This window comes from Rhizobium sp. P1_E6 (assembly GCF_056405875.1).
Genome location: NZ_JBFUBG010000051.1, coordinates 1 through 44,535, shown reverse-complemented (window position 1 = coordinate 44,535; position 44,535 = coordinate 1). Strand labels below are relative to the sequence as shown.

The following is a 44,535-nucleotide window of genomic DNA, read 5'->3' as shown; positions in this document are numbered from 1 at the left end:
CGCCTGATGAACCAGGACGTGATCGATCTCTACAGCCGCGTCCGTCCGGGCAAGACCACTTCCAAGGTCATCGTTATCCAGTAAGCTAAAAGCTGAATTCGGTATAAAAAAGGCCGCCGGACTTTTGAGCCCGGCGGCCTTTTTGTATCTGGCATGCTCTGGCTCAAGCAGTCTGCTTTGCCTTGAGCTCGATGCGGCGGCGATGCAGGACCGGCTCGGTGTAGCCGTTCGGCTGTTCCCTGCCCTTCAGGACCAGATCAAGCGCTGCCTGGAAGGCGATCGAACCATCGAAATTTCCGGCCATCCGGATGTAGGCCGAATCGCCGGCATTCTGCTGGTCGACGACGGCGGCCATACGTTTCATCGTTTCGACGATCTGCTCCTGCGTGACGACCTTGTGGTGCAGCCAGTTCGACATGTGCTGGGCCGAAATGCGTAAAGTCGCACGGTCCTCCATGAGGCCGACATTGTTGATGTCAGGCACCTTGGAGCAACCGATGCCCTGGTCGACCCAACGCACGACGTAACCCAGAATGCCCTGGGCATTGTTGTCGAGTTCGCGCTGGATTTCTTCCGGCGTCCAGTTCGGCCGTACAACGACCGGCACCGAAAGAATATCGGAGAGCTTGGCGCGGGTGCGATCCTTCAAGCCTTCCTGCACCTTGGCGACATTGATCTGGTGATAATGCGTAGCATGCAGAGTGGCGGCCGTCGGCGACGGCACCCAGGCGGTGTTGGCGCCAGCCTTCGGATGGGCGATCTTCTGTTCCAGCATGGCGGCCATAAGATCCGGCATGGCCCACATGCCCTTGCCGATCTGCGCGTGACCGGAGAGGCCGCATTCGAGACCGATATCGACGTTCCAGTTTTCGTAGGCGGCAATCCAGGCGGCCTGTTTCATGTCGCCCTTGCGGATCATCGGTCCGGCTTCCATCGAAGTATGGATTTCATCGCCGGTGCGATCGAGGAAGCCGGTATTGATGAAGACGACACGCTCGCGGGCCGCACGGATGCATTCCTTGAGATTGACGGTCGTGCGGCGTTCCTCGTCCATGATACCCATCTTGATGGTATTGCGCGGCATGCCCAAGGCATCTTCGACGTGCGAGAAGATCTCGACGGCGAAGGCCACCTCTTCAGGGCCGTGCATCTTCGGCTTGACGACATACATGGAGCCGGCACGTGAATTCTTGCGGCGTCCCGATGGACCGACGTCGTAGAGCGCAACCAGGCCAGTGATCACGGCATCCATGATGCCTTCCGGAACCTCGTTGCCGTCGCGATCGACGATCGCCGGATTGGTCATGAGGTGGCCGACATTGCGCACCAACATCAGTGAGCGGCGATGCAGCTCGAACTCCTGCCCGCCGGGCGCCGTGTAAGCAATATCCGGATTGAGCTTGCGAACGAATGTCGAACCGGCCTTGGCCACTTGCTCCTGCAGGTCGCCCTTCATCAGGCCGAGCCAGTTGCGGTAGACGACGACCTTGTCCTCGGCATCGACAGCTGCGATGGAATCTTCGCAGTCCATGATCGTGGTGATGGCCGATTCCAGCCAGACGTCGGAAATATGAGCCGGATCGGTGTTGCCGATCGGGGTCGAGGCATCGAGCACGATTTCGATATGGATGCCGTTATTCTTCAGGAGAATATGGGTCGGCGCGTTCGCATCGCCGCGATAGCCGGCGAAATGCCCGATATCCTTCAAGGCGAGAGCTTTGCCATCGACGGCAGCAATCGCCAGAGCACCGTTCTTGACGGCGAGGGAGCCGACATTCTTCCAGGAGCCGTCATCGAAGGGAACGGCGGAATCGAGGAAATTGCGCACCCAGGCGATGACCCTTTCGCCGCGCTTGGGGTTGTAGCCCCTGCCCTTTTCGGCACCGTCCGTTTCCGGGATGGCATCGGTGCCATAGAGCGCATCATACAGCGAACCCCAGCGAGCATTGGCGGCATTCAATGCGTAGCGGGCGTTCATGACGGGAACGACGAGCTGTGGGCCGGCAAGAGAGGCGATCTCGGCATCGACATTGGCAGTCGAAACCTGAAAATCCGGCCCCTCGGGCAGGAGATAGCCGATCTCTTTCAGGAAGGACTGATAGGCGTCCATATCCGTCGGTGCGCCGTTCTGGCGATACCAGTCGTCGATCTTTGCCTGCAGCTGATCGCGTTTCAAAAGCAGCGCGCGGTTCTTCGGCGCGAGATCATGCACGATCGCCGAGAAATCGGCGAAGAACTTGTCCGCATCGATTTCGAGGCCCGGCAACGCCTCCTTCACGAGGAAATCATGGAGGACGGCTTCGATGAAGAGACCATTCTTTTCAATGCGGCTCATGCGGTGTCTCCCTTGCAGTGGCAGCTTTTTCATGCTGTCACTTTGCCCGGCTTTCATTCACAGTCAATTCAGCAACAATTCGAAAGATTTATGCAGGCTTGGAAACAGTCCGGTGGCTCACGCGCATCGGAAGACCATTTTGCGGCTGCGTCGTCAGCTTCTGCACCGGCCAGGGATTCGTCTGATCGGTCGAATCGAAACGGTGGTGCTGCATCAGGACCGCCAGCGCGATAACCGCCTCCTGAAGCGCAAAGGAGGCACCGATGCAGACGCGCGGGCCGGCGCCGAAGGGCAGGAACTGAAAACGGCCTATGGAAGCACGGTTTTCCGGCAGGAAGCGTTCCGGCATGTAGGCGCGCGGCCGATCCCAATGGAGCTCATGCCGATGCAGCGTCCAGGGCATGACGAGCACGGTGACTTCGGCCTCGATCTCGACGCGTTCTCCCTTGGGGCTTGTCCAGGAATCATCCGCTATTGCGGCGCGATTGATCGACGGGGCTGGCGGATAGAGCCGCAAAGCCTCCTCAAAGGCAGCGTGGGTGTGCGGCAGCAGATCCGGCCATTCGACCGGTTCTGCGCCTGACGCGAGCACTCTATCGATCTCCTCTTCCATCGCCTCGCGGATATGCGGGCTATTGGAGACGCAATAGAGCGTCCAGGCGAGCGCACGAGCGGTCGTCTCGTGGCCGGCACCGATGAAGGTCAGGATATTGTCCTCGATCTCTTCCTTCGTCAGTCCATCCGGCCCGGCCTGCTCCAGGAGCAGGGTGAGAAAATCGTTCGGCGCCTTGCTGCGGTCGGCCTTCATCTTGGCAAGCCGCATATCCATGGTATTGCGCACGATGGCGCGGAATTTCTCCAGCACTTTCTGGCCGCCGATGCGTGTCACACGTGGAACCCAGGAGGGCGCACGCAGCAAGTCCATCGGATCAACACGGCCCATGCGGTGCAGCAGTTGGTTGACATCGTCGGCGAAATGGCCGCTGGATGTGACGATCTCACCGGAAAACAACGTATCTGCGAGAATGGCGAAGGTCAGTTCCGTCATGTCGGTGCTGATATCGAAAATCGTGCCGGACTCGCCCACATCGGCATATTTGCGGGCGTAGTCTTCCGACTGGCGCAGCATCTGCCCGGCGAAGCCCTTGGCATGGCGGGGCGTGAAGACGGGGGCGACGGCCTTGCGCGAGCGTTTCCAGACGGGGCCTTCAGCAGTCAGAAGCCCGTCGCGAAGGATCGGGCGCAGCACGAGCTGCCGGATATCAGACATGCGGTAATTATTGGCGTTATCGACCAGCACATGTTTGATGAGGCCGGGATCGTTGACGATCAGCGTTCTCTGACCGAAGAAACTGGTGTGGATCCAGGGCAGCGTATAGGATGGCTCGCCCCAGAGCTCGAGCGGATTGCGGAAAATCGTCCTGATGATTTCGAGCCGCGACGGCGGAACGGTACGCGGCAGCGGTGCCGGCGGAACAAAGGGGTCCGGACGCATGTCCATGAGCATAGCCTTTCACGGGAGATATCGTCTTCCCGGCAGGCCTCAAGGTTAGAGCAGGCCCTTCAGCTCGTCCAGTTTGTCGTTGATCAGCCAGCCGTAATAATTCTCTTCCGGCCACACCGTCGTGCCGGAGGAGCGATTCTTGGCGGCAAGGGCTGCGGCACGCTGGCGGGAATTGCCGACATTATAAAGCGTCGCCGTAACCCCCGGATTGCCAGAGATATCCACGCCGGCAATCTCCTTGTAATCGTCGATCGATCTGCGGATCGAGGCGGCAACGAAGGCGAGCGAGATATCGGGGTCCATGATTGCCTTGTAGACCGAGCCGGCATTCTTCTCGTTCAGCTTCGGATAGCCGGAAACGCGGGATACCAGATCGGACAGCATCAGCGCCGTCAGCGGGTTGACCTGACCGAGACCGAACGTCTGGCCGGCATAGAAAGGCTGAAAGAAGACCGCACTGAAACGGTTGTTCGGGAAACTCTTGCCCCCTACGGTCTTGCCACGGAAATCGCTTTCCCAAACGTCCTCGCGGCAACTCCAGAGCGTGTATGAATCGCTCTTGCCATTGCAGGCGGCAAATTGTGGCCGGTCGACGAATTCATCGACGCTCTCACCATCATAGGCGAAACGGAAGCTCTCGCCGGCATAGGAGGCGGCCTTCACATAATAGGCCTGAAGGCGGTCATAGGCATCGACATTATAGGTATGTTCGCCAACGATAGCGCCGATCACATGGATCGGGTTGATGCCGTAAGCGTTCGAGACCTTCTTGAGCTTGCCCATAAGCTCACGGTCGGTCGACAGGAGGTCGTAGACCTTCTCATATTTGAGATCGAACGTCGTCTTGGTGCCCTTGGTGCGGCGGACCGATGCGCCTGGAATATCCGGCTGCTCGGCATGACGGTTGCCGGGCGGAACGACCTGCGCTGCAAGCGCAGGAACCGAGCCCGCGATGGTCATGGCAATCACAAGGCTTGTCAAAAGGCGTCGCACGATCTGCTTTCCCGTCTTTCCCTGTCGTCTTTGTGAAGCGGCTGACTGGACCAGAATCTTGTCCGAATAAAGCCGGTACAAAAAAACAAAACGGGCCTTTCACTAGAAAGTAAAAGGCCCGCTGTCGAGAGTTCAGATTGTCAAAGTTTCGGCATTATCTGCGCAAAGGCAGAAAACGGTGTTTTCCGATCACAGGATGAAGCGCGAGAGATCGGTGTTCTGTGCGAGGTCGCCGACATGCTCGCGCACATAAGCGGCATCGATCTTCACATCGGTCCCGGCGCGATCGGGGGCATTGTAGGAGATATCGTCCAGCACCCTCTCCATGACCGTCTGCAGACGGCGCGCGCCGATATTTTCGACGGAGGAATTCAGATGGACGGCGACATCGGCGAGAGCGTCGATCGCGTCATCGGTGAAATCGAGCGTCAGGCTTTCGGTTTCCATCAGCGCCTTGTACTGGCGAATGAGACTTGCCTCGGTTTCCGTCAGGATGCGGCGGAAGTCTTCCTTGTTCAGCGGACGAAGCTCGACGCGGATCGGCAGGCGGCCCTGCAGTTCGGGCAGCAGGTCCGACGGCTTGGAAACATGGAAGGCGCCGGAAGCGATGAAGAGGATGTGGTCCGTCTTCACCGGGCCATACTTGGTCGAAACCGTCGTACCTTCGACGAGCGGCAGCAGGTCGCGCTGGACACCTTCGCGGGAAACGCCGGCGCCGGCGCCGCCGTCGCGAGCAGCAATCTTGTCGATTTCATCGAGGAAGACGATGCCGTCATTCTCGACCGAACGAACGGCCTCGCGCTGAATGACTTCATTGTCGATCAGCTTGTCGGACTCGTCGCGGACCAGGTCGGTGTAGGAGGCCTTGACCGTGGTGCGCACCTTCTTGGTGCGGCCGCCCATCGCCTTGCCGAACATTTCCGACAGGTTCAGTACGCCGATATTGGCGCCCGGCATGCCGGGGATATCGAAACCGCCCATGCCGGAGCCGGTATCGGCCACTTCGATATCGATTTCCTTGTCGTCGAGTTCGCCGTTGCGCAGCTTCTTGCGGAAGCTTTCACGTGTAGCGGGCGAGGCCGTCGCACCGACCAGCGCATCGAGAACGCGCTCTTCGGCACTCATATGGGCCTTGGCCTGGACTTCCGTCCGCTTCTTTTCGCGCACCAGGCCGATGCCGACCTCGACGAGATCGCGGATGATCTGCTCGACATCGCGGCCGACATAACCGACTTCGGTGAACTTCGTCGCCTCGACCTTGATGAAAGGCGCGCCGGCGAGCTTGGCGAGGCGACGGGAGATTTCCGTCTTGCCGACGCCGGTCGGGCCAATCATCAGAATATTCTTCGGCATGACCTCGTCACGCAGGCTCGGATCGAGCTGATGACGGCGCCAGCGGTTGCGCAACGCAATCGCCACGGCGCGCTTGGCCTCATGCTGGCCGATGATGTAGCGGTCGAGCTCGGAAACGATCTCGCGGGGAGAAAAGGTGGTCATTGTCTGTCATTCTCCTGGCGGTCCAGGGCCATGAGGAGTGCCCGGCCGTAATTCGTATTTGTTTCGCCAAGTCTTTGAAAGCCTGCCTTGGTATAGGCTCTGATTGCGAAAATGTTGTCCGGATGCGGGTCGACCAGCACGCGGTTTTTTCCCCTTTCGAAAAGCTCCTGGCAGAAGCGGGCCATAAAGGCCGGGCCGTGACCTTTTCCCAAGAGCGTTTCGACGCCGATGAACTGATCGATGCCGCAGGTGCCTTCAGGCTGGCCATCCAGCGCGGCGTCATCTTCCATGTCGAGATCCGCCACCTGAATATAGGCGAAATCCCGGCCGTCCAGCATCACCATGTAGGGTTCGACGGCCGCATCACGCAGATGTTTCTCGATCGAAACCAATGCTTCTCCGTGGTCACCCCACCAGCGGCGAACATGCGGGCGCTCCAGCCATGCAGCCAGAAGCGGCAGGTCAGCCACAGTGACAGCACGGAAGGCATAGTCAGTCATTCCGCATCCAGTGTTTCCACGATGACGTTGTGGTTCGTATAGACGCAAATGTCGGCCGCGATATCGAGCGCGCGGCGGGCGATCTCTTCAGCGGACTTATCAGTGTCGGCCAGCGCCAGAGCTGCGGCAAGTGCGAAATTGCCCCCCGAACCAATGGCCATGACGCCATGTTCGGGTTCCAGCACGTCGCCGTTGCCGGTGATGGCAAGCGTCACCGACTTGTCGGCGACCAGCATCATGGCTTCGAGATTGCGCAGGTAACGGTCGGTACGCCAGTCCTTGGCGAGTTCGACAGCGGCGCGCATAAGCTGGCCCGGATACTGCTCCAGCTTCTTTTCGAGCCTTTCCAGGAGGGTGAAGGCGTCAGCGGTCGCACCGGCGAAACCGGCGATCACTTCGCCCTTGCCGATGCGGCGAACCTTGCGGGCGTTGCCCTTCATGACGGTCTGGCCGAGGCTGACCTGGCCATCGCCAGCCACAATGACCTTGCCGCCTTTTCGAACTGTAATAATTGTCGTCATCAAACACCTGTTGCCCCAACTCGCGGGCGGTTCCGGCGGGCCGAACATCGGCCCCATTGAACCCTATGTAAGGGGGCTCGCCGCGATTGCAAATGGCCTTCCTTTTGTGGCCCTGCGCTGCTGGATATTTCGCAATGCGCCTGATAAGGAACCACCTTGATTTCAAGGAGAAAGCCATATGGCCGAGACCGCAGCAAGCCGCACGGGCAGCGTTTCCCGCAAGACCAACGAGACGTCCATTTCCGTTTCCGTCAATCTCGACGGCACTGGCAAATCGACGATTTCGACCGGCGTTGGCTTCTTCGACCATATGCTGGAACAGCTTTCGCGTCATTCGCTGATCGACATGGACATCCAAGCCAAGGGCGACCTGCATATCGATGATCATCACACGGTCGAGGATACCGGCATCGCAATCGGCCAGGCGATTTCGAAGGCGCTCGGTGACCGCCGTGGCATCACCCGCTACGCCTCGATCGATCTCGCCATGGACGAGACGATGACGAAGGCGGCCGTCGATCTCTCCGGCCGTCCGTTCCTCGTCTGGAACGTTTCGTTCAGCGCGCCGAAAATCGGCACTTTCGACACGGAACTGGTGCGCGAATTCTTCCATGCGCTCGCGCAGAATGCCGGGATCACCCTGCATATTCTCAATCACTATGGTGCCAACAACCACCATATTTCAGAGACATGTTTCAAGGCCGTCGCCCGCGTTCTACGCACGGCGACAGAGATCGATCCGAGACAGGCGGGCCGTGTTCCCTCCACCAAGGGCACGCTCGTCTGAGCCCCATCAGGGAGCTTCAAATGGCATCCAGCTTTGTTTTTCTTGTTCCGCCTGATGGTCAGCGCGAGAATACGCGCACGATCCGCGACGGTTTCTCATGGCTCGCCTTCCTCTTTCCCTGGATCTGGCTGCTCGCGCATCGCCTCTGGCTTTATGCGGCTATTGCCTTCGCGCTGCAGGCGATCAGCGGTGTGCTTATAGAAGAGCCAGGCTTTGGGCCGGCGGGCATGGCGCTCGCCTTCGCCGTCAACCTGTTCGTCGGGTTCGAAGGGCAGAATTTCCGCATCCGCAATCTCGCCTCCCGTGGCTGGCGCGAGGAGGCCGCGATCGGCGCTTCCTCGATCGATCTTGCGGAAGAAATCTATTTTTCCAACATCGAGACCGGCGCCGATTTGAAGGCGCCCGAATGGAACCAGGCTTCCAGCCCGCAGGCGCGGCAGGGCCATTCCACTTCGCTCGGTCTCTTCGGTTTTGATGGAGGACGCAAATAATGCGCGTCGCAATTATAGATTACGGCTCGGGCAACCTGCGTTCGGCCACCAAGGCTTTCGAACGCGCCGCTCGTGAGGCCGGCATCGAGGCAGAGATCAATCTGACGGACAAGGCCGAGATCGTCGCCGCGGCCGACCGCATCGTGCTGCCGGGCGTCGGCGCTTATGCCGATTGCCGCCGCGGACTCGATGTCGTGCCCGGCATGACGGAAGCCCTGCTCGAAGTCGTCGAGAAGAAGGCTCGTCCCTTCCTCGGCATTTGCGTCGGCATGCAGCTCATGTCCTCACGTGGTCTTGAAAAGACGACGACTCAAGGCTTCGGCTGGATTCCCGGCGATGTCGTGGAGATGACACCTGGCGATCCGGAGCTGAAAATCCCGCAGATCGGCTGGAACACGCTTGACCTGAAACATGAGCATCCGCTTTTCGACGGCATCCCGACCGGGCCTGATGGCCTGCACGCCTATTTCGTGCACTCCTACCATCTCGCCGCCGAAAATGCCGGTGACGTCATTGCCACCACCGACTATGGCGGGCCTATGACGGCCTTTGTCGGGCGGGACAATATGGCCGGTTCGCAGTTCCACCCGGAAAAAAGCCAGAAGCTTGGGCTGGCGCTGATCGCGAATTTCCTGCGCTGGGCGCCGTAAGGGCTGGCTTTTAATACGCGCGCCTTATTTCCCCTGTAAGGGAAAGGGCAGATACAGGAGCGCGCTCGATGCCGGCTTCGCAAAACGCAGGAAGGATATTTTACAGGCTGCGGCCTGCCAGAGAGGGCCAGCCGCCGTTTGTCGATGTCAGGCTGCCCGGCGGGACGATCATCCGCCAGGTCGACGAGGCTCTGCATCGCAAAGCGCTCTCCAATGCTGCCAAGACCTTGAAAGAAAGGCTCGGCCGCTGATGCAGGAGACCTTTCCGGGAAAAGAGAATTCGAGGCTGAGATCGGACGAGATAAGCGCTGGCGATCTCGCCGAAGCCGTGTTGGAATTCTATATCGAAGGCGAGGATGACCTCATCGGCCTGCTTGCCTACGCGCTTTACGAGCGCCAAAAGCGTGATTTCATCGTCAGCTATCGCAAGCGCAATGCCGGCCGTTCGCCCATTGAGGCGGAAATCGCGGCAGTGACGAGCAATTACCTTTCGTCCGATCTGCGCAACACGTTGCGCGACCGTGCTTCGCAGATCCTTTCAAGCTATGCCGAGACCTATGTCGAGGCCATGGAGCCGCAGATCCAGCTCGTTGCCACCAACAGCGAGGCGCTACGGAAGGTGCGGGATATTGAAAAGTCCATGAAGAAACGCACCGGCTTCTGGCGCCAGGTCCGAGTCGGCTTCACCGTGACGCTGCTGCTGATCGCCCTTTTCGCCGCTCTTACCATTGCCGCTGTCTTTTTTCGTTCGGATATCGTAGATGCGTGGAATGCACTGATGGTGCCCACGATGCTACGGACCTGAGACGAATGATCCTTTTTCCCGCGATCGACCTGAAGGGCGGACAATGCGTTCGCCTGAAGCTCGGCGACATGCAACAGGCGACGGTCTACAACACCGATCCGGCTGCCCAGGCGAAATCCTTCGAAGAACAGGGTTTCGAATGGCTGCATGTGGTCGATCTCGATGGCGCCTTCGCGGGACATTCGGCCAATGGCGGTGCGGTAGAGGCCATCCTTAAGGCCACGAAAAATCCCGTACAGCTCGGCGGCGGTATCCGTACGCTCGAGCATATCGACAACTGGCTGTCGCGCGGGCTACGCCGCGTGATCCTCGGCACGGTTGCCGTGCGCGATCCATCGCTCGTCATCGAAGCCTGCAAGACGTTCCCGGGTCAGGTTGCCGTCGGCATCGATGCCAAGGGCGGCAAGGTGGCTGTCGAAGGCTGGGCGGAAGCATCCGAACTCGGCATCATCGAACTCGCGAAGAAATTCGAAGGCGCCGGTGTTGCCGCGATCATCTATACCGATATCGATCGCGACGGCATCCTGGCCGGCATCAACTGGACCTCGACACTGGAGCTGGCAGATGCTGTCTCCATTCCGGTCATCGCATCAGGTGGACTTGCCTCGATAGACGACATCAAGCGCATGCTGAAGCCGGATGCTCGCAAGCTTGAAGGCGCAATTTCAGGCCGCGCCCTTTACGACGGCCGGATCGATCCCAAGGAGGCGCTCGATCTCATAAAGGCAGCACGGGCGAAGGAGACGGCATAATGACCCTGAAAGCCCGCGTGATCCCCTGTCTCGACGTCAAGGACGGCCGTGTCGTCAAGGGCGTCAATTTCCTCAATCTGGTCGATGCCGGCGATCCCGTCGAAGCGGCCAAGGCCTATGATGCGGCCGGTGCCGACGAGCTCTGCTTCCTCGACATTACCGCATCCTCGGATAATCGCGAGACGATCTTCGATGTCGTCGCACGCACCGCCGAGCAGTGTTTCATGCCGCTCACCGTCGGCGGCGGTGTGCGGACCATCGCCGATATCCGCAAGCTGCTGCTCTGCGGCGCCGACAAGGTTTCGATCAATTCGGCGGCGGTCAACAATCCGGATTTCGTGGCTGAAGCCGCCGACAAATTCGGAGACCAGTGCATCGTCGTTTCGATCGATGCCAAGCGCCGTCGCACACAACAGGTCGGCGGCGACAATCTCAGCGCCTGGGAAATCTATACGCATGGCGGCCGCAACGCGACCGGCATCGATGCCGTCGAGTTCGCGCAGAGGATGGTCGACCGCGGCGCCGGCGAACTGCTTGTCACCTCCATGGACCGCGACGGCACCAAGATCGGCTATGATCTGGAGCTGACACGCGCGATTGCCGATTCCGTCCGGGTTCCCGTTATCGCCTCGGGCGGTGTCGGTGATCTCGACGATCTCGTGGCCGGGGTGACGGATGGCCATGCCAACGCGGTGCTCGCTGCGTCAATATTCCATTTCGGCACCTATTCCGTCGGCGAAGCGAAGCGCTATATGTCAGAACGCGGCATCGCGATGCGGCTCGACTGAGTTTGAAAGCAGTATCATGAGCGGATTTTCCCTTTCCGACCTCGAGCGGATCGTCGAAGAGCGGGCGAAGGCCTCACCTGAGGAATCCTGGACCGCCAGGATGGTGGCCGGCGGGCAGCAGAAAGCGGCCAAAAAACTCGGCGAGGAAGCGATCGAAGCTGTCATGGCGGCCGTCACCAACGACCGCGATAACCTCACCTATGAAGCAGCTGACGTTCTCTATCATCTAATGGTCGTATTGAAGATTGCTGAAATACCGCTAGAGAATGTCATGACCGAACTTGCGCGGCGGACCGCGCAATCCGGCCTCAAGGAAAAGGCCAGCCGGCAGAGTTCATGAGTATCGCGACGCAGATTATCGGGGTGGCGGAAAAGATGGATCATTTCCAGACCGCTTCCTATTCCCCCTACCACTTCTTCACATCAGAACAGTGGGCGAAGTTTCGCGCCGACACGCCGATGACGCTGAAGGCCGACGAGGTCAAGCGGCTCCGCTCCATGGGCGATCCGATTGATCTCGACGAAGTCAGGCGCATCTACCTGTCGCTGTCGCGCCTGCTTTCCGCGCATGTGGAATCCTCACAGCTGCTGTTCGAGCAACGCAACCGCTTCCTCAGCCTGTCGGATGTGACGAAGACCCCTTTCGTGATCGGCATTGCAGGATCGGTGGCTGTGGGAAAATCCACGACGGCACGTATCCTCAAGGAGCTGCTCGGCCGCTGGCCCTCCAGCCCGAAGGTCGACCTCGTCACTACGGACGGTTTTCTCTATCCGAACGCGGTGCTGAAGCGCGAGAACCTGATGCAGCGCAAGGGTTTTCCGGAAAGTTACGACACCGGCGCGATCCTGCGTTTCCTGTCGGCGATCAAGGCCGGCCTGACAGATGTCAAAGCGCCTTCCTATTCGCATCTCGTCTATGATGTATTGCCGGACGAGCACAAAATCGTCGACCGGCCTGATATCCTGATTTTCGAGGGCATCAACGTTCTGCAGTCGCGCGACCTGCCGGCCGACGGCAAGATTGTGCCGATGGTTTCCGACTTCTTCGACTTCTCGATCTATATCGATGCCGAGGAAACGCAGATCCACAACTGGTATGTGACGCGTTTCATGCGGCTCAGGGAAACGGCCTTCCGGGATCCGAATTCCTACTTCCACCGCTACGCATCAATCAGCGACGAGGAAGCGGTTGCAATCGCCGAAGACCTTTGGGCGAACATCAATCTGAAGAACCTGCGCCAGAACATCCTGCCGACGCGGCCGCGCGCCGATCTTATCCTGCGCAAGGGCAAGGATCACCTGATCGAGCAGGTGGCGTTGCGCAAGCTATAGGGCTGCCGGATTTACGGGTTGACCCGGCGGAGCGTCAGGTTGATGCGGCCGCCGTTCTTCAGAAGCGTGGAAGTGGCCGGATAGATACGGTCGACGCCATGGAAGCAGAGCCGCCCCTCTCCACCGAGAATAACCAGATCCCCACTCGACAACTTGAAAGACATGGTCTTGTCGTTGCGGTTCAGGCCGCCGACACGGAAGAGGCAGGCATTGCCGAGTGAAATCGAGACGACCGGTGCCTTCAGGTCGTTCTCGTCCCTGTCCTGATGCAGGCCCATGCGTGCCTCGTCCGCATAGAAATTGACGAGACAGGCCTCCGGCGGCTTGTCGTAGCCCGAAACATCATTCCAAATCTCCAGCAATTCCTGCGGGATTACCGGCCATGGCCTGCCGGTCGCCGGATGCATCGGCTGATAACGGTAGCCGCGCTCCTTGTCCGTCACCCAGCCGAGAGAACCGCAATTGGTCATCCGCACCGACATCGGTTTTCCTGTGCCGGGCATGACCGGCACGTAGAGTGGGGCTTCTGCAACGATATTCCTGATGATGCCGACCAGCGTCTCCTGACGGATGCGATCCAGATATTCGGGAAGATGGCGGATACCACTCAAGAGTTCCGGCATATCATTCTCCGCCCGCCGGACGGCCACGCATCTTCTTGACATCCGAGCGGCCGGATTTTTCCTTCAGGCGCCGTTCGATCGAGCCCTTGGTCGGCTTGGTTTTCTTGCGGGGTGGCGGTGGCGGCTTGGCAGCCTCCAGGACCAGCTCCTTCAGCCGCTCGCGTGCGTCTTCACGATTACGGTCCTGACTGCGGAAGCGGCTTGCCTCAATCATCAGCACGCCTTCCTTCGACATCCGCCGGCCGGCAAGCTTGATCGCATTGGCTTTGACACGCTCGTTGAGCGATGGCGAATTCGGGATGTTGAAGAAGAGCTGGACGGCCGTCGAGACCTTGTTGACGTTTTGACCGCCGGGACCGCCTGCCAGAACGAACTGTTCCGTCAGCTCCCATCCGGCGATGGTAATCCTGTCATTGATATGGAGCGCGTCGCTGGCCATGCCGCGTTCTAGCGCATAATGGCTACGAATTGGAAGCGGATGAAACCCGGCGCTTGAGCGACCGGGTTTCACGTGAATCGCCAAAGGTTTGTTGGCGTATTATTCGGCAGCGACCTTGATGCCGGGCGCCGCATCGCGCACGCCGCCATCGACATGATCCTCGAACTTGGCAAAGTTCGTGATGAACATGGAGACCAGCTTTTCGGCCTGCGCGTCATAGGCCGGCTTGTCGGCCCAGGTCGAGCGTGGATCAAGGATGCCGGTATCGACGCCTTCGACTGCGACCGGTACGGCAAAGCCGAAATTCGGGTCAGCGCGGAGCTCGGCCTTGGCGAGTTCGCCCGAAAGAGCGGCCGTCAGCAGCGCACGGGTCGCCTTGATCGGCATACGCTTGCCGATGCCGTAAGCGCCGCCAGTCCAACCGGTGTTGACGAGCCAGCATTCGACGCCATGGCGGCTGATGAGCTCCTTCAGCAGATTGCCGTATTCTGCCGGATGGCGCGGCATGAAGGGCGCGCCGAAGCAGGTCGAGAAGGTCGCTTCCGGCTCGACGACCCCCTTTTCCGTGCCCGCCACCTTGGCGGTGTAGCCGGACAGGAAGTGGTACATGGCCTGATCCGGCGTCAGCTTGGCAATCGGCGGCATTACACCGAAGGCATCGGCCGTCAGCATGATGATGGTCTTCGGATGACCCGCAAGGCCGGTTTCCGATGCATTCGGGATGAAGTCCATCGGATAGGCACAGCGGGTGTTTTCCGTCAGCGACGCATCGTCGAAATCCGGCTCGCGGTCTTCGTTCAGAACGACGTTTTCAAGCACCGTGCCAAACCGCTGGGTGGTGGCATAGATTTCTGGCTCGGCCTCTGCCGAGAGGCGAATTGTCTTGGCATAGCAGCCACCTTCGAAATTGAAGATGCCGTTCTCGCTCCAACCGTGCTCGTCATCCCCGATCAGCGTACGGGCAGGATCGGCCGAGAGCGTCGTCTTACCTGTACCGGACAGGCCGAAGAAGACCGCAGCATCACCCGCCGGGCCGACATTGGCCGAGCAGTGCATCGGCATGACGCCCCTGGCCGGCAGCAGGTAGTTCAGCACGGTGAAGACGGACTTCTTCATCTCGCCGGCATAGGAGGTGCCGGCGATCAGAACGATGCCGTTCGTCAGGTCGCAGGCGATCACCGTTTCGGTGCGGCAGCCATAACGTTCCGGATCGGCCTTGAAGCTCGGCAGATCGATGATTGTCAGCTTCGGCGCAAAGCCTGCAAGCGCATCGGGCTTCGGGCGGATCAGCAGGTTGCGGATGAAGAGCGAATGCCAGGCGAACTCGGTCACGACGCGGGTCGGGAGCGCCTGACCGGCATCGGCACCGCCGACGAGATCCTGGACGAAAAGGTCCTTGCCGGTGGCGTGGGCAAGCATATCCTTGTGCAGCAGGGCGAAATGCTCCGGCGACATCGGCTTGTTGTTGTCCCACCAGATCTGGTCATCGGTGTTTTCATCGCGGACGACGAACTTGTCCTTCGGCGAACGGCCTGTGTGCTGGCCGGTGGTCGCGCGAAGGGCACCCTGGGCTGTCAGTTCGGCCTCTCCCCGGCGAATCGATTCCTCGTAGAGAAGAGCGGCGGAGAGGTTGTAACGTACGCTCCGTACGTCGCTGAAACCGATCGTCGCCAGCTCGATTGCCTGGTTATGAACTCCGAACATCTCCATAGCTTTTCCCTTCGCTGAGGCGCCTTGGCCGTTAAAATTAACGCGAAAATAAGAGGAGAAATTTTAAATGGCAATAGGCGAAAACTTAAAAAATATAACGATATCAAATAATTAATCGATTTAAATTCTAAGTGGCCGTTTTAAATCGTTTGAAGACCTGCTGTTGAAACAACTTGTCGCACCACTTTTAATTGCGGCTTGCGAGGGCTGGCAATCTACCCCTTTATCTTTGCCACAATTTGTTCCACCTTTATCCTCCATAAGCGCAACCGGTCACGAAGACCGCCTGGGGAGACGAAATCCGGGAGATTGCGCACTGATGACGGAGACGAACACCATGCCGACAATCGCGCTCGTTGACGACGACCGCAACATCCTCACTTCCGTGTCGATTGCACTGGAAGCAGAAGGATATAAGGTCGAGACCTACACGGACGGCGCTTCCGCGCTGGATGGCCTGCTCGCGCGCCCGCCACAGCTGGCGATCTTCGATATCAAGATGCCGCGCATGGATGGCATGGAGCTGCTTCGCCGGCTTCGCCAGAAGTCGGACATTCCGGTCATCTTCCTGACTTCCAAGGACGAGGAGATCGACGAGCTCTTCGGCCTGAAGATGGGCGCCGACGATTTCATCACCAAGCCCTTCTCCCAGCGTCTGCTGGTCGAGCGCGTTCGCGCGGTATTGCGCCGCGCTTCGAGCCGCGAGGCGGCAGCGGCCGGCGGCAGCACAACTGTCGGCGCGCCAAAGGCAGGCGCTGTTCAGCAGGCCCGTTCGCTCGAGCGCGGCCAACTGGTCATGGACCAGGAACGCCACACCTGCACCTGGAAGGGCGAGGCGGTCACCCTCACCGTCACCGAATTCCTGATCCTGCATTCACTGGCCCAGCGACCAGGTGTGGTGAAAAGCCGCGACGCCCTGATGGATGCCGCCTATGACGAACAGGTGTATGTTGATGACCGCACCATCGACAGCCACATCAAGCGGCTGCGCAAGAAGTTCAAGATGGTCGATACTGACTTTGATATGATTGAAACGCTTTACGGTGTGGGTTACCGCTTCCGCGAAGCAGCCTGACGCCAAAAGGCGCGGCAAGATACGATTGAGGGCGGCGGGCCGGTCGAGCTGGCCCCGCCCCTCCGAAAGGGCCGTCATTGGCACAGTTAGTGCAGGAAAGAGATCTGGATGATGCGGAGGGCGTGAGCACCCGACGCGTCAGGGGCCGGCGTTGGTCGCATCCCTTCACCCTGATCCGCCGCATCTTCGGCAATGCGGTCTTTTCGAGCCTGACGCGCCGCATCGTCTTCTTCAACCTTGCAGCTCTGCTCGTCCTCGTCGGTGGCATTCTCTATCTCAACCAGTTCCGCGAAGGCCTGATCGACGCACGTGTCGAAAGCCTGCTGACGCAGGGTGAAATCATCGCCGGCGCGGTTTCGGCTTCGGCTTCCGTTGATACCAACTCGATCACCATCGATCCGCAGAAGCTGCTCGAACTGCAGGCCGGCCAGAGCATCACGCCGGTGCCGAACGACGAGGATCTCGAATTCCCGATCGATCCGGAAAAGGTGGCACCGGTTCTTCGGCGGCTGATCTCACCGACCCGCACTCGCGCCCGCATCTTCGATGCCGATGCCAATCTGCTGCTTGATTCCCGGCATCTCTATTCGCGTGGCCAGGTTCTGCGTTTCGACCTGCCGCCGGTGGAAGAAGAAAAACAGACCTGGAGCGAATGGTTCACGGCCCTTTTCAACAAGGCGCTACAGCCGGGCAATCTTCCGGTCTACAAGGAAGCGCCGGGTGGCGACGGCTCTATCTATCCCGAGGTGATGAACGCGCTGACGGGTGTACGCGGCGCAGTCGTGCGCACGACGGAAAAGGGTGAGCTCATCGTTTCGGTTGCCGTGCCGATCCAGCGTTTCCGCGCCGTCCTCGGCGTGCTGCTGCTGTCGACTCAGGCCGGCGATATCGACAATATCGTGCATGCCGAGCGTCTCGCAATTATGCGCGTCTTCGGCGTTGCGACGCTCGTCAACGTGCTGATGGCGCTCGTGCTTTCCTCGACCATCGCCAATCCGCTGCGCCGGCTTTCGGCGGCGGCCATCCGGGTGCGCCGCGGCGCCAAGGAGCGCGAGGAAATTCCAGACTTTTCGGCGCGTCAGGACGAAATCGGCAACCTTTCCATAGCACTCCGCGAAATGACGACGGCCCTCTACGACAGGATCGATGCTATCGAGAGCTTTGCGGCCGATGTCAGCCACGAGTTGAAGAACCCGCTGACCTCGCTGCGCAGCGCCGTCGAAACACTGCCGCTCGCCAAATCCGACGATTCCAAGAAGCGGCTGATGGATGTCATCCAGCACGATGTCCGTCGCCTCGACCGTCTGATCAGCGATATCTCGGACGCATCCCGTCTCGATGCCGAGCTTGCGCGCGTCGATGCCGGATCTGTCGATCTGGAAGTATTTCTGCGCGACCTCGTCGACCTGTCACGCCAGATCCGCAGCACCAAGAAGAAGGTCGAGATCGAATATGCCGTCGATCGCAAGCCGAACGTCAAGACGCGCTTTGTCATCAAAGGACATGACCTGCGTATCGGCCAAATCATCACCAACCTGATTGAAAATGCCCGTTCCTTCGTGCCGGAGCAAAACGGCAGGATCACGGTGCGTCTGGTCCGTACCCGCTCCCGTTGCGTCGTCTATATCGAAGACAACGGTCCGGGCATCCAGGCCGAGAATATCGACCGCATCTTCGAACGCTTTTATACCGACCGACCGGAATCCGAAGGCTTCGGTCAGAATTCCGGCCTCGGGCTTTCCATCAGCCGACAGATCGCCGAGGCGCATGGCGGTTCATTGCGGGCCGAAAACATTGTCGATGACGAAAGCGGCAAGCTGCTCGGCGCCCGCTTCATTCTGGCTCTTCCGGCCGATGCCGCGGCATGATCAATATCCACGCCACCGCGATCGTCGTCGGAAAGACCGGCCTGCTGTTCACCGGTCCCTCAGGCTGGGGCAAGTCGATGACCGCCTTTACCTGTATGACGGAGGCGCGGCGGCAGGGTGTCTTTTCTACCCTCGTAGCCGATGATCAGGTACTTCTTTCGAAACGGGACGGAGCAATCATTGCCGCCTGTCCGGCCGCTATTGCCGGGCTCATCGAATTGCGCGGCACCGGGATCGTAAAACACGATCATATTGCGCAGGCGGCAATGCATTTTGCAGTCCTGCCGGCCAGCGCCACAGGAGAGAACCGGCTCCCTGCGGAGAGGGAGACCGTCGTTCTTGCCGGGGGCTTCGAGTTGCCTGTATTGCGATTGTTGCCCAACCTTCCCCTGCCCCTTGCCGTGTTGATGGCAAAAGCGCCGGAAATCGGAAGCTGAGGACTTCCGGACGGCCCGATACGGCCTATATATTTGTATTTTTATCTTGCACTTCGGCTTTTGATCGCCAAGATGTGCCCCCACCGGTGGACGTAATTGCTGCGTTGCGATATTGGGGCCACGGGTTGCGTATGCCATGGGAGCAGTAATATCATGATCGGACTTGTGCTTGTCACTCATGGCAAGCTGGCTGAAGAGTTTCGTCATGCCGTAGAGCACGTCGTCGGTCCTCAGAAATTCATCGAAACGGTCTGCATCGGACCGGAAGACGATATGGATCAAAGACGACAGGACATTCTCGAAGCCGTTTCCGGCGCAGACGACGGCCATGGCGTCGTCATTCTCACCGACATGTTCGGCGGTACACCTTCCAATCTCGCAATCTCGGTGATGAGCAGCGGCCACACCGAAGTCATCGCCGGCGTCAACCTGCCGATGTTGATCAAGCTCGCCGGCGTGCGCGGCGAAAACAATATGGAAAAGGCGCTTGCCGAGGCTTCCGAGGCGGGCCGCAAATACATCAACGTTGCGAGCCGGGTCCTGAGCGGAAAGTAAGAAGCCTAAATGACACCGCTCTCCCGCGAACTCCTCATCATCAATAAGCGTGGCTTGCACGCGCGCGCTTCGGCAAAGTTCGTCCAGACGGTCGATGCCTTCGACGCGACGATCACCGTTTCCAAGGACGGCATGACGGTTGGCGGCACCTCCATCATGGGCCTTATGATGCTTGCGGCAAGCCCCGGCTCCAGTGTCGTCGTCTCGGCGACCGGCAACCAGGCTGCCGAAGCACTGAATGCCCTCGATCAGCTCATCCAGAACAAGTTCGGCGAAGAAATCTAATCTTCAACGCCATATAAAGATATAAAGACTTCTTTATATCCCCGTTGCCTTCCCGGCCGAAGCCTGCTAAACGGCGAGCATAACGTGCATTCCGCACCCGTTCGATCCGTTGCGGTCATCGTCGCGTCCTCGATGTTTTTGAGACGTTTCAGCCTGGAGAGCCTTATGAGCACTGAAAAAGATTATGTTGTCGCCGATATCGGCCTTGCAGATTTCGGTCGCAAGGAAATCACCATCGCCGAAACCGAAATGCCCGGCCTCATGTCCTGCCGTGCCGAATTCGGTGAATCCAAGCCGCTGAAGGGTGCACGCATCACCGGCTCGCTGCACATGACGATCCAGACGGCCGTTCTCATCGAGACACTGGTGGCTCTCGGCGCCGAAGTCCGCTGGGCATCGTGCAACATCTTCTCGACGCAGGATCATGCCGCTGCTGCGATCGCCGCTTCCGGCGTTCCGGTCTTCGCGATCAAGGGCGAATCTCTCGAGGATTACTGGGTCTACACCGACAAGATCTTCCAGTGGGCCGATGGCGGCCTCTCCAACATGATCCTCGATGATGGCGGCGACGCCACCATGTACATCCTTCTCGGCGCTCGTGCCGAAGCTGGCGAGGACGTGCTCTCTCACCCGCATTCCGAAGAAGAGGAAATCCTCTTCGCACAGATCAAGAAGCGTCTTGCCGCTTCACCGGGCTGGTTCACAAAGCAGCGCGACGCCATCAAGGGCGTTACCGAAGAAACCACGACGGGCGTCAACCGCCTCTACCAGCTCAGCCAGAAGGGCTTGCTGCCGTTCCCGGCCATCAATGTCAACGACTCCGTTACCAAGTCGAAGTTCGACAACAAGTACGGCTGCAAGGAATCGCTGGTTGACGGCATCCGCCGCGGCACCGACGTCATGATGGCAGGCAAGGTTGCCGTCGTCTGCGGTTATGGCGACGTCGGCAAGGGTTCTGCCGCTTCGCTTTCCGGCGCCGGCGCCCGCGTCAAGGTTACGGAAGCTGATCCGATCTGCGCATTGCAGGCGGCGATGGACGGTTATGAAGTCGTTCTGCTGGAGGACGTCGTTTCTTCCGCCGATATTTTCATCACCACCACGGGCAACAAGGACGTCATCCGCATCGACCATATGCGTCAGATGAAGGATATGGCGATCGTCGGCAATATCGGTCACTTCGACAACGAAATCGAAGTTGCCGCACTGCGTAACCTGAAATGGACCAACGTCAAGCCGCAGGTCGACCTGATCGAGTTCCCGAAGGGCAACCGCATCATCCTTCTCTCCGAGGGCCGCCTTCTGAACCTCGGCAACGCGACGGGCCATCCGTCCTTCGTCATGTCGGCCTCTTTCACCAACCAGACGCTGGCGCAGATCGAGCTCTTCACCAAGCCCGACCAGTACGAGAGCAAAGTCTACATCCTGCCGAAGCATCTGGACGAGAAGGTTGCGCGCCTGCACCTTGACAAGCTCGGCGTGAAGCTTACCCAGCTCAGCGAAGAGCAGGCTGCCTATATCGGCGTAAAGCCGCAGGGTCCTTTCAAGGCAGACCACTACAGGTACTGATCTAATCTTAGATATCCACAAGATGTGGTAGCCCCGACATTGACAAATGCCGGGGCTTATTTTTTGAGCACTCCCTTTCCGCCGATTCCCTTCCGAAGTATTGTTTTAAGACTTGATTCGTGGCTTCGGACCTCTCCGTTTCCCACGAAAATGGGATGTCTTGTCGTGATGCGGCACATTAAAGGACGGAGACAGACCTCTGATGTCGGAAATGAAACACAGCCTGCTTAGCCAGGCGGAGGGCAGCGCTTATGCCGCTGACCGTCCGCTTCGGGCAGGCCAAAAATATAAATTTGCCGCGGCCCCTGTGACCGCACGGCAAAAACATTGGTCTTTGGCACGTATTGCAAAGCTGTGCGCTGCCAGCACCGCAGCTGTTTCTGCATGGCCAGTTCTGGCGCTGGCGCAGACGGGTATTGGCGCGTCTGCACATCTTTTCACCTCCTCTCAGGTTGTCGGCCTTTCTGTCGTCATCGGCGTTATTTCGGCCGCCCTGCTTTCGACGCTCTGGCTGGTGCGCCAGCGTGGCAATCTCGAAAATGAAAGCCGCGAGATCCGCTCGGCGCTTTCGGATGCACAGCAGCGCATTTCGCAATATCAGGCACTCATTGCCGACAAGAACCGGCGCATCGTCATCTGGGATGGCGTCGCCCGGCCGGAACTGCTCGGCCAGCTTCCACCGGAAACCGGCGCGCCGCAGGACAACGAATTCCTCGCCTTCGGCCTCTGGCTGAAGGCGCGATCCGCATCCGAGCTGGAGCGGGCGATCGGCCGCCTTCGTGAACAGGCGGAAAGCTTCGACATGGTAGTCGAGACCATCAGGGATGAGGTACTCGAAGCACAAGGCCGGGTTTCCGGCGGTCGCGCCTTCGTTCGCTTCGTGGCGCTCAATAATCTGCGCGCCGAACTGGCCGAACTCAAGATAGAGCGCGACCGTCTGATGACGTCGATCTCCGCCTTCCAGAGCATGCTCGACGCCATCGACATGCCGGCCTGGCAGCGCGACATCGCTGGGCGCCTGACCTGGGTAAACCATGCCTATGGCGATGCCGTGGAGGCGCAATCACCGGATCAGGCGGTAAACGAGGGCCGTGAGATCCTGACGACCATCGCCCGTGAGCGCATACGCGCCACCGCGACGTCGGAATCGCCCTTCCACGACAAGATTTCGACCGTCGTGCGCGGCAACCGCACGTTCTTCGATGTCGTCGATGTAAAGGTTCCGAGTGGCTCAGCCGGCATTGCCCTCGATGTTTCCGATGTCGAAGCGGTTCGCGCCGAGCTGGAACGCACGCTGAAAAGCCATGCCGAGACGCTCGATCATCTCGCGACACCCGTTGCCATCTTCGACGGCGACCGCAGGCTGCAATTCTACAACCAGGCCTTCGTTTCGCTCTGGGAGCTCGATATCGCGTTCCTCGAAAGCAAACCTGACAACAGCGAGCTTCTGGAACGCCTTCGTGCTGCCAAGAAGCTGCCCGACCAGTTGAACTGGAAATCGTGGAAGGAAACGGCGCTTTCGGTCTATCGTTCGCTCGATACGCAGTCCGACCTCTGGCACCTTCCGAACGGGCAGACGCTGCGCGTCTTCGCTACTGCGCATCCACAGGGCGGCGCGACCTGGGTCTTTGAGAACCTGACCGAGCAGGTGGATCTCGAAACACGCTACAACACGCTGGTGAAGGTGCAGGGCGAAACGATCGACCATCTGTCGGAAGGCGTTGCCGTCTTCGGGCCTGATGGCCGTATCCGCCTTTCCAACCCGGCCTTCCGTGCGCTGTGGGGTATCACCGAAACGGAAGCCAAGCCCGGCACGCATATCCGCGCCATCGGCGAAGCCTGCTCTCCATCCTATGACCAGGCGGATGGCTGGAAGACCTTTGCCGAGCTGATTACCAGCTTCGACGACGAGCGTCGTTCCAGCCAGGGAACGCTCGAACTGTTGTCCGGCCTCGTGCTCGACTTCGCGGTGATCCCGTTGCCGAACGCACAGACCATGCTGACCTTCGTCAACATGACTGACAGCGTCCGTGCCGAACGGGCGCTGACGGAAAAGAACGAGGCGCTGCGCAAGGCCGATGAGCTGAAGAACGACTTCGTACAGCATGTCTCCTATGAGCTGCGTTCGCCGCTGACGAATATTATCGGCTTTACCGATCTGCTGCGCACGCCGGGCGTTGGCCCGCTGAACGAGCGGCAGACGGAATATATCGACCATATCGCCACCTCATCCTCGGTGCTGCTGACACTCGTCAACGACATCCTTGATCTGGCGACTGTCGATGCCGGCATCATGCGGCTCAACTATGCGGAAATTGATCTCGCCGATCTGCTCGACGATGTCTCCATGCAGATCGCCGACCGGCTGCAGGAAAGCGGCGTTTCGCTCGAGATCACTGCTCCGGCCTATCTCGGTTCGATCGTCGCCGATCCGCAGCGCCTGAAGCAGATCCTGCTGAAGCTTTTGGCCAATGCTGCCAATTTCTCGCCGGAAGGTGCGTCCATCGCTCTGGAATGCCGCCGGGAAGGCACGGATTTCGCCTTCTCTGTCCGGGATAGCGGCCCCGGCATTTCGCCCGACATGATCAATACCGTCTTCGACCGCTTCGCGACCGGCGCTAAAAGCGGAAAGCGCGGCGGCGCCGGGCTTGGCCTTTCGATCGTCGACAGCTTCGTCAGCCTGCATAATGGCGAGGTCGGCATCGACAGCGAACCGGGCAAGGGAACGACAGTGACCTGCCGCATCCCTTCCATCAACCTGCCGCATTCCGTCGCCGCCGAATGACGCAAAGCGACGTCATCTCGCTTTTCCTGGAAGACGAAGCGGCAACCCTACGCCTCGGCAATGATCTGGCGCTAGCGCTAAAAGCGGGCGATTGCCTGGCACTGTCGGGCGATCTTGGCGCCGGAAAATCCTCGCTGGCGCGGGCTTTCCTGCGCACGATGGCTGATGATGACAGGCTGGAAGTTCCGAGCCCCACCTTTACGCTGGTGCAATCCTACGAGCTGCGCATTCCCGTCTCGCATTTCGATCTCTACCGGCTCGGCGATCCCTCGGAACTGACGGAGCTCGGATTCGACGAAGCGCTTGAGAACGGCATCTGCATCGTCGAATGGCCGGAGATGGCGGAAGGTGAGTTGCCCGTAGCGCGCATCTCTCTGCGGCTCGAACATGAAGGTACCGGCCGTCGCGCAACGATCACGGCACCGGAGAAAACTGCAGCTCGTATCCATCGCGTGCTGGCGATCCGCAGCTTCCTCGCGGATGCCGGCTATGGCGATGCAGAACGGCGATTCCTGACCGGTGACGCCTCGTTTCGGGTCTACGAATATTTCCGTCTCGGTGATGGTTCGCGGAAAATCCTCATGGACTGGCGGCCGCATCCCGAGGGGCCGCCAGTCCATGACGGCAAACCCTATCCGAAGGTCGCGCATCTGGCGCAGGACGCTTATCCTTTCGTGGCCATCGCCGATGCCTTGCGCGAGCGGGGCCTTGCAACGCCGGAAATCTATGAGGTCGACTATGATCAGGGCATCCTGCTGATCGAGGATCTCGGCACCGAGGGCGTGCTGGACGATGACGGACGGCCGATCGCCGAGCGTTACCGGCAAAGCGTGGCCTGCCTCGCCCATCTTCATTCGATGCAGATCCCGCGAGATATTCCGGTTTCGGCCACGCATACGCATCATATCCCGGACTTCGATCGCACGGCGATGAAGATGGAGGTGCGGCTTGTGCTCGACTGGCATATTGCCTGGAGGCGCGGCACAGGACCCACGGATGTCGAGCGCGAAGAGTATCTCGCGATCTGGGATCATCTGATCGACGAGCTGCAACCGGCCGAAACCAATCTGTTGTTGCGCGACTTTCATTCGCCCAACCTCATCTGGCGCGGGCACGAGAGCGGCATTCGCAGGATCGGCATCATCGACTTCCAGGATGCGATGATCGGACCGACCGCCTATGATCTCGCCTCCGTTATTCAAGACGCGCGTGTCACGATCGCGCCGGACCTCTTCCGACAGCTGATGGACAACTATCTTTCGCTGCGGCGCGCGGGCGGCAATTTCGACGAAGCCGGATTCATGAAGGCATGGTCTATCATGTCGGCGCAGCGCAACTGCAAGCTTGCCGGCCTTTGGGTGCGTCTCTTGCAGCGAGACGGCAAGCCTGACTATCTACAGCATATGCCGCGAACGCTTTCCTATTTGAAAGTGGCGCTGGAACATGAGGCGCTTGCCCCCTTGCGCGAATGGTGCACAAGGGCTGGAATACTGCCAGCCGAATCATAAATCCGGATCAGCATGACCGTCAGACAAGCCATGGTACTGGCCGCGGGACTCGGAACCCGCATGCGCCCGATTACCGATACGATTCCGAAGCCACTGGTGAAAATCGGCGGCAAGCCGATGATCGACTATGCACTGGATTCACTCGTCGAAGCCGGTGTGGAACGCGCTGCAGTCAATGTCCATCATTTTGCCGATCAGATGGAAGATCATCTCAATGCCTATCGCGGGCTCGATATCGCCATTTCCGACGAGCGCAACGCGCTGATGGATTCCGGTGGCGGGTTGGCGAAGGGACTGAAGCTGCTCGACCGTGAGCCGGTTTTTGTCATGAATGCCGACCTTTTCTGGATCGGCGAGCCCTCGGACCGACCAAACAATCTCCGGCGCTTAGCCGGATTCTTCGATATTGAACGCATGGATATGGCGCTGCTGTGCGTGCGCATCGAAGATACGACCGGCCATAACGGCAGGAACGATTTCAGCCTTGGCGCCGACGGTCGGCTTACGCGCTACCGCGACGATCCCTCAAATCCGGTTGTCTATGCCGGTGCGATCGTCATGAGCCCCGCGCTGCTGGACGATGCGCCCGATGGCCCCTTCAATCTGAATATCTATTTCGACAGGGCGATCGCCCGCGGTCGGCTTTTCGGCATGATGATGGAAGGTCATTGGCTGACGGTCGGCACGCCTGATGCGATTGACGATGCGGAGGAAACGATCCGGCGGTTCCGGACGTTTGCGTGACGCATGACAGAGCGGCACCGGCCACGCATTCTGACGATTCCATCCGGCCTTCCCTTTCTGAAGACGCTGGCAAGTTCGCTTTGTGACGGACGCCTGACACCGCTTTTCCGGCATGATCCCGCCGATCCGCTATCCCTTGCCAAGGTGACGATCTATCTGCCGACCCGGCGCGCCGTACGCGTGCTGCGTTCGGAATTCGTCGATCTTCTTGGCGGCTGCTCGGCGATCCTGCCTGTCATTCGCCCTCTGGGAGAAACGGATGACGACAGCGGCTATTTCGACGAGGCGCTGCCGGCAACGATCGATCTTGCCCAACCGCTTTCCAATACGGCCCGCCTTCTGGAGCTGGCGCGGCTGATCCTTGCCTGGCGAAACAAGCTGCCGGAGATCGTTCGACATATCCATTCGGAATCGCCACTGGTAGCGCCGGCAAGCCCGGCGGACGCAATCTGGCTCGCCCGCAATCTGGCAGAACTGATCGATTCGATCGAAACCGAGGACCTTGCTTGGTCGGAACTCGGTAAACTCGATACGGGCGACTATGCGGCCTGGTGGCAATTGACGGCGGAATTCCTGCAGATCGCCAGTGCCTTCTGGCCGGAACGTCTGGTTGAACTCGGCCGTTCGTCGCCAGCCCGCCACCGCAATGCGATTCTGCGCGCCGAGGCCGGCCGGCTCTCGACGTTGACGCCTACCGGTCCGATCATCATTGCCGGTTCGACGGGTTCGCTTCCCGCCACGGCCGATCTGATCGGTGCCGTAGCCAATTTGCCGGAAGGCGTGATCGTACTGCCCGGCCTCGATCTTTCCATGCCGGAGGAACATTGGCGGCTGGTCGCGCCCGATCTTCTGCCAGGCCAAAGGGCCAATCCGGCAAGCCGCACACATCCGCAATATGGTCTCTCCGTACTGCTGAAGCGGCTGAAACTGACCCGCGAGGATGTTCAGCCGATCCAGCAAGCGGAAGCCGATCTGCGCTCTCGCGCGGAAGTCCTCTCACGGGCGCTAACTCCATCGGAAGCCACGAGTGGCTGGGGCGATTGGAAAAAAGACCTGCCGGAAGGGATGGTAGCCGAGGCATTCGCGGACGTATCGATGATCGAAGCCGCCAACGAGCGCGAAGAAGCGACGGCGATTGCCGTTGCTCTGCGGCTTGCGCTTGAACAGCCGGGCAGAGATGGCGAAAGCAGGGCTGCCCTCATTACGCCAGACCGCAATCTGGCGCGTCGGGTTATGGCGGAGCTTTCCCGCTTTGGCATTCTCGCCGACGATTCAGCCGGTACGCCACTTTCGGCAACGCCTCAGGGCACGCTGCTGCAATTGCTGCTGGAATCGACACTGCGTCCCGGCGATCCTGTCGCCATTGTTTCGCTACTCAAGCATCCGCTTGCCCGCTTCGGGCTGGAGCGCGGCTTTCTGACTGGGGCTGTCGAAGCATTGGAGTTGCTGGCGTTGCGCGGCGGCGTGGCAGAAGTGGATATCGGATCGCTCGAACAGCTGCTCGACCACCAGCTTTCGGAGCAAGCGCTCGACAGGCACGCGCCAGCCTGGCGCAAATCGCTGCCATCTGACGCCGTGGAGATGGCCCGCAGATTAGCCCGGAAAGTTGAACGTGCCGTGGAGCCGCTAGTGTCAACGCTCGTGCGGTATCGTGGGGGTGATGATGGCCTGAAGGGCATCTCGCTCTCGCAATGGGCCGAACGGACGGGCCGCGCTCTGGAAAGTGTCGCTGCCGACGAACACGGCAATCTGGCCGGCCTCTGGTCGGGCGAGACGGGCGATGCTCTTGCAAATCTGCTCGGCGAAGTCATTGATACCGACGGCCAGATGGAAGCGGACGGACCGCAATGGATCGATATCACGCAGGCGCTATCGGCCGGGCACGCCGTCAAACCCGGCGCACTCAGCCACCCTCGCCTCTTCATCTTCGGTACGCTCGAAGCCCGCCTGCAGAACGTCGATACGCTGATCCTCGGCAGCCTCAATGAAGGATCATGGCCAGGACAGACCGCCAACAATCCCTTTGTCTCCCGTATGATGAAGACAGAAATCGGGCTGGAGCCGCCGGAACGGCGCATTGGCCAGTTGGCGCATGACTTCGAGATGGCGAACGGTACCCGTCATCTGATCTATTCACGCGCATTGCGCCAGGGCTCGACACCCACTGTCGCCTCCCGATGGCTGCAGAGGCTTCTGGCGTTGGGCGGCGAGGATTTCGAAGAGAAATTACGCCAGCGGGGCGCGCGTTTCGTTCACTGGGCAAACCAGATCGATCTGGGTGACAATCAGGCGCCGGCGCAACGGCCCTCCCCCAAGCCGCCAAGGGACCTACAGCCCAGATCCTATTCCTTCAGCGAGGTGGGGCGACTGCGCCGCGATCCCTATGCGATCTATGCACGACGCGTGCTGCGCCTTGATCCCGTCGACCCGTTCAATCGCGATCCGGGCGCGGCGGAACGCGGTACGCTCTACCACAGGATCATCGATCGCTTTGTTCGCGAAGGCCATATAGCAGGAACGCCGGAGGCGGCCGCGGCGATGGAAATCATCCTGACCGAACTCTTCGACATGGAGCAGTTGCCGCCGCATATCGACGCCGTCTGGCGGCCGCGCTTCCGTGAGGTCGCGCGTGCTTTCCTCAACTGGGAGGCTGGGCGGCAGCCCGATGTGCAGAAGAGGCTGACGGAAGTGAGGGGTGGTGTCGAACTCGAGGGTATCGATATCCGGCTCACCGGCGTTGCCGACCGTATCGATATCAAAGGCCCAAACAGCGCCGATATCATTGACTACAAGACCGGACTCAATCCTACTCTGAGGCAAGCACGTACTCTGCTTGATCCGCAGCTTGCTCTTGAAGCAGCAGCACTACAAGCTGGAGCTTTCCGCGATGCAGGCAGCCTCGTGCCGAATGATCTCCTCTATGTTCGCCTGCGGCCGGGCAGTCGTTTCGATACTGACAAGGTCAACAACGAGGAAGCCAACAGCGACAACGCAAAATCGGCGATGCAACTCGCCGAGGAAGCGATCGACCAGCTAGTGAAATTTGTCACCCTCCTGCAGTCCGGTGAGAAGGGTTTTACCTCGCGGCTGATCCCCGCCCAACAATTCGATTTCGGCGGCGATTACGATCATCTTGCCCGCGTTGCGGAATGGGCGACCGCTGACCCGGAAGGAGGAGGCGATGATTAATCCGACCGCGCTTCCAGAGGGCGATGATCCCGGTACCTGGATCGGCTGGACGACGATCCAGCAGGCGATCGCTTCTGATCCGGCCCGTTCTGCCTGGGTTTCAGCGAATGCCGGCTCCGGCAAGACGCATGTTCTGACCCAGCGGGTGATCCGGCTGCTGCTTGCCGGTGCGCGGCCCTCCGCCATTCTTTGCCTCACCTATACGAAGGCTGCCGCTTCCGAAATGTCGAATCGCGTTTTCGAGCGGCTGGCGGAATGGGCTATTTTTCCGGATGAGGAACTCGCCAAGCGCATCGCAGCAATCGAAGGTCGTGAGCCGGATTCCCTGAAACTTGCGGAAGCCCGGCGACTGTTCGCCAAGGCGCTGGAAACGCCGGGTGGGCTGAAGATCCAGACGATTCACGCCTTCTGCGAAGCGCTGCTGCACCAGTTTCCGCTGGAAGCAAATGTCGCCGGGCATTTCTCCGTCCTCGATGACCGGGCGGCCGCGACGCTGCTTGCCGATGCGCGCCGTTCACTGCTGACGGCAACATCGCCGGAGAATAATCGGGATCTCGCCGATGCCTTCGCCTATGTGCTCAATCTGGGCGATGAATCCGGGCTTGAAAATCTGCTCGGCGAGATCGTTGCCAACAGAAATGCCATCCGCCGCTTCATGTTCGCAGCCGAACAGCATGGCGGCGCCGACCATCTGCTTCGCATGAAGCTTGGCCTGGCGCCCGACGATACGGAAGAGAGATTGGCCGAACGGTATTGGCCACTACCGGGGCTTTCGGGTGCAACGCTGGAACTTTACCTGTCGCTGGCCGCCGGAAAGGGTGGAGCGAAGGCGCAGGACGTTGCCGAGGGTTTGCGTCGTGCTGGGCGCGAACGGGACGTCACGGCGCAAGCGCCGCTTCTGGAGAAGGTCTTCCTGACGGTAAAGGGTGAGCCAAAGACGGACGGGCAGTTCTTCGTCAAAGCGATGCTCGCGGAAGCGCCGCAGCTTGCCGATGCGATCGCCGCAGCCCGCGCCCATGTCGTCGATTGCCGGAATCGGCTGAAGATGATGCGGATGCATACGGCAACGCGTGCCGCTCTCATGCTCGCGGACCGCCTGAATAGCGACTACGAGGAACTGAAAAAGCAGCGCAGTCATCTCGACTTCGAGGATCTGATCACCCGCACTGCCGACCTGCTCACCAAGAGCGGCGTCGGCCCGTGGATCCACTACAAGCTCGATCAGGGTATCGACCACATCCTCGTCGACGAAGCACAGGATACCAGTCCCATTCAGTGGAGCGTCATCCAGTCGCTGGCGGAGGATTTCTTCTCGGGAGAAAGTTCGCGGCCTGTCGTCCGTACACTGTTTGCCGTCGGGGATGAGAAACAGTCGATCTATTCTTTCCAGGGCGCGCGGCCGGAAAGGTTTTCCGAGGAGAAGGAACGGACGCAGCGTCGTGTGCAGAACAGCGGCCTCGCCTTCTCGACCGTTCGTCTGCCGCTGTCCTTCCGCTCCACCTCCGACGTGCTGCTCGCCGTCGATCATATCTTTACCCCACCAGAGAATGCTCGCGGCCTCGGCACCGAGCCGGTCGTGCATCGCTCCAGCCGCATCGGCCATCCAGGTGCGGTCGATCTCTGGGAAATGGTCGTGCCCGATGTCGTGGTAAAGGACGAGGACTGGACCGCTCCCTTCGACGCGACACCCGAGAGCGCGCCGGCCGCCATCCTGGCACGGCGCATCGCTCACACGATCGGTACTCTCGTCGGCCGCGAAACGATTGTCGAAAAGGGTAGGGAACGCTTTATCGAAGCCGGCGACATCCTCGTTCTCGTCCGCAAACGCGACGCCTTCGTTAATGCGCTGACACGTGAACTGAAACGGCGCGGCGACATTCCCGTTGCCGGCGCGGACCGGCTGGTGCTGACCAGCCATATCGCCGTGCAGGATCTGCTGGCGCTCGGCCGTTTTCTACTCCTGCCGGAAGACGATCTTTCGCTCGCCGCGCTCCTGAAAAGCCCCCTCTTCAATCTCTTGGAAGAGGATATTTTTGCTGTTGCGGCGCTCCGCGGCGACCATGAAAGCGTCTGGCACCATCTTCGTAAATATGCAGCCGACGGCAATGAACGTCTCGGCGCGGCCGTCGCAAGGCTGGAACTATTTCTCGCACAATCCCGAAGCCTTTCTGTCCACGACTTTTATGCCCGCGTCCTCGGCAGCCATGGCGGCCGGCGGCAATTCCTGGCGCGCCTCGGCACCGAAGTCAGCGATATCCTTGACGAATTCCTGACCTTTGCGCTGGACCACGAAACGTCTGGTATCCCCGGCCTGCAATCCTTCATCTCGACGCTGGAGCTTGAAGCGCCGGAAGTGAAGCGCGAGCAGGACAAAGGCCGCAACGAGGTGCGCATCATGACGGTGCATGCCTCCAAAGGTCTCGAAGCACCAATCGTCTTTCTGGTCGATGGCGGATCCAAAGCTTTTACCCATACCCACCTGCCAAAGCTCCGGTTGCTGGAGATTGGACCGGAAGAGCCTCCGATGCCGGTCTGGGTTCCCGTCAGCGACCTCGGCAATTCGCTGACATTGACCGATGCAGCACGCATCCAGCTGCTTGCGGAGGAGGAGTATCGGCGCCTGCTCTATGTGGCGATGACGCGTGCGGCCGATCGGTTGATCGTCTGCGGCTATCGCGGCGTGCGGCTGAACGCCGACACCTGGCATATGATGATTTCCACCGCGCTCGACGCAGAGCATCCGCATGTCGAGAAAGCGACGTTCTCGGGGCCGGATGGAGAGTGGGACGGCATGCGCTGGCGCGTGCCGCAGGTCGAGCGCAGCTTCGAGCGAATGGACCGTGCTCCTGAACAGGCAACCGTCGAAACGGTCCCCCCGGACCTTTTCCGCCCTCTGCCGCCGCAGAAACAACTGCCGCGGCCGCTTAGTCCTTCCGGTGCCGGTACGATCATTGACGAGGAGGCCGATGACCTGCTGGTGACCTCGCCGCTCTTCGGCGATCAAGAGAGCAGCGACCGTTCACTGGAAAAGGGCCGCCTCATCCATCGAATGCTTCAGGCCCTTCCCGATATTCCGGCAGACGAGCGGGCCGATGCAGCGAAGCGTTATGCCGAACGCGCCGCGCGATACTGGCCGGCTATAGAGCGCCAGGCTTTAGTCGATTCGGTTGTGAAACTCTTGCAGGATGGAAGGCTTGAAGCCGTCTTCAGCGTTCATGCCCAGGCAGAAATCTCGATCATGGGAACCTTGAGGCTGGAAGGCCGGGAATATGCCGTTTCCGGCCGGATTGACCGCCTTGCTGTCATGCCAGACAGCGTCGTCGTTCTGGATTACAAGACAAATCGCGTTCCACCGACAAGCGAAGACAAAATCCCTTTTGCGCACAAGGCGCAGCTTGCGATCTATCGGGAAATCCTGAAGCCGCTCTATCCTACCAAACGGATCGATTGCATGCTGGTCTATACGGAAAACGCGACGATCCATACCCTCAGTGAGCAGGCCTTGGCTTCTGCACTTGCAGGACTCAACACAAAGTGAAATATCGGACATTGAAATTCCGGCACCGCACCCTCACATCTTATCCAACACCAAATCCGGTAAAGGAGCAGCCTATGGCTACCGTTAAGGTCGATATCAACAACTTCCAGTCGGAAGTTCTGGAGTCCGTAGAACCCGTCGTCGTCGATTTCTGGGCTGAGTGGTGTGGTCCGTGCAAAATGATTGCTCCGAGCCTCGAAGAAATCGCCACGGAACTGGCCGGCAAGGTAAAGGTCGTCAAGCTCAACATCGATGAGAACCCGGAACTAGCGGCTCAGTTCGGTGTTCGCTCGATCCCGACGCTTGCGATCTTCAAGGGCGGCGAAGTTGCCGACATCTCTGTCGGCGCAAAGCCGAAGACGGCGCTTTCCAACTGGATCTCCAGCGCAGCCTGACGATATCGACAGATTCAATGTGAAAAGCCCGGCATCTGCCGGGCTTTTTCATTTGGGCGGTGTACCGTTTTCTGCCAGAACATCGCCAACGAGATAAAGGGAGCCACCGATCAGAATGCGGGGTGGCGGGCCTTCGGGGTCGACGACCGAAGAAATAGCGTCCAGAGCATCGGTGACTGATGACATCGGTTCGGCCACAAGGCCGGCTTCATAGGCGGTATTGGCGAGAATGACCGGATCGATCATCGCTTCGCTACCGCGGATCGGCACACAATAGACCTTTTCCACCAATCCAGTGAAGGCCTTGAAATAACCGACCGGATCCTTGGTGTTGATCATGCCCGAGATCAGGAACAGCGGACGTGGCTGACGCTCTTCGAAATTCGCCATGGCCTCGGCGATCACCTCACCGGCGCCCGGATTGTGGCCTCCATCGATCCAGATTTCCGATTTCGCCGGCGCATGGCTCAACAGCCTGCCTTCCGTGAGTTTCTGCAGGCGGCCCGGCCATTCCACCGTTCCCATCGCTTTTTCCATCATCGGATCGGTGACCGTGAAGCCCGCAGCCTTGACGGCGCGAATGGCAGCAGCAGCGTTGGCATATTGATGACGGCCAGGAAGGCGCGGCAGGGGCAGGTCCGCCAGGCCGAATTCATCCTGATAGATCAGCCGGCCGTATTCCTCATGCGCCATGAAATCCTGGCCGAAGATGGCGCTCGGGCAGTTCAGCCGCTCGGCGGTCGACATCAGCATGTCAAGCGCCGCGTCATAGTCCTGATGGCCGATGACCACGGGACGACCGCGCTTCATGATGCCGGCCTTTTCGGCCGCGATGAGTTCCACCCGGTCGCCGAGATAGGGCTGGTGATCCAGCGAAATCGGCATGATGACCGAAACGGCGGGATCCTGAATGACATTGGTGGCATCGAAGCGTCCACCGAGGCCAACCTCGATGATCGCGGCATCGGCTGCCTGTTCGGAAAAAAGGATGAAAGTGACTGCCGTCAGGATTTCGAAGACGGTGATCTTCTGACCGCCATTGGCCTCGGCCACACGCCTTAAAGCTTCAGCGAAGACAGCGTCGTCGACCAGTTGCCCGCGCCCGCCCGCAACACCCATGCGGTAACGCTCATGCCAGTTGACGAGATGCGGAGAGGTATGGACGTGGACGCTATAACCGCCCGCTTCCAGCAGCGCGCGGCAGAAAGCTGTCGTCGAGCCCTTACCGTTGGTGCCGGCAACATGGATGACAGGCGGGAGATTGCGCTCGGGATTGCCGAGCGCCTCAAGAAGGCGCTGAATGCGGTCCAGGGACAGATCGTAGCCCTTGGGATGCAATCCCATGAGCTTTCCGATCTCCTGTGCCGCCTCACTCACCGCGACCTGGCCTCTGTCTGTCATCGGCCCGCCCTATCCTATCGGAACCGTGGCTCAGGCGCTCGCCGCCAGAGCAATCACGCCATTTGCATCATTTGCAGCCGAAACCGGCTTCTTGGTCAGGATCTTCAAGAGGCGCGCCAGCGTCTCGGGGATATCGTGACGCTTGACGACCATATCGACCACGCCGTGTTCCAGCAGATATTCCGATGTCTGGAAGCCTTCCGGGAGCTTTTCCCGCAGCGTCTGTTCGATGACGCGCTTGCCGGCAAAGCCGATTTCGGCGCCCGGCTCGGCCAGATGAATATCGCCGAGCATGGCGTAGGATGCGGTCACGCCGCCGGTGGTCGGATTGGTCAGAACCACGATATAGGGCTGGCCCGCTTCCTTCAGCATATCGACGGCAACCGTCGTGCGCGGAAGCTGCATCAACGAAAGGATGCCTTCCTGCATGCGCGCGCCGCCCGAAGCCGGGAACATGACAAGCGGGCACTTTTCAGCGATCGCGCGTTCGAAGGCTTTGACGATCGCTTCGCCGGCAGCCATCCCGAGCGAGCCACCGATGAAGTTGAATTCGTGAACGATCGCGACGAGCTTCAGACCCTTTACACTGCCGAGACCGGCGAGGATCGTATCCTCCTGCTCCGTTTTGAGGCGGCTGTCGCGCAGACGGTCGCTGTATTTCTTGGAATCGCGGAACTTCAGCGGGTCCTGGGCGACCTTCGGCTGCGGCAGGGCTTCATAGTCGCCATTGTCGAACAGGTCGGCAAGACGCGCCTTCGCCGGCATTTTCATGTGATAGCCGGAGGCGGGAATGACCCATTTATTGCCTTCGAGGTCTTTGTGAAAGACCATCTCGCCCGTTTCCGGGCACTTGATCCAGAGGTTCTCCGGCACTTCGCGACGGCCCAGCATGGAATTGATCCGCGGGCGAACGTAGTTAGTGATCCAGTTCAACTCGAATACTCCTGATTGACCAGTGCCAATGTGGGGAAACTATTCGGCAGCAACAAGGCGTGCCGATCGCGTTCCTGTGGAAAGACCGCGAACCAGCGTCGCAACGGCCTGAACCGTGTCCGCCGTCGCCTTTCCATCCGCCGTCAGGCTGGTGGCTACCTGATTGACGATTGCCGTGCCGACGACCACGCCATCGGCCGAGCCGCCGATGACCTTGGCATGTTCGGCCGTCTTGACGCCGAAACCGACGCAGACCGGCAGTTCGGTGTGCTGCTTGATACGCTTGACCGCACCCGAAACCAGCGACGGCTCCGGCAGGGCCGAACCGGTAATGCCGTTCATCGAGACATAATAGACGAAGCCCGACGTGTTTTTCAGAACGGTCGGCAGGCGTTTTTCGTCCGTCGTCGGCGTTGCCAGACGAATGAAATTGATGCCTTTCCTCAGCGCCGGGATGCAGAGTTCGTCATCCATTTCCGGCGGCAGGTCGACAACGATCAAGCCGTCGATACCGGAAGCAAGTGCATCATCAAGGAATTTTTCGACGCCGTAGACGTAGATCGGATTGTAGTAACCCATCATCACGATCGGCGTTGCGTCATTCGTCTTGCGGAAATCGGCAGCGAGCAGCAGCGTCTTCTGCAGCGTCTGGCCGCCTTTCAGCGCGCGCTGTCCAGCCAGTTGGATCGCCGGGCCATCGGCCATAGGGTCGGAGAAAGGCATGCCGAGCTCGATGACGTCGGCGCCGGCTTCCGGCAGTGCCTTCATGATGCCGAGCGAGGTCGCGTAGTCGGGATCGCCGCCCATGAAGTAGGTTACGAGCGCCGGGCGACCTTCTGCCTTCAGATCGGCAAAGCGTTTATCCATACGTGCGGTCATGTCTATTACAGTCCCATTCCCAGGATCTTGCCGACGGTGAAGATATCCTTATCGCCACGGCCAGAGAGGTTCATCAGGATGATCTCTTCCTTGCCCATAGTGGGCGCACGCTTGATGACTTCGGCAAGCGCATGCGAAGGCTCGAGCGCCGGGATGATGCCTTCGAGGCGCGTCAGCGTCTGGAAGGCTTCGAGCGCCTCGTGATCCATGATCGGCACGTATTCGGCGCGGCCGATATCGTTCAGCCACGAATGCTCCGGGCCGATGCCGGGGTAATCGAGGCCAGCCGAGATCGAATGGCCTTCCTTGATCTGCCCGTCATTGTCCTGCAGCAGATAGGTGCGGTTGCCGTGCAACACACCGGGCGAGCCGGCGGTGATCGAGGCGCAGTGCTCGTCGCCCTGCAGACCCTTGCCGCCGGCTTCGACGCCGACAATCTTCACACCCTCGTCATCGAGGAAGGGATGGAAGATGCCGATCGCATTCGAACCGCCGCCGACAGCAGCGATGACGAGATCCGGCAAACGGCCTTCAGCCTCAAGCATCTGCTGCTTGGCTTCCGTGCCGATCACGGCCTGGAAGTCACGCACCATTTCCGGATAGGGATGCGGGCCGGCAGCAGTGCCGATCAGGTAATAGGTATCGTCGACGTTGGTGACCCAGTCACGCAGCGCCTCGTTCATCGCATCCTTCAGCGTGCCGCTACCTGCCGTAACCGGCTTTACCTCAGCCCCCAGCAACTTCATGCGGAAAACATTCGGCGCCTGGCGCTCGACGTCGGTTGCGCCCATGTAGACGACACAAGGAAAGCCGAAACGGGCGGCAACGGTTGCCGATGCAACCCCGTGCTGACCGGCGCCGGTTTCAGCGATGATGCGCGTCTTACCCATGCGCTTGGCGAGCAGGATCTGGCCGATGCAATTGTTGATCTTGTGCGAGCCGGTATGGTTCAACTCTTCGCGCTTGAAATAGATCTTGGCGCCGCCGAGATGCTGCGTCAGGCGCTCTGCGAAATAGAGCGGGCTCGGACGGCCGATATAATGGGTACCGAGATGCTTCAGTTCCGCCTGGAATTCCGGGTCCTTCTTCGCTTTTTCCCACTCGTCCTGCAGCTCGAGGATCAGGGGCATCAGGGTTTCGGCCACGAAGCGGCCCCCGTAAATGCCAAAGCGTCCATCTTCATCCGGACCGGACCGGAAGGAATTCGGTTTAGGCGTCTGGTTCACTTTCAACTCCCTGAGGTCGTTTCAGGCAAACATGCCTCTTCGACCGCATCGAAAAACTCATCGATCATCGCTACGCTTTTCACACCCGGCGCACTCTCGACACCCGAGGCAGTATCGACACCCGGCGCCCTGGTGATTGCAAGTGCTTGCCCGACATTGGCCTTGTTGAGCCCACCGGAAAGCATGTAGTCGACACTGCCGTCAAGCCAGCTGAGCAGGCTCCAATCAAAGGAAACGCCGTTACCACCAGGCAGTTCAGAGCCTTTCGGCGGCTTGGCATCAAAGAGGAAACGGTCGGCGATGCCGATATAGGCTTCCACCCTTTTCAGGTCATCGGCGGTACGAACAGGCAATGCCTTGATGACAGGGAGGCCGTAGACCGCCTTGACGGTCAGCACCCGCTCCGGGCTTTCGCTGCCGTGCAACTGCAGCATATCGGGACGCAAAAGCGCAACGATTTCATCGAGATCGTCGTTACTCGGATCGACCACGACGGCAACGATCTTCGCCTTGCCGCGCGCCGGTTCGGCGAGCTTGCCGGCAATATCAGGCTCGACGTAACGAGGGCTCTTTTGAAAGAAGTTAAAGCCGAGATGCGTCGCGCCACGCTTCAATGCGCGTTCGATGGCCTCAGGCGTCTTCAAACCACAGATTTTGATATCCGGTCTCATGGCAGCGAAGTGACATGAAACGGGCAAAGAGTCGAGCCAATTTGCGATGCGGCCTAAATTTAAGGCGGCCGGATTTAATCGAAGTCTATGGCGTGCAACTGGCTGCCCTGGCGCTTCAGCCAGGACTTTGCCTCTTCCATATGGGGGCAAAGTTTCTTGCAGAGCGCCCAGAAGTGCGGGCCATGGTTCATTTCCTTCAGATGCGCCACTTCATGGGCGGCAAGGTAGTCGACCACCGAAGGCGGCGCCATGACGATACGCCAGGAGAAGCTCAGATTTCCCTCCGAAGAACAGGAGCCCCAGCGGCTGCGAGTATCCTTCATGGAGATGGAGCGGATCGGCGCCTTGATGGAGGCGGCATGCATGCGCGACAATCTTTCGAGATCGACGCGAGCTTCCTTCTTGAAAAAGGCAGCGATGCGGCGGCCGACATGTTCCGGCAGGCCGCTTACGCGAAGGACAGATCTGCCATCCACCACCACCGCTTCGGTCAGTCCGCGCAGGCTGCCGGTGTGCTCGATGCGATGTTTGATACCGCGGAAGAGAATTTCGCCGCCATGCCGCAGGTTCGTTTCGGTTGAGAATTTCGCAAGCTTGGTCAGCAGCCAGCCTTGATGACGATCGAGGAAGGCGTTGACTTCGCGGGCGGCAAGTCCCTTCGGGACCGTCATTTTCAGCGCCCGGCCGCCCGGCTCGATACGAAGCGTAATGCGGGTGGCGCGATCATGCTGCTTGATCGTCAAGGGCATCAGACGACCGGCAACATCGAGCGTCCGCGTTTCAGGCGGCGCCGGTTTTTTTGTCGGACGGCGGATCTTCAGAAGCGGAAACATAGGGATTTTCTATACGATTCGTCGGAAATCCGGGCAAAGAAAAACCGGCATCGAAAGCGATGCCGGCCATAGATTTTATGTGATCACGCTTTACGGCGTCTGGTACTCTGCGACCGGGCCATTATCCTCACGCCGGTTGTTCTTGCGCTCGCGCATGAAGCGATCGAATTCTTCCTGATCCTTGGCGCGACGAAGCTCGCGCAGGTAGGAATCGAATTCCTCACGCATTTCATCAAGCTTGCGGCGCTCTTCCTCCATGCGATCGAGCTCGGCCTTGCGCCAATCGTCAAAGGCGACGTTGCCCGTCGAGAAGTGCGGGCGGTGACGGCCATGCGAACGGCGGCAGCCTGCAAAGAAGCCATCCGTCGCCTGGTTGACGTCACGCTTGAAGCCGCGCAGCCGCTCGCCAAAGATGATGTAGGCAAGCATGGCCAGCCCCAGAGGCCAGAAAACCATGAAGCCGAGGATCATCAAGGCAACGGTAGCCGGAGTCCAATCCGGGCGAAGCAATGCTGACTGGTTCATCGTGCGGTATCCTCGCGTTCAGCACCCGACACTATGCCGAGTGCTGAAAAAACAGATGGTTACCGCTGAACCGGCCTTCAAGACGATTTGAGGTTAAATCGAACAAGGCCTTGAATCGATGACATTAAATCAGCGTTTTCTAACTCACGCCGATTTGCCGCCCTTTATGACGCGCTGAACCGGCGGTTTCTTCGCGCGGGAATGCTGGCGCGTGAAGTTGACGATGCGGGGCGCAATCTCGCGGCGGAAGCGCGATCCGTTGAAGACGCCGTAGTGGCCGACATCCGGCTGCAGGTAATGCATACGCATCTCCTCAGGGATATTCACGCATATGGTCTGGGCCGCCTCGGTCTGGCCAACACCCGAGATGTCGTCGTTCTCACCTTCGACCGTCAGCAATGCGACGTTGCGAATTGCGGCGGGATCGACGCGCTTGCCGCGATGCATGAGTTCGCCCTTCGGCAGCGCATGCTTCATGAAGACCTGTTCGACCGTCTGCAGGTAGAACTCCGCGGTCAGGTCCATGACCGCAAGGTATTCGTCGTAGAAATCGCGGTGCTTTTCCGGCTCGCCGTCGTTCTTCACGAGATGCATGAAGAATTCCTTGTGGGCGATCAGATGCCGGTCGAGGTTCATCGACATGAAGCCGGAGAGCTGCAGGAAACCCGGATAAACAGGACGCATGAAGCCTGGCTGCGGCCAGGGCACGTTCATGACGACGTTATCGGCAAACCATTCGAGCGGGCGCTCCTTGGCAAGCTTGTTGACGGCTGTCGGATTGATGCGGGTATCGATCGGCCCACCCATCAGCGTCATGGACGACGGCGCAAGCGGATCCTTGGCTTCTTCCATGATTGCGGCAGCGGCCAAGACCGGCACGGAAGGCTGACAGACGGCGATGACATGGGTGTCATGACCGAGGAAATGCAGCATCTCGATGACGTAGTCGATATAATCGGAAAGGTCGAAGGTACCCTCCGTCATCGGTACCATGCGCGCATCGATCCAGTCGGTGATGTAGATATCGGCGTTCGGCAGCAATGCCTCGACAGTACCCCGCAGGAGGGTCGCATAGTGGCCGGACATCGGCGCCACGATGAGGATGCGCGGATCGCCGCCGTGACCAGCCGGGACATCGCGCGAAAAATGCAGGAGGTTACAGAAGGATCGTGCCCAGACGATTTCCTCGCGTACCGCAACCTTCTTGCCGCCGATCGAGGTTTCGTTGAGCCCGAATTCCGGCTTGCCGTAACGGCGAGTCGTTCGCTCGAACATTTCGAGACTGGCTGAAATGGTGCGGCCCATCGGGGTCTGCGAGAAGGGGTTCAGCGGATTGGAGTAGGCGAACCGCATGATATCGGCCGCAGCACGGAACGGTGCCAAGGCTGCGTGGTTCAATTCATAAAGCTGGTAAAACATGAGGGGGCGCCACCTTTCTCTATCCGGCAAAGACGACGCTGATTGAAGGGCGCCGGACTCTTTCCGTTAACGCTGGCACATCAACGCAGGCTAACAGGTTTTTGTTGCACAGCAACATAACATTCGTCCTGCAAAGAAAAATGCCGGAAAATTGACCTCCGGCATTAGCTTGGCGCACAAAGTTTAAGCTTCCCTGCAGAAATGCCGTTAACGGTCCGCTACGAAGAGCTGTTTCTGGGTGCCGAGGCCTTCGATACCGAGTTCGACGACATCACCATCCTTCAGGAAGCGCGGCGGCTTCATGCCCATGCCGACGCCCGGAGGCGTGCCGGTCGAGATGACATCGCCAGGGTGCAGGGACATGAACTGGCTGAGATAAGACACGACGAAAGCCACGCCATAGACCATCGTCTTGGTGGAACCGTTCTGCATCGTCTGACCATTGACCTTGAGCCACATGTTGAGGTTCTGCGGATCGGCAATTTCATCCTTCGTGACGAGCCAGGGGCCGATCGGGCCGAAAGTGTCACAGGACTTGCCCTTGGTCCACTGGCCCGAACGCTCGCTCTGGAAGGCGCGCTCGGAAACGTCGTCGGAAACGCAGTAACCAGCGACGTAATCCAGCGCTTCGGCCTCGCTCACATATTTCGCGGTCTTGCCGATAACGACACCAAGTTCGACTTCCCAGTCGGTCTTTTCAGAACCACGCGGGATCAGCACATTGTCGTTGGGACCGACGATCGCCGAGGTCGCCTTCATGAAAATGACGGGTTCGGGCGGCACGGTCGCGCCGGTTTCGGCTGCATGGTCCGAGTAGTTCAGGCCGATGCAGATGAATTTGCCGGTGCCGGCAATACAGGCGCCGATGCGGCCGGGCGCCAGCTCCGGCAGGCTTTTCGGATCAAGGGCCGCAATCTTCGCAAGACCTGCCGGCGTGATTGCCTCGCCGCCGATATCGGCTACGTGAGCGGAAAGATCACGGATCTTGCCATCGGCATCGAGCAGAGCCGGCTTTTCGTGGCCCGCTTCTCCAACGCGCATCAGCTTCATGAATGTCCTCCTCAATGGAAAGCAGATGCGCCACCTATGAACGAATTATTCATCGGTGTCATTATGACTTGCCCCGGAAGCGGTACGCCCGCTTAGAAAATTTCCGCCAGCGACGGACCAACCGGGACGATGTGTGTCGGGTTGAGGCTCTCGATCGAATAGTACCCGCGCTTGATGTGATCGAAATTCACCGTCCCCGCGATGCCGGGCCAATCCAGCATCCGGCGGCAAAAAGCCTTGAGATTGGCGTAATCGGAAAGACGCCGAAGATTGCATTTGAAAAGGCCATGATAGGCGACATCGAAACGTACGAGCGTGACGAACAGGCGGATATCGGCTTCCGTCGGATGGTCGGCAAACAGGAAGCCGTGCCCTTCAAGCTGCGGTTCGATCCAGTCGAGGCAGCCAAAGACCTCGGCAAAAGCCTCCTCATAGGCAAGCTGGGTCGTCGCAAAGCCGGTGCGGTAAACACCGTTGTTCAATGACGGATAGATGCGATCGTTGAAAGCGTCTATCTCGGCCCGTCGAGCAAGGGGATAGAGATCGATGTCACCGTCGGCGAGATCGCCAAAACCATTATTCAGCATGCGCAGGATATCGGACGATTCGTTGTTGACGATTGTTTCGCGTTTCTTGTCCCACAATACCGGCACCGTGGCGCGTCCCGTGAAATCAGGATCCGCTTTCGTATAGATTTCATGGATGTAAGTGGCACCGTTCACCTCATCGGCGGTAGCTCCGGGATAATCTCCAAAACGCCAGCCCTGCTTGCTGAGCGCTGGTTCGACAATCGAAACCGAGATGACATTCTCAAGCCCCTTAAGCTTGCGGCCTATCAGCGTTCGCGAAGCCCAAGGGCAGATATAGGCGACATAGAGGTGGTAGCGGCCTGCTTCGGCGACAAAACCGCCCTCACCCGTCGCGCCTGCATTGCCGTCGGGTGTCACCCAATTGCGGAAGCTCGATATCTGGCGGACGAAGCCGCCCTTCTCATCCTTCGCCTGGACCGGTTGCCAGTCCTCGGTCCATTTGCCATTCACCAGCATCGCCGCATCTCCTGATCTATCGGATTTGAGGCTGCTTTACCGAGACTTCTTCGCGCGCGTAAGCCCAGTTTCTGGAAACAGATTGTACACTCGCTGCGATCAAAGGATGCTTGCCAAGCGAGCAGGCACGGAAATATCACTATGTGATCTCCGCTGTGGAATCCCCATCCATCGCCAACTTCCGGAAGCCAGCATGACAAAAACCAATAGCCGCGAATCCGAATATCCTGTCGATCCGATGTTTCTGGATCGCTGGTCACCACGCGCCTTCACAGGCGCGATCATCCAAGAAGCCGAGCTTCTGACACTGCTCGATGCGGCGCATTGGGCGCCATCCTCTGCAAACAACCAGCCATGGCGGTTTATCTACGCTCTGAAGGGTTCCGAGCACTGGGAGAAATTCGTTAGCCTGCTCAATGAATCCAATCAGGAATGGGCGAAGAACGCTTCGGCACTGATCTTTGTGGTCTCGCGCAGCTTCAACGGCGCCCGCGGCACCAGTGAAGAACGACCGAGCTACACGCACTCCTTCGATGCCGGGACCGCCTGGGGATACCTCGCTATCCAAGCCCGCATCTCCGGCTTCTATGCGCATGGCATGGGCGGCATCAAGCATGACGAGATCAAGGAAAAGCTTGACGTTCCCGACGGTTATCGCGTCGAAGCCGGCATTGCCGTCGGCCGTATCGCCGACAAGAGTGTTCTTTCAGAACGCAATCAGGAACGTGAATTCCCAAGCCAGCGCAAGCCGCTCTCCGAGATTGCCTCCAACGGCCATTTCGTCGGCAAGTGATGATCTAAAACAAATATGCCCGGCGAGACTGCTGGCGGCGGGGCTTATTGTGATCGCCTTCAGATCAGATATCGAGGTTTGCAACGC

At 59.4% G+C, this 44,535-nt stretch carries 41 protein-coding genes and 1 pseudogene; 23 read left to right on the top strand and 19 right to left on the bottom strand.

Features of this window, described 5'->3' with window-relative positions:
* A pseudogene (locus AC1D35_RS22010) lies at positions 1–84 on the top strand (L,D-transpeptidase); the annotation flags it as partial.
* Between the two features lie 79 nt (positions 85–163).
* Here the strand turns inward: AC1D35_RS22010 and AC1D35_RS22005 are convergent.
* The 6 genes from AC1D35_RS22005 to hslV form a co-directional block, all read right to left on the bottom strand.
* Positions 164–2,335: a malate synthase G gene (locus AC1D35_RS22005; RefSeq protein WP_113308134.1), complete on the bottom strand. Its 2,172-nt coding sequence runs from the start codon at positions 2,333–2,335 to the stop codon at positions 164–166.
* Between the two features lie 88 nt (positions 2,336–2,423).
* Positions 2,424–3,836 carry a cytochrome P450 gene (locus AC1D35_RS22000; protein WP_113308164.1) on the bottom strand — a complete coding sequence of 471 codons (1,413 nt, stop codon included), beginning with the start codon at positions 3,834–3,836 and terminating at the stop codon, positions 2,424–2,426.
* A 48-nt stretch (positions 3,837–3,884) separates the two neighbouring features.
* On the bottom strand, positions 3,885–4,832 hold the full coding sequence (locus AC1D35_RS21995; RefSeq protein ID WP_477940059.1) for a DUF1402 family protein: 948 nt from the start codon (positions 4,830–4,832) through the stop codon (positions 3,885–3,887).
* A 189-nt stretch (positions 4,833–5,021) separates the two neighbouring features.
* The gene (gene hslU, locus AC1D35_RS21990) at positions 5,022–6,329 is read right to left on the bottom strand and encodes an ATP-dependent protease ATPase subunit HslU (protein ID WP_113308135.1); all 1,308 of its coding nucleotides are present in this window, start codon (positions 6,327–6,329) and stop codon (positions 5,022–5,024) included.
* Positions 6,326–6,829 carry a GNAT family N-acetyltransferase gene (locus AC1D35_RS21985; protein ID WP_113308136.1) on the bottom strand — a complete coding sequence of 168 codons (504 nt, stop codon included), beginning with the start codon at positions 6,827–6,829 and terminating at the stop codon, positions 6,326–6,328. Before AC1D35_RS21985 ends, hslU begins: the two co-directional genes overlap by 4 nt.
* Positions 6,826–7,350 (bottom strand): ATP-dependent protease subunit HslV, encoded by a 525-nt coding sequence (gene hslV / locus AC1D35_RS21980; protein WP_007813715.1) that lies wholly within the window; start codon positions 7,348–7,350, stop codon positions 6,826–6,828. The genes AC1D35_RS21985 and hslV overlap by 4 nt, the downstream gene beginning before the upstream one ends.
* A gap of 178 nt (positions 7,351–7,528) precedes the next feature.
* Here hslV and hisB point away from each other — a divergent pair, with 178 nt between their 5' ends.
* The 9 genes from hisB to coaA all read left to right on the top strand — a co-directional run bounded on the left by hisB (position 7,529) and on the right by coaA (position 12,955).
* Entirely contained in the window at positions 7,529–8,137 is a 609-nt protein-coding gene (hisB, locus tag AC1D35_RS21975) for an imidazoleglycerol-phosphate dehydratase HisB (RefSeq protein ID WP_113300882.1), read from the top strand.
* A gap of 20 nt (positions 8,138–8,157) precedes the next feature.
* Positions 8,158–8,628: a DUF2628 domain-containing protein gene (locus AC1D35_RS21970; RefSeq protein WP_113300881.1), complete on the top strand. Its 471-nt coding sequence runs from the start codon at positions 8,158–8,160 to the stop codon at positions 8,626–8,628.
* Complete coding sequence (gene hisH / locus AC1D35_RS21965; protein WP_113308137.1) at positions 8,628–9,278, top strand: imidazole glycerol phosphate synthase subunit HisH; 651 nt, start codon at positions 8,628–8,630, stop codon at positions 9,276–9,278. The genes AC1D35_RS21970 and hisH overlap by 1 nt, the downstream gene beginning before the upstream one ends.
* A 68-nt stretch (positions 9,279–9,346) precedes the next feature.
* Complete coding sequence (locus AC1D35_RS21960; protein ID WP_113308138.1) at positions 9,347–9,529, top strand: hypothetical protein; 183 nt, start codon at positions 9,347–9,349, stop codon at positions 9,527–9,529.
* Positions 9,529–10,083 (top strand): hypothetical protein, encoded by a 555-nt coding sequence (locus tag AC1D35_RS21955; protein WP_113308139.1) that lies wholly within the window; start codon positions 9,529–9,531, stop codon positions 10,081–10,083. The genes AC1D35_RS21960 and AC1D35_RS21955 overlap by 1 nt, the downstream gene beginning before the upstream one ends.
* 5 nt (positions 10,084–10,088) lie before the next feature.
* On the top strand, positions 10,089–10,835 hold the full coding sequence (hisA, locus tag AC1D35_RS21950) for a 1-(5-phosphoribosyl)-5-[(5-phosphoribosylamino)methylideneamino]imidazole-4-carboxamide isomerase (protein WP_113308140.1): 747 nt from the start codon (positions 10,089–10,091) through the stop codon (positions 10,833–10,835).
* Complete coding sequence (gene hisF, locus AC1D35_RS21945; RefSeq protein WP_113308141.1) at positions 10,835–11,623, top strand: imidazole glycerol phosphate synthase subunit HisF; 789 nt, start codon at positions 10,835–10,837, stop codon at positions 11,621–11,623. The genes hisA and hisF overlap by 1 nt, the downstream gene beginning before the upstream one ends.
* Before the next feature lie 16 nt (positions 11,624–11,639).
* A complete protein-coding gene (locus AC1D35_RS21940; protein WP_113300875.1) occupies positions 11,640–11,963 on the top strand; it encodes a phosphoribosyl-ATP diphosphatase in 324 nt (107 codons plus the stop codon).
* Positions 11,960–12,955 carry a type I pantothenate kinase gene (gene coaA / locus AC1D35_RS21935; RefSeq protein ID WP_113300874.1) on the top strand — a complete coding sequence of 332 codons (996 nt, stop codon included), beginning with the start codon at positions 11,960–11,962 and terminating at the stop codon, positions 12,953–12,955. Before AC1D35_RS21940 ends, coaA begins: the two co-directional genes overlap by 4 nt.
* An 11-nt stretch (positions 12,956–12,966) precedes the next feature.
* Here coaA and AC1D35_RS21930 read toward each other — a convergent pair whose 3' ends face one another.
* The 3 genes from AC1D35_RS21930 to AC1D35_RS21920 all read right to left on the bottom strand — a co-directional run bounded on the left by AC1D35_RS21930 (position 12,967) and on the right by AC1D35_RS21920 (position 15,727).
* A complete protein-coding gene (locus AC1D35_RS21930) occupies positions 12,967–13,578 on the bottom strand; it encodes an alpha-ketoglutarate-dependent dioxygenase AlkB (RefSeq protein WP_113308142.1) in 612 nt (203 codons plus the stop codon).
* A 1-nt stretch (position 13,579) separates the two neighbouring features.
* Positions 13,580–14,017 carry an alternative ribosome rescue aminoacyl-tRNA hydrolase ArfB gene (gene arfB / locus AC1D35_RS21925; protein WP_477940053.1) on the bottom strand — a complete coding sequence of 146 codons (438 nt, stop codon included), beginning with the start codon at positions 14,015–14,017 and terminating at the stop codon, positions 13,580–13,582.
* Between the two features lie 99 nt (positions 14,018–14,116).
* Positions 14,117–15,727 (bottom strand): phosphoenolpyruvate carboxykinase, encoded by a 1,611-nt coding sequence (locus AC1D35_RS21920; protein WP_113308143.1) that lies wholly within the window; start codon positions 15,725–15,727, stop codon positions 14,117–14,119.
* 337 nt (positions 15,728–16,064) lie between these two features.
* Here AC1D35_RS21920 and AC1D35_RS21915 point away from each other — a divergent pair, with 337 nt between their 5' ends.
* The 12 genes from AC1D35_RS21915 to trxA all read left to right on the top strand — a co-directional run bounded on the left by AC1D35_RS21915 (position 16,065) and on the right by trxA (position 33,672).
* Positions 16,065–16,802 (top strand): response regulator transcription factor, encoded by a 738-nt coding sequence (locus AC1D35_RS21915; RefSeq protein ID WP_477835862.1) that lies wholly within the window; start codon positions 16,065–16,067, stop codon positions 16,800–16,802.
* 77 nt (positions 16,803–16,879) lie between these two features.
* Positions 16,880–18,670: a sensor histidine kinase gene (locus AC1D35_RS21910; protein WP_113300869.1), complete on the top strand. Its 1,791-nt coding sequence runs from the start codon at positions 16,880–16,882 to the stop codon at positions 18,668–18,670.
* Entirely contained in the window at positions 18,667–19,107 is a 441-nt protein-coding gene (locus AC1D35_RS21905) for a serine/threonine protein kinase (protein WP_113308144.1), read from the top strand. Before AC1D35_RS21910 ends, AC1D35_RS21905 begins: the two co-directional genes overlap by 4 nt.
* Before the next feature lie 153 nt (positions 19,108–19,260).
* Positions 19,261–19,662, top strand: a complete 402-nt coding sequence (locus tag AC1D35_RS21900) for a PTS sugar transporter subunit IIA (protein ID WP_007813746.1) — start codon at positions 19,261–19,263, stop codon at positions 19,660–19,662.
* A gap of 9 nt (positions 19,663–19,671) precedes the next feature.
* On the top strand, positions 19,672–19,947 hold the full coding sequence (locus AC1D35_RS21895) for an HPr family phosphocarrier protein (protein WP_113300867.1): 276 nt from the start codon (positions 19,672–19,674) through the stop codon (positions 19,945–19,947).
* Between the two features lie 165 nt (positions 19,948–20,112).
* Positions 20,113–21,513: an adenosylhomocysteinase gene (gene ahcY, locus AC1D35_RS21890; protein WP_113300866.1), complete on the top strand. Its 1,401-nt coding sequence runs from the start codon at positions 20,113–20,115 to the stop codon at positions 21,511–21,513.
* 202 nt (positions 21,514–21,715) lie between these two features.
* Complete coding sequence (locus AC1D35_RS21885; RefSeq protein WP_113308145.1) at positions 21,716–24,298, top strand: sensor histidine kinase; 2,583 nt, start codon at positions 21,716–21,718, stop codon at positions 24,296–24,298.
* On the top strand, positions 24,295–25,806 hold the full coding sequence (gene tsaE / locus AC1D35_RS21880) for a tRNA (adenosine(37)-N6)-threonylcarbamoyltransferase complex ATPase subunit type 1 TsaE (protein ID WP_113308146.1): 1,512 nt from the start codon (positions 24,295–24,297) through the stop codon (positions 25,804–25,806). The genes AC1D35_RS21885 and tsaE overlap by 4 nt, the downstream gene beginning before the upstream one ends.
* A gap of 12 nt (positions 25,807–25,818) precedes the next feature.
* Positions 25,819–26,550 (top strand): nucleotidyltransferase family protein, encoded by a 732-nt coding sequence (locus AC1D35_RS21875; RefSeq protein ID WP_113308147.1) that lies wholly within the window; start codon positions 25,819–25,821, stop codon positions 26,548–26,550.
* Between the two features lie 3 nt (positions 26,551–26,553).
* Positions 26,554–29,739 carry a double-strand break repair protein AddB gene (gene addB, locus AC1D35_RS21870; RefSeq protein ID WP_113308148.1) on the top strand — a complete coding sequence of 1,062 codons (3,186 nt, stop codon included), beginning with the start codon at positions 26,554–26,556 and terminating at the stop codon, positions 29,737–29,739.
* On the top strand, positions 29,732–33,277 hold the full coding sequence (gene addA / locus AC1D35_RS21865) for a double-strand break repair helicase AddA (protein ID WP_113308149.1): 3,546 nt from the start codon (positions 29,732–29,734) through the stop codon (positions 33,275–33,277). The genes addB and addA overlap by 8 nt, the downstream gene beginning before the upstream one ends.
* A gap of 74 nt (positions 33,278–33,351) precedes the next feature.
* Positions 33,352–33,672 carry a thioredoxin gene (gene trxA, locus AC1D35_RS21860; RefSeq protein ID WP_113300861.1) on the top strand — a complete coding sequence of 107 codons (321 nt, stop codon included), beginning with the start codon at positions 33,352–33,354 and terminating at the stop codon, positions 33,670–33,672.
* Positions 33,673–33,720: 48 nt separating this feature from the next.
* On the opposite strand, the gene AC1D35_RS21855 is transcribed toward trxA, so the two are convergent.
* The 10 genes from AC1D35_RS21855 to AC1D35_RS21810 all read right to left on the bottom strand — a co-directional run bounded on the left by AC1D35_RS21855 (position 33,721) and on the right by AC1D35_RS21810 (position 43,655).
* Positions 33,721–35,073, bottom strand: a complete 1,353-nt coding sequence (locus AC1D35_RS21855) for a bifunctional folylpolyglutamate synthase/dihydrofolate synthase (RefSeq protein WP_113308150.1) — start codon at positions 35,071–35,073, stop codon at positions 33,721–33,723.
* 30 nt (positions 35,074–35,103) lie between these two features.
* A complete protein-coding gene (accD, locus tag AC1D35_RS21850) occupies positions 35,104–36,006 on the bottom strand; it encodes an acetyl-CoA carboxylase, carboxyltransferase subunit beta (protein ID WP_113300859.1) in 903 nt (300 codons plus the stop codon).
* A gap of 39 nt (positions 36,007–36,045) precedes the next feature.
* On the bottom strand, positions 36,046–36,885 hold the full coding sequence (trpA, locus tag AC1D35_RS21845) for a tryptophan synthase subunit alpha (RefSeq protein ID WP_113308151.1): 840 nt from the start codon (positions 36,883–36,885) through the stop codon (positions 36,046–36,048).
* A 5-nt stretch (positions 36,886–36,890) separates the two neighbouring features.
* Positions 36,891–38,111: a tryptophan synthase subunit beta gene (gene trpB, locus AC1D35_RS21840; RefSeq protein ID WP_113308152.1), complete on the bottom strand. Its 1,221-nt coding sequence runs from the start codon at positions 38,109–38,111 to the stop codon at positions 36,891–36,893.
* A 2-nt stretch (positions 38,112–38,113) separates the two neighbouring features.
* Complete coding sequence (locus AC1D35_RS21835; RefSeq protein ID WP_113308153.1) at positions 38,114–38,782, bottom strand: phosphoribosylanthranilate isomerase; 669 nt, start codon at positions 38,780–38,782, stop codon at positions 38,114–38,116.
* A 74-nt stretch (positions 38,783–38,856) separates the two neighbouring features.
* Positions 38,857–39,615, bottom strand: a complete 759-nt coding sequence (locus tag AC1D35_RS21830; protein ID WP_113308154.1) for a YgjP family zinc-dependent metalloprotease — start codon at positions 39,613–39,615, stop codon at positions 38,857–38,859.
* 90 nt (positions 39,616–39,705) lie between these two features.
* On the bottom strand, positions 39,706–40,140 hold the full coding sequence (locus AC1D35_RS21825) for a DUF2852 domain-containing protein (RefSeq protein WP_113308155.1): 435 nt from the start codon (positions 40,138–40,140) through the stop codon (positions 39,706–39,708).
* A gap of 144 nt (positions 40,141–40,284) precedes the next feature.
* A complete protein-coding gene (locus AC1D35_RS21820; RefSeq protein WP_113308156.1) occupies positions 40,285–41,559 on the bottom strand; it encodes a polyhydroxyalkanoate depolymerase in 1,275 nt (424 codons plus the stop codon).
* Between the two features lie 207 nt (positions 41,560–41,766).
* Positions 41,767–42,609, bottom strand: coding sequence for a fumarylacetoacetate hydrolase family protein (locus tag AC1D35_RS21815; RefSeq protein ID WP_113308157.1), 843 nt, complete (start codon positions 42,607–42,609; stop codon positions 41,767–41,769).
* A gap of 92 nt (positions 42,610–42,701) precedes the next feature.
* Complete coding sequence (locus AC1D35_RS21810; RefSeq protein ID WP_113308158.1) at positions 42,702–43,655, bottom strand: glutathione S-transferase family protein; 954 nt, start codon at positions 43,653–43,655, stop codon at positions 42,702–42,704.
* A 193-nt stretch (positions 43,656–43,848) separates the two neighbouring features.
* On the opposite strand from AC1D35_RS21810, the gene AC1D35_RS21805 reads away from it, so the two are divergent.
* Positions 43,849–44,448 carry a nitroreductase family protein gene (locus AC1D35_RS21805; RefSeq protein ID WP_477940045.1) on the top strand — a complete coding sequence of 200 codons (600 nt, stop codon included), beginning with the start codon at positions 43,849–43,851 and terminating at the stop codon, positions 44,446–44,448.
* Positions 44,449–44,535 lie beyond the last annotated feature (87 nt).

Excerpts from the sequence above, each read along its gene's own strand:
- hslV (WP_007813715.1), bottom strand. The coding sequence starts at position 7,350 with ATGACGACAATTATTACAGTTCGAAAAGGCGGCAAGGTCATTGTGGCT.
- AC1D35_RS21835 (WP_113308153.1), bottom strand. The coding sequence starts at position 38,782 with ATGAGACCGGATATCAAAATCTGTGGTTTGAAGACGCCTGAGGCCATC.
- AC1D35_RS21905 (WP_113308144.1), top strand. The coding sequence starts at position 18,667 with ATGATCAATATCCACGCCACCGCGATCGTCGTCGGAAAGACCGGCCTG.
- AC1D35_RS21970 (WP_113300881.1), top strand. The coding sequence starts at position 8,158 with ATGGCATCCAGCTTTGTTTTTCTTGTTCCGCCTGATGGTCAGCGCGAG.
- tsaE (WP_113308146.1), top strand. The coding sequence starts at position 24,295 with ATGACGCAAAGCGACGTCATCTCGCTTTTCCTGGAAGACGAAGCGGCA.
- AC1D35_RS21955 (WP_113308139.1), top strand. The coding sequence starts at position 9,529 with ATGCAGGAGACCTTTCCGGGAAAAGAGAATTCGAGGCTGAGATCGGAC.
- coaA (WP_113300874.1), top strand. The coding sequence starts at position 11,960 with ATGAGTATCGCGACGCAGATTATCGGGGTGGCGGAAAAGATGGATCAT.
- AC1D35_RS21830 (WP_113308154.1), bottom strand. The coding sequence starts at position 39,615 with ATGTTTCCGCTTCTGAAGATCCGCCGTCCGACAAAAAAACCGGCGCCG.
- AC1D35_RS21940 (WP_113300875.1), top strand. The coding sequence starts at position 11,640 with ATGAGCGGATTTTCCCTTTCCGACCTCGAGCGGATCGTCGAAGAGCGG.
- AC1D35_RS21810 (WP_113308158.1), bottom strand. The coding sequence starts at position 43,655 with ATGCTGGTGAATGGCAAATGGACCGAGGACTGGCAACCGGTCCAGGCG.
- AC1D35_RS22005 (WP_113308134.1), bottom strand. The coding sequence starts at position 2,335 with ATGAGCCGCATTGAAAAGAATGGTCTCTTCATCGAAGCCGTCCTCCAT.
- hisF (WP_113308141.1), top strand. The coding sequence starts at position 10,835 with ATGACCCTGAAAGCCCGCGTGATCCCCTGTCTCGACGTCAAGGACGGC.
- AC1D35_RS21815 (WP_113308157.1), bottom strand. The coding sequence starts at position 42,609 with ATGAAGCTGATGCGCGTTGGAGAAGCGGGCCACGAAAAGCCGGCTCTG.
- ahcY (WP_113300866.1), top strand. The coding sequence starts at position 20,113 with ATGAGCACTGAAAAAGATTATGTTGTCGCCGATATCGGCCTTGCAGAT.
- AC1D35_RS21855 (WP_113308150.1), bottom strand. The coding sequence starts at position 35,073 with ATGACAGACAGAGGCCAGGTCGCGGTGAGTGAGGCGGCACAGGAGATC.
- AC1D35_RS21825 (WP_113308155.1), bottom strand. The coding sequence starts at position 40,140 with ATGAACCAGTCAGCATTGCTTCGCCCGGATTGGACTCCGGCTACCGTT.
- addA (WP_113308149.1), top strand. The coding sequence starts at position 29,732 with ATGATTAATCCGACCGCGCTTCCAGAGGGCGATGATCCCGGTACCTGG.
- hisA (WP_113308140.1), top strand. The coding sequence starts at position 10,089 with ATGATCCTTTTTCCCGCGATCGACCTGAAGGGCGGACAATGCGTTCGC.
- AC1D35_RS21820 (WP_113308156.1), bottom strand. The coding sequence starts at position 41,559 with ATGTTTTACCAGCTTTATGAATTGAACCACGCAGCCTTGGCACCGTTC.
- AC1D35_RS21895 (WP_113300867.1), top strand. The coding sequence starts at position 19,672 with ATGACACCGCTCTCCCGCGAACTCCTCATCATCAATAAGCGTGGCTTG.
- AC1D35_RS21885 (WP_113308145.1), top strand. The coding sequence starts at position 21,716 with ATGTCGGAAATGAAACACAGCCTGCTTAGCCAGGCGGAGGGCAGCGCT.
- trpA (WP_113308151.1), bottom strand. The coding sequence starts at position 36,885 with ATGACCGCACGTATGGATAAACGCTTTGCCGATCTGAAGGCAGAAGGT.
- AC1D35_RS21985 (WP_113308136.1), bottom strand. The coding sequence starts at position 6,829 with ATGACTGACTATGCCTTCCGTGCTGTCACTGTGGCTGACCTGCCGCTT.
- AC1D35_RS21900 (WP_007813746.1), top strand. The coding sequence starts at position 19,261 with ATGATCGGACTTGTGCTTGTCACTCATGGCAAGCTGGCTGAAGAGTTT.
- hisH (WP_113308137.1), top strand. The coding sequence starts at position 8,628 with ATGCGCGTCGCAATTATAGATTACGGCTCGGGCAACCTGCGTTCGGCC.
- AC1D35_RS21875 (WP_113308147.1), top strand. The coding sequence starts at position 25,819 with ATGACCGTCAGACAAGCCATGGTACTGGCCGCGGGACTCGGAACCCGC.
- hisB (WP_113300882.1), top strand. The coding sequence starts at position 7,529 with ATGGCCGAGACCGCAGCAAGCCGCACGGGCAGCGTTTCCCGCAAGACC.
- hslU (WP_113308135.1), bottom strand. The coding sequence starts at position 6,329 with ATGACCACCTTTTCTCCCCGCGAGATCGTTTCCGAGCTCGACCGCTAC.
- AC1D35_RS21805 (WP_477940045.1), top strand. The coding sequence starts at position 43,849 with ATGACAAAAACCAATAGCCGCGAATCCGAATATCCTGTCGATCCGATG.
- arfB (WP_477940053.1), bottom strand. The coding sequence starts at position 14,017 with ATGGCCAGCGACGCGCTCCATATCAATGACAGGATTACCATCGCCGGA.
- trxA (WP_113300861.1), top strand. The coding sequence starts at position 33,352 with ATGGCTACCGTTAAGGTCGATATCAACAACTTCCAGTCGGAAGTTCTG.
- addB (WP_113308148.1), top strand. The coding sequence starts at position 26,554 with ATGACAGAGCGGCACCGGCCACGCATTCTGACGATTCCATCCGGCCTT.
- AC1D35_RS21960 (WP_113308138.1), top strand. The coding sequence starts at position 9,347 with ATGCCGGCTTCGCAAAACGCAGGAAGGATATTTTACAGGCTGCGGCCT.
- AC1D35_RS21920 (WP_113308143.1), bottom strand. The coding sequence starts at position 15,727 with ATGGAGATGTTCGGAGTTCATAACCAGGCAATCGAGCTGGCGACGATC.
- AC1D35_RS21930 (WP_113308142.1), bottom strand. The coding sequence starts at position 13,578 with ATGCCGGAACTCTTGAGTGGTATCCGCCATCTTCCCGAATATCTGGAT.
- AC1D35_RS22000 (WP_113308164.1), bottom strand. The coding sequence starts at position 3,836 with ATGGACATGCGTCCGGACCCCTTTGTTCCGCCGGCACCGCTGCCGCGT.
- AC1D35_RS21915 (WP_477835862.1), top strand. The coding sequence starts at position 16,065 with ATGCCGACAATCGCGCTCGTTGACGACGACCGCAACATCCTCACTTCC.